This window comes from Plesiomonas sp. PI-19, assembly GCF_021368255.1.
Taxonomy (GTDB): domain Bacteria; phylum Pseudomonadota; class Gammaproteobacteria; order Enterobacterales; family CAMTGL01; genus Plesiomonas; species Plesiomonas shigelloides.
This window is the reverse complement of sequence record NZ_JAJNMQ010000001.1, coordinates 1,301,766-1,359,138: the sequence shown is the minus strand read 5'-3', so window position 1 is coordinate 1,359,138 and position 57,373 is coordinate 1,301,766. Positions and strand designations below refer to the sequence as shown.

Below are 57,373 nucleotides of genomic sequence, written 5' to 3'. Positions count from 1 at the left end.
TCCACAGCTGACGGAACTGACGCTTCTTCTGGCGACGGTCACGGTAAGCATATTGGCCTGCTTTGATTACTGCTTGGAAAGCAACGCGATAAACGCGAGAACGGGCACCGTAGTAACCTTTCGCTGCTTTCAGAACTTTTTTGTGACGTGCACGTGCAGTCACACCACGCTTCACACGAGCCATGGTTATCTCCTAATCGTCTTAAACCTGAAAAAAAAATTTTATGCGTATGGCAGACAAGCTACAACCAGAACCAAGTCAGATTTAGCAACCATTGACTTGTGGCGCAGATGACGCTTACGAGTAGTGGATTTCTTAGTCAGGATATGACGCAGGTGAGACTGCTTACGCTTGAAACCACCAGAAGCAGTTTTCTTAAAACGCTTAGCGGCACCGCGCACGGTTTTCATTTTTGGCATGAGTATCTACTCCGCATTGTTAAATACAACGAACCAGCTGGGCGAGTAATAGCGGTGCGAACACCGCTATTGACTACTTGTAATGCCTTACTGTTTCTTCTTAGGTGCGAGCACCATGATCATTTGACGTGCTTCGATTTTGCTCGGATACGATTCAACCACAGCAATTTCTGCCAGGTCGTCACGGATACGGTTCAATACCTCAACACCGATCTGTTGGTGAGCCATTTCACGACCACGGAAACGCAGTGTGATTTTGGCTTTATCGCCTTCTTCAAGAAAACGAATCAGGTTGCGTAGTTTGACCTGATAGTCGCCTTCATCAGTACCAGGACGGAATTTAATTTCCTTAACCTGAATAACTTTTTGATTTTTCTTCTGTTCTTTCGCAGCCTTGCTCTTTTCATAAAGGAATTTGCCGTAATCCATGATTCGGCAAACCGGCGGCTCTGCGGTAGGACTAATTTCTACCAGATCAACGCCTGCTTCTGCTGCTTTTTCACGAGCATCATTGATGCTAACTACACCGATTTGCTCGCCATCGATGCCAATCAGACGGACCTCACGAACGCGAATTTCTTCGTTGATACGGTTTGGTCGCGTTGGCTGAACTCGTTTTGCGCCTTTAATAAGCTTATTCCTCTAAAAGATTCAAGTTACGGCTGCGAACTTCTTGCTTCAGATGAGCAATGAATTCGTCAACATTCATGCTGCCTAAGTCTTTACCGCGGCGGGTGCGGACAGCGACTTTGCCGCCTTCCACTTCTTTATCGCCACAGACCAGCATATACGGCACACGCCGTAAAGTGTGCTCGCGGATTTTAAAGCCAATCTTCTCATTTCTCAAGTCTGATTTTACACGCAGACCTGCTGAGTGAAGTTTTTCGGTTAATTCGCGAACATATTCGGCTTGGTTGTCAGTGATATTCATCACTACAGCCTGTACCGGAGCCAGCCAGGATGGGAAGTATCCTGCGTATTCTTCGGTCAAAATACCGATGAAACGCTCCAGTGAGCCTAAAATTGCACGGTGAATCATGACAGGTACGTGGCGATCATTGTTTTCGCCAACGTAAGAGGCACCCAAACGACCTGGCAGCGCGAAGTCGAGCTGGATAGTACCACATTGCCATGCACGATCCAGACAATCATGCAATGTAAATTCAATTTTCGGACCGTAGAACGCCCCTTCACCCGGCTGAAGCTCAAACTCCAGACCATTAGCACGCAGTGCTTCTGCAAGCCCCTGCTCTGCTTTATCCCAGGTTTCATCGGAACCGATGCGCTTTTCCGGGCGAGTTGACAATTTTACTGCAATATTCTCAAAACCGAAAGTGCTGTAAACGTCGTAAACCATTTTAATACAATTGGTTACTTCAGATTGCACTTGGTCTTCAGTACAGAAAATGTGCGCATCGTCCTGAGTAAAGCCACGCACACGCATCAAACCGTGCAGAGAGCCTGACGGCTCGTTACGGTGACAGCAGCCGAACTCGGCCATACGCAACGGCAGATCACGGTAAGATTTCAGACCTTGGTTAAAGATCTGCACATGACCTGGGCAGTTCATTGGCTTGATAGCGTATTCACGGTTCTCAGAAGAAGTGGTGAACATCGCTTCGGCGTATTTTTCCCAGTGACCAGAACGCTCCCACAGGACGCGGTCCATCATGAATGGGCCTTTCACTTCCTGATAATCGTACTCACGCAGTTTCATGCGTACGAACGCTTCCAGTTCACGGAAGATAGTCCAGCCATCATTATGCCAGAATACCATGCCCGGCGCTTCTTCCTGCATGTGGTACAGGTCAAGCTGCTTACCGATTTTACGGTGGTCACGCTTAGCGGCTTCTTCCAGACGCTGCAAGTAAGCATTCAGCTGCTTCTTGTCTGCCCAAGCAGTACCGTAGATACGCTGCAACATCTTGTTGTTGCTGTCGCCACGCCAGTAAGCTCCGGAGATTTTCAGCAGTTTGAAGTTGTGGCAGAAACGCATGTTAGGCACGTGTGGACCACGGCACATATCAATGTATTCTTCGTGATGATACAGACCCGGTTTATCGTCACGGGCTACGTTCTCATCCAGAATAGCGATCTTGTACTCTTCGCCACGCTCTGCGAATGTATCGCGAGCTTCCTGCCAGCTGACTTTTTTCTTGATAACGTCGTAATCTTTTTTGGCCAGCTCCAGCATGCGCTTTTCGAGCAGATCCAGATCTTCCTGATTCAGGGTACGATCGATATCAACGTCGTAGTAAAAACCGTTGTCGATTACCGGACCGATGGCCATGCGGGTATCAGGCCACAGTTGCTTAATGGCGTGACCCAGCAGGTGCGCACAGGAGTGACGCAGAATTTCTACGCCCTCTTCATCTTTGGCGGTGATGATAGAGACTGATGCATCGTTCTCAATCGGATCGCAAGCATCCACCAGCTCGCCATTGACGCGACCAGCAATACAGGCTTTGGCCAGACCAGGACCGATATCACGCGCGATATCCATAACAGAAACGGCATGATCGAACTGACGTTGACTACCGTCAGGAAGAGTAATAACAGGCATTATGATTCCTTATTCTGCAGTGGTGATCCGCACGAAAGATCACATACAGAGTTAATAATCTTTACTTTTCAGATAATTAAGCACTCATCACCCCTTAACAGATTGGTAGTGATGTTGAGTACAAGTCGGTACGCGGAGGTTCTCCGGTACACAGCGCACGACACCATTACCTTGATGTCTTACACTGACAGTTTTCGATGTTATCACTAACCAACAGGTAATTGCACCCTTGCGGCGCACTGAAACACAGTGATTTGAAAGAGAAATCACGGGTAAATACCCACAAATGACAGATTAACTTGCTGGGTTACGAGGGAAAGAAGTGAAATAAAGGAAAGATAAGGCGGGAAGCGATACTCAGCTACAAAATAAAACTCATGACATAAGCAAACGAGAGTACGCACCCTCCCCAAAGGGTGATGCCTGCGGACGCTTGTGTTCTGGATAACAGACAAAAGAGTAAGGCCACCAGCAACATAAGCTCGATGATCACCTGTACTGGAAACGCCAGTAAGCGGTAATACATCATATAAACGAGGCTCTGACCGGAGAGTGTCTGTTGACGTAATTCATTCTCCACCAGCAAAAATGCGCTGATGTAGAGCAGATGATTCAGTGTTAAAAATGACAAAACCTTATGCATGCCCGCTTCACTCCCTGAAAGCCTGATAGGTTACGCATGAGCACCTTGCTTGATAACCGGTTCACCCTACTCCCCCTATAATCGCCTCATCCTTGAGTGTGCTATAGCGTTAAAGCGTTAATGATGATCCGAAATGTATAGGTGCAGAACAAAAAACGTACACCTATAAAGATATAACACCCTCTCTAGATTTTGGGAAATCATGACTTAACGTTACGTAGCTATACAGCCGCTTCTGCGGTGTAGATTCCCATTTTGCGGATTAGCAGCGCCCCGGAGAAACACGCCAGATAAGGCTCAGTACATTCTGATGGCAAAAACATCTTGCGATAGTATGTTTTTGAATTACAGGCAGGTTACACAAGGTTAAAGATTGTACAACTGTGCGCTATCTCAGGGATTAGACTAGATTTATACGCTAGCGTTAATGGTAGCACTCCGCTAAACCGTAAGGGGTAACTCTATGTGGCATAGCATTTGTACATTGCTGAGCGAACAGTTTCAGTATGATTACTCGATAACTGAGAAACAGATGCTTCAGGGCGGTGAAGTTCATGAGACTTATCGGATCTCTGATGGGAAAAATCCGGTATTCATTAAAGTGAACGATATCTCCCTGCTATCGAAGTTTACCTCTGAGCTTGATGAACTGCGCTTACTGAAAAACAGTGAGACGATTCAAGTTCCCCAACCTTATGCTGTCGGCTCCTATCGCGATAAGTGCTTTATCTTGATGGAGTTTCTTGAGCTGCGTGAATTAAATCAAGTGGACGCCGCAGAGCTTGGTGCTCAGCTTGCGTGCCTGCATCTGTGGGGCGAGCAGCTTAAATTTGGTTTTGATGACGATAATTGGCTTTCAAGCACACCACAGCCAAATGGCTGGATGCCGCGGTGGGATAAGTTTTTTGCTGAGCAGCGTATCGGTTGGCAGTTACAGCTGTGCTTGGAAAAAGGCATTAATTTTGGTCCGGTCGATGTGATTGTCGATAACGTGCGTGATTTGTTGGCCGGGCATCATATTGAGCCGTCATTATTGGTTGGCGATATGCGACTAGCGAATTGTGCGAGCACGGCGCAAGGGCCGGTAATTTTCGACCCAGCATGCTATTGGGGGGATCGTGAGTGTGACATTGCCTCCAGTGAGTTGTTTACCCCACTTCCCGATGCCTTCTATCGTGCCTACGAGCGGGTCAGCCCATTACCGAATGGATATCAGGATCGCAAATCTGTCTACCAACTCTATCACTTACTGAATTTCTGTAACCTGTTTGGTGGACACTATCTGGAGCAAACGCAAAAAGCGATTGATGATTTGCTGCAGAACAATTACTGATGTCGTGATACGCCGCATGATGATTTCAATAGAGATGACATCATGTTTTTAATTTGGGTGACGGGCCGTTATACATTCTCAGTGGGTGACGAAATGGATTATGATGTGCGCTAAAAGTGCGCCATCTCACTAACATTATTCGGTTTATTTAGCGGACATCGCCTGTCACATCTGTGGGAGCGCCGCCACTCAGGGAGACGTCATTCCATGCTTAAAGCAGCAATTTTTGATATGGACGGTTTGTTGGTTGACTCCGAGCCGTTCTGGCAACAGGCTCAGTTAGATATCTTGCAACCTCTTGGGGTGGAAATCACGCGGCATGACACCACGCTGACCACCGGTGTGCGCATCGATCAGATCGTGAATCTCTGGTATAGCCGCTTCCCTTGGCCTGCGCCGAGTAAAGAAACCGTCGTTAATCAGATTGTGCAGCGTGTTGGTGAACTGGTTACCGAATACAAACCTTTGATGCCGGGTGTGCATGAAGTGTTGGCCCTGTGCCGCAAACGCGAGCTCAAGATTGGTTTAGCCTCCTCCTCGCCACTGGAGTTAATTCATACCGTGCTTAAAGCATTGGATATGACACAAACTTTCGATGCCATTGAATCGGCTAAGTTTTTAGCTCACGGCAAACCCCACCCTGAAGTTTATCTCAAGTGCGCGCAGGCACTGCATGTGCAGCCGACACAGTGTATTGCCTTTGAAGACTCATTACCGGGTTTGATTGCAGCCAAAGCGGCGCGTATGCACACCGTTGTGGTGCCAGAAAAATCGCAGTTAGAAGATCCGCGTTGGAGCATTGCCGATTACTGCTTGGCAAGCTTGCAGCAAGTGACTCATGCTCATCTGAATTAAGGTAAATTCGCCTTAGAACAGTAATTTATGAGTCGGATCATCATTTCCACTTATTTCGTGATGAGAATCAAAATTATTCACTATATTGAAGTAGAGAACACCGCTTCTCGGATGTTGCCGTAACAAGGAGTTGGTTATGCGTCAATACAGTGAAAAAGTGATTGAATGTCCACACTGTGGTCATCATATGCGGGTTGCGCTGGATTTCAGCAACGGTAATCAGAGTTTTTACGATGACTGCCCTGCCTGCTGTAATGCGGTACACCTGAACATTGAAGTGGATGAGCTACATGGCAGCGTTAAACTCTTTGTTGACGCCGATGATGAGCAAATTTTCTGATTCTAGCCAAGAATTCATTCAGCGCAGTACACCGACAGCTGACATGAGCGATTGAAATTGAATGGGAAGACTGAATTGCAAATAAGGGCCTTGCGGCCCTTATTTTATTGATAACGCTGAAAGTGAAAGCGTTCTTGCCGTTCAATATGCAAAGGCTGCACATCCAAACGCTGAGTAAAGGCCGGCGAATTCACCACCAGCGTATGAAACTCACCGTGCTCGCCACAGGGATCTACATTAGCCGGTAATTCAGCCAATAACGATGCATCAAAGCGACGGCCACAAAACTCCCCATTTAGCTGCGTGGTATCCACGCTTATCAGGTAAGTCTCAATCTCGCGCTGGATAATCTCCTGCGCTAACAAAGAGGTTGGCTCTCCCATCAAAGGGAATAAGGTCTGCCAACCTTGTGGCTCTAAGTAGCTACGGCGAAATTCAGCAATACCATCTAAAAACAGATCGCCAAACGCCAACGTATCAAACAGTAAACCACTTTGCTGTAACCCTTGCACCACGGTTTGTTTATAGACTTCATTGCTCGGCCAATGCGGTAACGCAATAGTGCATAGCGGTAACTGCAAACGCTGCGCCTGTTGTTGCACGATGCGAATTGGCGTGCCCTGAATCGGAACTTCATCACCACTGTGAGTGGTAAACAGCCCCACCACTTCGACATCATGCATTTCTTGCAATCGAAGCAAGGTCAGCATGGAGTCTTTACCTGAGCTCCAGCTCAGTAATACCCGTTTCACTGACCGCTCTCCACATGAGTTACGGCAGTATGTTGTTTCATCCGCTCGGCCATCACGCGCTCGACGGTATCCACCACCGCTTGGGTTTGCGGGTCAATTTCCAGATTAACGCGGTCACCCAAGCGACGCTGTCCTAAAGTGGTTCTAGCCAAGGTTTCCGGGATCAAATTGACACAAAACCGTGAACGGGTAGTTTCACCAATGGTCAGACTGATCCCATCAACGCCGATGTACCCTTTGGTCAGGATATATTTCATCAGTTCTTGTGGCGCGCGAAACCAAATCTGACGATTCGTTTCCGAAGTCAAAATCTTCACGACTTCCGCGGTAGCCATTACGTGCCCTGACATCGCGTGTCCGCCAATTTCATCGCCAAATCGTGCGGCACGCTCAATATTGACCCAGTCACCGACCTTTAACGCCCCCAGATTGGTGATGCGCAAGGTTTCCTTCATGAGGTCTACAGTAATATGTGCACCATCAATGCGGGTGACTGTCAGGCAGACACCATTATGCGCAACCGATGCGCCTAACGTCAGTCCGGATGACAACTCTACAGGCAATGCCACTTCCATCGTTCTTAACTGATCTTTTTCTTCAATCGCGATGATTTGTGCTTTGCCCTGCACTATTCCGGTAAACATGTTCCTACTCCTGACTGATAGCTCGGTAAATGCTGCTCGCAGTGTGCCTGATTTCTTGGCGTTGGCCAAATATCGCCGTTATGACAGTAGCAGAATTTTGCCTATGCAAATCGTGCCAACCTGTCTAACCTGCTGATTTTTAACAGTAGAAAATAGCACCATCCCTCTGAATTTACTGGTAACATATTAACCGTTTCCTTTCTATAAATTACGCAGAGCCTAAAAATGCCTCTGCGAAAGCACAAAATAAGGGATTGTTCTCCCTGCTGTCGCTTTGCGTTGTTTTTTCTTTCGGAGTTTTTGTGCAGAGATACCGTTTAGAAGCAAAAAGCTTGCTTAAACTGGCAATTCCAGTGCTGATTGCACAGGTTGCCCAAACCTCTATGGGTTTTATTGATACCGTGATGGCGGGTAAAGTCAGCGCGGCAGATATGGCCGCCGTGGCTGTGGCATCGTCTATCTGGTTGCCGGCGATTTTATTTGGTCATGGTTTACTGATGGCGCTGACGCCAGTGATCGCGCAGCTTAATGGCTCTGGGCGTCGTGATCGTATCGGTCACAAAGTGCGTCAGGGATTTTGGCTGTCTTGGATCATCTCTATCCCGATCATGCTGGTGCTATATGGCAGCCGGATTATCGTGGAGCAGATGGATATTGACCCGCACTTGACCGATCTGACGGTGCGTTACCTGCAGGTGATCATGTGGGGTGTGCCGGGCTATCTGATGTTTGCCGTGCTGCGCTCGTTTAACGAGGGGCTATCCAAAACCAAACCGGGGATGGTGATTGGTTTTGTCGGCTTGCTGATCAACATTCCGGTTAACTATATCTTCATCAATGGTAAGTTTGGTGCGCCAGCACTGGGCGGCGTGGGCTGTGGCGTGGCGACTGCCATGGTGTATTGGTCTATGTTCTTGATGATGCTGTATTATGTCACGCACGCTCGCAGTTACCGTGACTTAAAAGCCTTTGATAGTTGGGAAAAGCCTGAAAGCAAAACGCTGGTGAAGTTGACGCGTCTTGGCTTCCCTATCGCGATGGCGATGTTCTTTGAGGTAACACTGTTTGCGGTTGTCGCCCTGCTGGTATCTCCATTAGGTACAACTATTGTAGCGGGTCACCAGATTGCGCTGAACTTCAGCTCGATGGTCTTTATGTTACCGCTGTCAATGGGGATTGCAGTGACTATCCGCGTTGGCCATCGTTTGGGTGAGAAGTCCCCTGATGATGCACGTGTAGCAGCCATTACCGGTTTGGTAGTGGGCTTTACGCTGGCGATGTCGACCGCTATTTTGACCATCTTGTTCCGTGAAAGTATCGCCAACATTTACAACAGCGATCCGCAGGTTATCCATGTTGCCATGCAATTGATGGTGTTTGCCGGTATTTACCAGTGCTCCGATTCCATTCAGGTGGTCGGCAGTGGCGTACTGCGTGGCTACAAAGATACCCGCGCAATCTTCGTGATCACCTTCATCTCTTACTGGCTGATTGGTTTACCGATCGGTTATGTACTGGGACGCACCAATTATTTGGTACCCGCAATGGGTGCGCACGGTTTCTGGATTGGCTTTATCAGCGGTCTGACTACTGCCGCGTTACTGTTCCTGATCCGCATCCGCTGGTTACAGCGTCAGGACAAACACAAGATCTTAGAGATGGCCAGCCGCTAATAGTTTACTGATTGCTGACAGCTCACCGAGCGGTCAAACAAAAAGTGCTGTCAAACAAAAATCCCGCATCAATGTCCGTTGACTGGCCGATGATGCGGGATTTTTTTTATCGCAGCGAGCTTATAACTATGGCGAGATTATTCCCGACTCACCATCTTTAGCAGGCTAAAAGACAGGCCAAGCAACACGCCGAACAATCCCAAGAAAATTAAGAAGGCGTAGCCATGATGCGCCATGGCGTAAAGATCATGTTTCTCAAACCACATCATGAAAGAGACATTAAGCACTAACGCTACAATAATGAATAAAATCATCATGATAATAATCCATGTAAAAGGCTCGCTTTAATCTGAGTCCGTTTTTTGCCTACTTTAATCTCTGCCGTGTATACAGCAGATAAACTACGACAATATTCAGAGCCCGATATTCATTACTGAGTGTAGCTATTCAGCGCAGCAGCAAACTCAAATGTGCAGAAACGATATGATTACGCTCCTTTTTAGATAAATCCGCTTTTTGATTTTTATTGCTCATCACCGGTTTAACATAGCGTGCCGGCCAGTTGAACACCGCGCTTTGTTCGGCGATCTGAATCCGTGGCCATGAGTCAGACAGCGTACCGGGCAATCGTGTAGACGTAATGGCTTTGGCTGTCGACAACGTGGATACGGGCAACAGCAAAAGAATACAAAGCACAACGCTTAACATATGCATATCGCCATCCTCCTACTTTATACCTGACGTCAACCCCATCCCAGACAGCTAACCTACATCGCTCCACTACAACTCACTTAAACTAACGTTGTTTGTGCTAACTTGACGTCAACTCACTTTCTAGGAGCACTGGGAGATTAATGTTAGCGTGAGATTCACTACGATTTGTTTATCTCTTGTTAATGACTCTAGATGTTTTCTCGCTGACAGCAAGAGCCCCGCACGATTATTATGTGTAACAGTCTTTTGCTATTTAATTTCTAGCCAGTTAATTGTTGTTGATTGATTTTGAATGGGTTATTTATTTCATTGACGGATGCCGATGAAATAAATAACCGCAAAAAGAAAATCTAGGCGATTAAAACAGCAAACCAATATGCACTTACACGCATCATAGGAAATAAAAATAACACCTTGCAGCAACTTTCCGCTCAAGCACGGCTCTAACTGAGCGGCAGGTATGTTATAAAAGCCCTCGACAAAATACACACTGGCACAATAACAATATTAATTTTCATTAAACTTCATGCTATTAGCAGAAAACTACGGGTAGGTATCACTTGTTAAGACACAACACTTCAGGTAAACGGATGTTCCCGAGGCTGTCTCTTTCGTGCAGTAAGGAAACTGTGACGTTTCTTACCAGCTTATATTTGGGAACCGTTCTTAATTTTAGTTTTTATGCCCAGCTGGCGGCTATCTTTCAAGAGATGACTACCGTCCATCCAGCATTTATCATTAGTATTCCCTTTTTTGTTGTCTTTACCCTCAACCTCGCGCTCAACCTACTCAACTGGCGCTACCTGATTAAGCCGGTCATTATCCTACTGTTAATGAGCTCCGCTGCCGTTTCTTATGCCATGATCAAATACAGTGTCGTATTTGATCGCGACATGATTCAAAATATTTTTGAAACCAATGTGGCAGAGGCTCATGCGTATATTAATGCCTCCTCCATCACCGCCTTTGCGCTGTTTGTTATCCCTCCGATTTTTTTATTGCTCAATACAAAAATTCAGTACGGTGGGTTTTGGCGTGAACAGGTGCATCGTTTAGCTAGCATGGTTGTTTCAGTCGTGGTAATTGCCATTATTGCGCTCTTTTTCTACAAAGATTATGCGTCAGTGGGCAGAAACAACCCGCAATTGCTCTCACAAATTGTCCCCACTTATTTTATTCGTAATACATATAAGTACATAAAAAAGGCCCATTTCTCAGCGCCAGTACCTTACACCACGGTAGGTGCAGATGCAGCGCGAACGCGTGTGCCGACAGAAACCAAACCATCAATTACCGTATTGGTTCTCGGGGAAACCTCGCGTAGCGCTAACCATTCACTGAATGGCTATGCGCGTGATACCAACCGATATACCCAACAATTAGGCATGATTTCGTTTAAGAATGTCAGCTCATGTGGCACGGCAACTGCCCTTTCGGTGCCTTGTATGTTCTCCAATTTGGGGCGTAGCAATTACAACGAACAACAAGCCAAAAATCAGGATAATGCGTTGAATGTCATTCAACGTGCGGGGATTAACGTAACTTGGCTAGAAAATGATGGGGGCTGTAAAGGTGTTTGTGACAAGGTCACCACCATTACTATTAACCCCGCTGAAAAAAATGCCTATTGCAACGGCAAGACATGTTACGACGAGGTGTTTTTACCTGAGTTAGACAGCCTGCTCAACACAGCCGACGGTAAAGACGCGTTGATTGTCTTACATGTTATTGGTAGCCACGGCCCAACCTATTATCAGCGCTATCCGGCCGAAAAACGCCTATTTACGCCAGATTGTCCGCGCAGTGATATTGAAAACTGCTCAACAGAGCAACTGGTTAATACCTATGACAATACGATCGCGTATACCGATTATGTGATTTCTAAAGTAATTAATCGGCTCGATGCTCCTGCCCTGACACAGAAATACAACACCAGCTTATTGTATATCTCTGATCACGGCGAGTCTTTGGGTGAGTCCGGTTTATACCTGCATGGCACGCCATACAGCGTGGCGCCAGACACTCAAACTCAGGTTCCAATGATGCTATGGATGTCGCCACAGTTTATTGCTCAGCGTGACATCAATGCCGAATGTCTGAAACAAAAAGCAGGCAGCCAAGCATATTCCCACGATAACTTATTCCATACTTTGCTGGGGATCACCGGCGTGAAAACGCAAGCTAAGAACGGTGAGTTGGATATTCTGGCGGCCTGTCAATCCTAACAGCCATCAGAACACAAAGTTCGTCATACACAAAAGGGTTCAGCAATGAACCCTTTTTCATGTAGAGATGATGATGATGATGATGATGATGAGTTATGTGGCGTATTCACGCAGAGTGATGCAAAACTTTATGCATTGGGACATGCAAAATGTCCGCTTCGATAAACTCATCACCACAGGCGGTAAACCCTAAGCGATGGTAAAAATCCACCGCATGGCTTTGTGCGCCTAGAAAGACTCGTGGGTAGCCCTGCTCTTGTGCAAACTGAGCCAGCGCATTTACCACTTTCGCGCCCATGCCTTTACCGCGACTACTTTTCAGTACAGCCACGCGCCCGATATGGCCATCAGCCAGAATGCGCCCGGTCGCGACCGGTTGACCATCTACAAACACCAGCGCATGCCATGCTTGTGGATCTTCACCGTCTAAATCCAACGCTCGGGAGATGTTTTGTTCCTGACCAAACACGGTTTCTCGAATCTGACAAATATGCTGCTGATCCGCTCCTGAGAATGCAACAACCCTGACTTCTTCCATTTCTACTTCTCCGGCGGATGATAATAAGGAGAGGTTATCGACGCAATCTGTCGATGACACCACTGATGACGGCAGGCGTAACCAGAACAATCTGTGCGCATAACACGTAATACGCCAAGCGATAGGGATAGCCCGCCATCCCCGATACTAGCATTGCCAAGATCAGAAACACTAACGCAGACAATAAACCGTTCCTGAACCGGTTCGTTCTTTGTTTAAAAAAGAACCAGAAATAGACGAGCGCAATTATCGTAAAACAAGCTGTCATCATTGACAGATTCAGCCCCCAACCGACACCACCGCGAAAATGGCGACCAAGGGAATGTGCATACTGATGTCCGACCGAGTACAACGCTGATAACGCTATCGTACTCAACAAAGCACTGATCACTGTAAATAGAATACACTGCCACCGCGTTATTGGAGATGCCGTATTCTTTGGCAAGGTATTTGTTGACGCGGTGTTTGCGGCAGATTTTTTTACTGACATAACGGTAATCCTCTGCTGCATTTCATGACTGAACGCCCGCACAAAACAGCGATGCAGAGGAAGATAAACGAAGAAAGGGCTTTTGGATATGCGAGAAGACGTATTTTAGAAAACAAGAGCTAGAAAACAAATACGACAAAGCCTCGCTATGCGAGGCTTTGTCTAAAATCTGGTACACCCAAGTGGACTCGAACCACCGACCCCTACCATGTCAAGGTAGTGCTCTAACCAACTGAGCTATGGGTGTATGTTGTATAGGTTGCTTATCTGCTGAATTTGGTACACCCAAGTGGACTCGAACCACCGACCCCTACCATGTCAAGGTAGTGCTCTAACCAACTGAGCTATGGGTGTATCGCAGATTTTGGTGCGTCCTAGTGGACTCGAACCACCGACCCCCACCATGTCAAGGTGGTGCTCTAACCAGCTGAGCTAAGGACGCCTTGCAACTCGCTTCACGACATGTTGCCGTTGGAAGCGAGGTGAATATTAACGATAGCTCGGGATGCTGGCAAGTGAGAAAGTGCAAAAAAATCAAATCACTGAACTGATTGACCTAAATTGCATCAATCCGTTGATTTTTCATGCCAACCAGTTCACAGCTTCACTGCACTCTACTGCATGTCCGCACAAAATCACCTCGAGCATCACCGATGGCGCGACCCGAAGCTAATCACCTCGCAGCGCCTGCAAGGTACAAGAGGGAATAATATGCTGCTTCACATAGCGATTAAAGTCAGATAACTGGCACCAACCCGCCCGCTCACTTGCAGTTTGGCAACCAGGCAGTTGAAGTGTCACCGCATGCGGAGGTTCAGTTAAGGTTAACGGTGTTTGTTCACGCATTTGCGCCAAGCTTTGGTACACCACCTGTACCCGTAACCAAGGCGTACCACGGCTATCTCGCCAACGCTCAAAGACCAACTCGCCTCCTGGCGGGGTATTATCCGGCTGTTGTGGCAATGTCCAATCGGTGCCCAGTAAACCAGAAAGATTTGCCAAATTCGTGTCATGGCCGGCTAAAAAGACGATACGCGCCTTCGCGGCCGGCGAACCTAATGAATCTGCACCGGCGCTATCATTTAGCGCAGCGGTGATGGTCTGTAATAATGCAGAGCCTTGATGCGCGGCGATGTATGGCGTGCGAAACGCCAAGTTAAACGCGGCATTATGCAAACTGAGCAGCTTGTTCCACTGTGCCTCAGTGTGAATACGTCCCCACCCCGGCGCGGCCATGCCTTGGGCTTGTTGCAGTAAGAACATCTCCGCCAAGGTGGAGGACAAACTCAGCGCGCCATGTTGCTGTATCTTTACTCCATCACCGATAGTGACTTTTTCCGGCATCGTCGCCGCTAAGGTACAAACACCTGATTGCGGGGCGTTTAACTGGCAATAGGCGGAATCCTCAAAGCGTAACACCTTATCCATCAATGCCAGCGCTGGCGCATGTGCTTGGTTAATTTTGCCTAACGGTATGCCGACCTGCATTTGTACCGCAGCAAGGGCGGTATCGGGATCCATTTTGCAAGTGGAGTCCGGCTGAATATGAAATAGCGGATCTTTTTTGCGTACATCAGACTGATGGTGAATAGACAAACCGCAGTCCGGCGCTAAACCTTGCAAGAAGGCCTCACCGGTTTTACGCGTCCGTTCATCCACATCAGCCCAAACATAGATATCAGCCGGAGCCGGACAGCCTTTGGTGCTATCGGTTTCTGCCGCAGCTGCTGTCGACGACGCTGTCGTAGCAGTACTCAACAGCCCCTGCTCACGCCAATACTCTCGGTAATAACGCCCCATCAAGGAGATCAGATGCTCGCCGCGTGGCGTGATATCCCCCAAGGGAACCGGCCACGCAGGCCACAGCTCAGGCGTGACTTGGTAGAGTAACGGCGGCATTTTTGTTGGTGCACGCACGCCATGCCGACTCAAGATCACGACCTTCTCCAACGTCATCTCCGGTATATCTGACGCTACGGAGCCCGTTGATGCGGTAGATTCCGCTACCGCAGACGCCTGCGCCAACCCACTCCACAGTCCGATCATCGCCAACGCGAGTCCTGCTAGTCGGTGTTTTGTATATGGTGAACTGAGATAAGTGGCAACGCGCCTACTCGGGGTAACCTTTAAACTGTGCATGATCAACATCCTTATTCTTAACTCATTGCTATGTTTTCATTGATTCTGCTGCAACGGTAATATTCTACCTCGCCTATTTTGTAACAAGTAATTTAACTTAACATTCACTTTTATATTCAGATAGATACTCCAAGTCAGCCTGTTTTTTCTCTCTACAATCTACGTGTAAACAAACTCGACGTTAGAGGTATAGCGCTATAGATGGCTGTTATGCACAATTCTATATATGTTAAGGTTTTACTGATATTCAATAAGATAATGCATGACGTTAACATCAAAATCGTTAACGCTTAACCAAATATAGGTATTTAATTATGATGATGCAGAAATGCGTATATGGGCTTTCTCTGGCTCTGCTGCTGAGCACTTCGGCACATGCCAACATCCTCAATCGCGACTGCACCATGGAAAAAGCAACACGCAACGCAGCAATGGAAGCAACACTAGGTGTAAGTGGTAACTGTACTGTAGAAAAAGCACTCAAAGAACAAGCTGGAAAAGCCGTAGGTTGGGATGAAAAAAAAGATGCGCTAAATAATACCCAAGAGCGTATTAAAGACAGTAAACAAGCGCTCAATCACGATATTCGCACGGCAAAAGAGCGAGTGAATAATACTCGTGATTCGATTGAAGATGCCATACAACATCCTGAAAAAGCCATTATCAAGCAAGCGCTTAAATAAGCTTAACCCACTATTAGCTATTTATTATATGCACATAAAAAAACCGCCATCATAGGCGGTTTTTTATTATTCACATTACGCTCGCTAATCACTTATTCATCGCTCAGTAATGGAAACCCATTAGCGACGAGCGACGGATGGCACGGCTGCCGGTTTGCCGCCTTCCACCCATTGGCGAATACGATTAGCATCCCCCACTGGCGTGCGTTTACCCACGGAGTCAAGCAGCACAATGGTCAAATCGTTTTTACCACCAGGCTGAGCACGCATAACCAAACAGCGCCCTGCTTCATCGGTAAAACCGGTTTTACTTAAACGCACGTTCCAATTGTCATTTCTAACCAGTGGATTGGTGTTCACAAATTGCAACGCATAGGCTGGATTTTTAAATCGCATCTCATGACTTTCGGTCTGCGTAAACTGACGAATCAGCGGTTTTTGGTAGGCCGCTTTTACCAGTTTTGCGAGATCGTTGGCTGTTGATACGTTATGTGTCGACAGACCGGTTGAATCAGAGAAACGCGTATTTTTCATTCCCAGCGATTTTGCCTTTCGGTTCATCGCTTTAACAAATGCGCTCTTCCCACCCGGATAATGACGCGCTAAGGCAGACGCCATGCGGTTTTCTGATGACATTAATGCCAGCAGCAACGCATCATGACGCGTAATTTGCGTACCAAAACGGATACGCGAGTGGGTATTTTTTAGTGTGTCGCGGTCCCGTTTATCGACCGTAATCACTTCATTTAGATTTTGTTTTGCATCCAGAACCACCAACGCGGTCATCAGTTTTGTCACTGATGCAATAGGAACCACTTTATTGGGGTTTTTCGCATAGAGGGTTTTGCCCTTTCGCGTATCCACAACCAGCGCACTGGCTGACGCCAATTTTAATTCTGCTGGTTTAGCCGATGCGTGTACCGGGGTTATGCTTGCCACGAAAAATGAACATGTCAGCGCATAAACAAGACCTAAAATGCGGCTCCTTTTGCTCATACAAACTCCATCCATTTACATATACAGGATCAATGATTTGGTTTTTTATCTGTTTGGGTATTCGGGCGTTTTACCCGAGCTAAGCCTTTTAAAAAATTGCGCAGAAACTGGTCTCCACAAATCCTGTAGTTTTTATGATCTTTTTGACGAAATAATGCACTGAGCTCAGGTTTAGAAATCCGCAGCTGCGCCGCTGACAGAATATTGATTATGTCGTCATCCTTTAATTGAAGCGCAATACGGATTTTACGCAACACTAAATTGTTGGAAAAACCTTCTTTTATTGGTGGCTTTGCGGCACTTTCCGGAGCTGGACCACGAAAATGGGTAATCAGCCCATCCAAAAATGCCATCAATGCCGCATCAGGACACTCGCGAAAATCCGCTTCATCCTCTTTTGACAGCCATGAGGTAACGGTTTCGGCCGTGGTTTCATATCCTTCACCTTTCATCAGGTTACGGATTTTAGTTGCACTCAGTTGCAGTGAGTAACGCAGGCTTCGCAAAACATCGTTAGTAATCATGGAGTTCCAAATTCGGTTAAATGTATACCGCAGATTACCCGCGGTAAAAGCGTGCGCATACTAGCACAACCACTCTCAGAGGGAATATCAATATTGCGCTCGCTCTGCGCCCAAGTTAGCTGATAAACTGTAAAAAACTTTTTAGACCGTGATACCGCACGGCTTTCTTTGCAAAAGGCATTGTCATGGACATCTTCCATCTTGAAAACCACCCTTATGTTGAACTGTGTGATTTGCTGAAAATTCAGGGCTGGAGCGAAAGCGGCGCGGCAGCAAAAGCTGTGATTGCTGAAGGTCTGGTTAAAGTTGACGGACAAGTTGAAACCCGTAAGCGTTGCAAGATCCAATCTGGTCAGGTTGTTTTGTTCCAAGGCCAGAGTGTTAAAGTCAAAAGCTAACCGCATGCGAACTTTCACACGGTAACGACTCAATGCCATTCCTGCTCTGTTGCAGAATGGCATTTTTATTTTCCCAATTCATAACTGTTGTAGAAGATAAAATCTAAGGAATACTGATGTATAAGTTGCTTGCTCTGGATATGGATGGAACCTTGCTGACTTCACAGGGTGAGATTTCACCTAACACGCGTGAGGCCATTGCGAAAGCCAGGGCAATGGGCGTGAAAGTAGTGCTAGCCTCTGGCCGACCGCTGGAAGGTATGCTGCCGTATCTGAACACCCTAGGGCTGAACACCGATGACGATTTTGTCTTGTGCTATAACGGCTCATTGATTCAAAAAGCCGGTAGCCATGACGTGGTTCGTAGCTGCATTTTAAATGGTTGCGATGCACATGCGCTGCAAACGCTCAGCCGTGAGTTAGGGGTGAATATTCACGCGTTTTCACGCCGGTTAGGATTAATCACGCCAAAACGCAACCATTACACCGAACATGAAGCGAAACTGAACGGGATCCCGCTGCTGGAGATGGACTTTGCCGAGCTCCCTGCCGATGAAGAGATCCTGAAAGTGATGTTCATCGATGAGCCCGAGGTGCTCTCCGCGGCCATCGCGCGGCTAACCCCTGACCTGCATCAGCGCTATACCATCGTACAAAGCGCGCCGTATTTCCTGGAGTTCTTGAACCCATCCAGCAATAAAGGGATTGCAGTTGGCATGCTGGCAGACTATTTGGGATTAGATGCATCAGAGGTGATTTGCGTGGGTGACGCCGGTAACGATCGCCACATGATTGAGTTTGCCGGACTCGGCGTTGCGATGGGTAATGCTACTGAGGATATCAAGGCGCTCGCTGACTTCGTGACCAAGAGCAATGATCAAGACGGCATCGCCCACCTGATTGAGCGTTTTATCGTGAACCCTGAGCTGGAAAGCTGTGTTTGAGCTTGGATTTTCCAGAACGCTAACGGTAATGCGAAATAGATAAACAGGTTTCAATCGATAGCCGCGACGGCTGTATCATCACGTTGTACAGCTGTCGCGGCTACATTATTTTTGTATTACCATCGTGCTTGTATCACCAGCACGGTTTTCCTTGGTTATTGTCCTCTGTTTCTCTGTTTCTTTGTGCCTCTTTTGTCTATTTGCCCCTTCTTATTGCCCTTTTCTCTTTGTTAGCCAAGCTGAATATCGACAAAAAATGCGCACAACAAACATTTCATAATGCTGATGAATGTAACCGAATACATCGAATAATAAGGCGAAAAACTTAGCAAGTTGAATAAAATACCCACAGCCAAATCCGCGTTCACACTCACCTGATGTCTCAACCATATGAACCGAATCCCCCGTATAACTGGCTTCCAAATTACATTAGTCATACAAATAAGATGAGTTATTCAAACTGGTGCCGGTTTTTAGCGCCATAAAACATCATTTGATTGTCACAAAATTCGCTTACAAACAGATAAATAATCTGCTGATCTTACTTTTCCCTTTAGCGCGTATTTGCGTTACATATTTAAAACCAGAAGTCATTTTCACGTAAAAGAATAAGAAAAGCGTGTTGTATTTTTAGGATTAAATTCAGAGGGTAAGCCCGTAATGAAAGCGCAAAATACCGAATGTCTTACATCAACAGACGATCTTGAGTGTGCAGAGATTAAACCGGATAACTGGACCCGGATTGCCACCGAATTGCTGGATAAAGCCGGTATTATGATTAATGGACCGCGTCCTTTTGATATGCGGATTAAGCATCCCGACACGCTGATGCGGATCTTGCAAGAAGGTTCATTAGGATTAGGTGAAAGCTATATGGATGGCTGGTGGGAGTGCGACCGGCTAGACGTCTTCTTCGACAAAGTGTTGACCGCAAAACTTGATCAACAACTGCCCTCTCATCTGAAAGACATTTTACGTATTGCGCGTGCGCGGCTATTTAATATGCAAACCCGTCACCGCGCGTGGCAAGTCGGCAAAGAGCATTATGATTTGGGTAATGACCTGTTTAACGCCATGCTTGATCCAAACATGCAATATTCTTGCGCATATTGGAAAGATGCCGATACCTTGGCTGATGCGCAAGTGGCCAAGCTGAAGATGATATGCGAAAAACTGCAGCTCAAGCCGGGAATGAAAGTGCTGGATATTGGCTGTGGTTGGGGCGGCTTAGCGGCGTACATGGCAAAAGAGTATGGCGTAAGCGTAGTTGGTGTGACTATCTCTAAAGAGCAGCAACAACTGGCACAAAAACGCTGTGAAGGTTTCCCGGTACAAATCATGCTGCAAGATTATCGCGATCTGAACGAAGAGTTTGACCGCATTGTATCCGTTGGGATGTTCGAGCACGTGGGGCCGAAAAACTACCGTACCTATTTCAATGTGGTGAATCGCTGCCTGAAAAAAGACGGCTTATTCCTGCTGCACTGCATCGGCAGTAACACTTCAGGCGTTAAGGCAGATGCGTGGATCAGTAAATATATCTTCCCGAACGGCTGCTTACCGTCTATCCGGCAGATTGCCGACGAAGCGGAAGGCCATCTGATTATGGAAGATTGGCACAACTTTGGCGCTGACTACGATAAAACATTGATGGCATGGGATGAGAACTTTGTCCGCGCATGGGATTCAATCAAAGACAACTACTCCCCTCGTTTTTATCGGATGTTCCGCTACTACTTGAATGCCTGTGCCGGCGCGTTCCGTGCTCGTGATATTCAACTATGGCAAGTGCTGTTTAGCCATAGCGGCCTGCGCGGTGGCGTCTATATTACGCACTGATACTCATTGATACATTGTGATCAATTGGCGGTGAGTGTTAGTTTCACGCTCAATTGCACTGCATCCAGCACAATAAAAAAGAGGCTTTCGCCTCTTTTTTATTGACACATGTATCACGTGTAGTAAACACGCCTTGCGTTTACTCCGCGCCGGAGTCTGTCATCATCGCCAAGCGTTCTTGTTCAAAATCTGCATTTAACGGCTCTAACACCGGCATGCTGCGAGTGATATTGGAAGATAAACGCTGGAAACGCTCAACTTTGCCATGTAAGCCCTGTCGACCAGCTAATGCTGTCACCGTTTTATTGTAATGGTTGCTGGCCGCTGTCAGGGTATTACCTAGGCGCTGTAAGTTTTCGGCGACGACACACACTTGGTTGTAAATCTCTCCGGCACGCGCCGTGATCTCCTGCGCTTCACTGTTACTGCGTTCAATCATCCACAAATTAGAAACCGTACGTAGTACCGGCATTAAGGTAGTATGCGACACGAGAATCACTTTTTTCTCGTAGCCGTAGTTGAACAAATCACGACCATACTGTAACGCAGCGATATACGCCGGCTCTACCGGCATAAACATCAGCACAAAGCCCGGGCTATTAATGCCGCACAGATTGCTGTAATCCTTATTGGCCAAATTATCGATATGATTTCTCACCGCTTTAACATGATCCTGCAACGCTTGCAGACGGCTAGCATCATCGGTGGCGGCCACGGCCTGACTGTAGTCAATCAGTGAGACTTTGCTATCAATAATCAGATGTTTGCCATCCGGTAAATTGATCACAAAATCAGGGTAATAGGTTGAGCCATCGGCACTTTTGAATACGGCCTGCGCCTGATAATGTTCATCTCGCAGCAGCCCTGCCAATTGCAGCGTCTGCTCTAACTGTGCCTCGCCCCAGTTACCGGCCAGTTTTTTATCCCCTTTCAAGGCGCCAGCAAGCATGGATGCTTCTTCAGACATCTTCATGCCGATATCGAGCACTTTACGGATCTCAGACTCCAGCACCACATTGCCTTTGAGTGATTCAGCATGGACTTCATTAACCCGACGCTGGAAGCCTTCAATTTGCTCACGAAATGGTTGCAGCAAACGGGCTATCGAAACCTGACTTTGCTGATTAAAGACCTGATTTTTCTCATCCAAAATCTGATTAGCGAGATAGTGAAACTCCGTTTTCAACTGCTGACGGCTTTGTTCCAGATCCCGTTTTTGCTGCTCTAATACATGCTGTTTTTCGGTTAATACCGCTTTGAGTTCCGTATGCTCACTGAGTAAATAGGTGTAGTTTTCGTTCAGTACACTCAGTGCGTGCTCTTTATCCAACAGCAACTGCTTCACATCTTGCAGATGTTGCTGTGCAGACTCACGCAAGGTTTGCTGACGAACCAGCTCTTGCTCGGCTTGGCGGCATTGCTGTTCACTGAGCTGTAGGGCTTGAGTCTTGTCATTTAAGTGACGTTGTAACTCATCATGCCGCTGAGCAAATTGACGCTCAAGGTAAAGACGCTCCTTTTCCCACTCCGCTTCCGCCTGCTCTGCTTGGCGCTGTGCATTTTTGTGGTTCAGTATCAACAACAGCAGCATTAATGCAGATACTGCCGCCAGCACTATCACCAGCGGTGACAATGTGATCATGTTTCTCTCCTTGATTCGCTCAGCGCGCCTTTCCCTTTCAAACGATACCGTAGAAGGAAATCGAGCAAGACATAGTTCGTACTCTACCCTAACTGAGTGAGTTAACCATCTGATTATCCCACAGTTAACCCACGGTTTGCTTATCTTGTTGAGCTTTATATCTGGCGCGTGCGGAGAGTATGCAATTTCATTTTTCGCTGATGCGCGGAGTGGTTTAGGCCAAACAATTTGGATGATGACTTAATTTAAATGTTTATTTGTCTCATAACGAAAGAGGTTTGTGGATAAGAAACAGGATACTGAAACGAATTAGAGGTTGGCGGTTTACCGCGTTGCGAATTCAGGCAAAAAAGCGGCACGCTAATGGCGCACCGCTTTGCTTGATTTAGATTGTTCCAGTCAGAGAACACCGCAAAATAACTCTTCTCTCGTAAGCGTCTTTCTCTTTTAACGTTCTTGTCCCCGCTCAATTCCCCGGACCAATACGCTCCATGAGGTTGAGATGTGGCGAGCAATCTTGCGCTTGCAAGCGTAGGCGATCGTGTTTGAGATGGTGGCGCTCTTCTCGTAAGCCCTTAAGTAGCGCCGCACACATAAAGAGCATGATCACCGAGAACGGTAACGCCGCCAAAATAGACGCTGCTTGTAACGCTTCTAACCCACCAGACAGCAGTAAGATGGCAGCGACCAATCCCCCACCCATGCCCCAGATGGCGCGATGGATTTTAGGTGGCTCCTGATCGCCAACAGACAATAAGGTGGTCACCACCAAGGTGCCGCTATCTGACGATGTAATAAAGTAGGTGGCGATCAGCAATGTCATGGCCAGTTTAGCAACGGTGGCCAACGCTGGTACATGCACGCCTAAATCAATGGTGCGATACAACGCCGAAGTAATATCCTGATTCACCGCGCCAATCAAATCTCCGCCTTCAAAGAGCTGAATGTGCAAGGCTGTGCTGCCAAATACACACATCCAAAACAGTCCCAATAACGTCGGAACCAGCAAGACGCCCAACACGAACTCCCGTACGGTACGGCCTTTGGAGATGCGCGCGATAAAGATCCCGACAAACGGTGCCCAAGCAATCCACCATCCCCAGTAGAAGGCGGTCCATGAGCTTTGCCAGTTTGATGCGCCATTGGCTTCGGCGTTTGTCCAGAAACTCAGGCGAATGATATTTTGCAGATAATCCCCAATTCCCTGCACAAACGAATTCATGATGTAGATTGTTGGGCCGGCAAACAAAAAGAAGATTAACATCAGCGCACTCAGGCCAAGGTTAAACTCACTCAGTAGTTTGACCCCTTTACCTACCCCTGATACCGCAGAAAGCGTTGCGATGGCCGATATCACACCAATCAAAATCAACTGATTTTGCAGTGAGACATTCATGCCGAAGACTTCGTTAAGACCGGTGTTCATCTGCGCTACGCCCAACCCCAATGACGTGGCGACGCCAAATACGGTGCCAAATACGGCCAGCACATCAACCAGATGTCCCCAGAAGCCATAAATTTTGTCGCCCAACAGCGGATACAATACCGAGCGAATGGCCAACGGCAGTTTTTTGCGATAACAGAAAAAGCTCAACGACAAACCAACGATGGAATAGATCGCCCACGGGTGTAATCCCCAATGGAACCAGGTAATGCGCATAGCGACCTTGGCCGCTTCCGGCGTACCGCCCTCGGAGATAAACGGGTTACCTTGCAGGTGAAATACCGGCTCGGCAATGCTCCAGAAGATCAGGCCAATCCCCATCCCAGCACTAAACAGCATGGCAAACCACGCCATGTAGCTGAACTCTGGCTTTTGGTCATCATCGCCGAGGCGTAAATCACCATAACGGCAAAACATCAAATACAGTGCAAAGCACAGAAACAGCGATACCACCAGAATGTAGTACCACTTAAAGCTGCTGATGATGTTATTTTTTGCGCCCTGAAACCACTGGGCGGATAAGTCCGGCGCAAACACGCCAAACAATAAGAAGACTGACAGCACGGTAAGTGCAGTAACAGCCATGGTTGGATTAAGTCCACGAAACAGACCGGATTTAGCTCTCAGCATCTCAGCCCTCCCTTAGACAAAAAACTCTTCACCAACATGCTCACCCGCGCCGCGGATAGCACGCCATGCCACCTGCCCGGCCGGATTCTCGCGATGATCCACCAGCGTCACCGATGGCTGGCCATTCACCGCATTACGCTGACCATAAAACACCACGACCGGCACACCGAGATTGCTGACTCCGCTGGTGAGCCAGAAGCGATGATTGTCGAAACTGCCACCAATAAAGTCTAACTGCGACAATCCAGTATCAAATCCGGCGACAAAATAGTTCATACTGTCGGTATCCGGAAAAATGTGAACCAGCAGATAGGCGAAGTTCAGTTCGTTGACCAACTCAGCCAGTTTGAAAATGCCGGCAGGTTCACAACTTTCATGCGGCAGCATCATTCCGCTTTGTACGGAAATATTGGTGTTATCGCAGGAAAGCTCAGGTTGATAACGGATATACGCTGACGTATCCGGCAGCTGGTAACGCATGCGTGCAATTTGCAGGTTTTCGGTGATCTCTTTGATAGTAAATGTCTGTTGCATGTGACCTCTCTACATGTACAAGGTGGCAAAACCCTACACATAAAATACTTTGAGGTCAAAGTTGTTTTTAATGAATACAACAGAGAATCACTATAGAAACCAAGTACAACACTATGATCTGGAAAGAATAAATTGGAAAAACATGACGAGGTGATGGTTTCAATCCGGCAAATCATTCGCGCTATTGATTTGAAGTCAAAGCAATTAAACAAAGCCGTCGGACTGACAACGCCCCAGCTAATGCTAATGCAAGCCATTGACCGGCATGGGGATGTGTCGCTGAAAGTGCTGGCTGAACAAACCAATATCAGCCAAGCCACGGCGAGCACGATTTTAGACCGGCTAGAATCACGACAATTGGTGATCCGAGTGCGCAGCCTGCTGGATAAGCGTCGCCAACATGCCGAATTAACCGAGGCCGGAAAATCCTTACTGCTCAAAGCACCTACAGCCCTGCAGGAGAATTTTGTGGCGCGCTTTCAGGCTCTGCCGGAGTGGGAACAAAACATGCTGCTCGCCAGTGTGCAGCGGATCTCTGCCTTGATGAACGCCGAACATCTCGACGTCGCGCCAGTACTGGAAACCGGTACACTGACCAAAGAAGATGGACACTCCAAATAAGCAAAGACAAACCTGTTTCAGGCTCAGATATTTTGGATATGCGTGGTCTCTGCTACGCTATATCAAGACGTAAAAATTTAGATATACGAATACGGTTACACACTATCTCCGGGAGAATTTGCGCGTGAATTATAAAAATGCGGTCATTCTGGCTGTCTGCAAGCGTTTGATTGGTTGGGTTTTGCTCATCACCGGTATGTTGAGCACATTGGTTTCAATCCTGAAATTTTTGAGTCTGCATATTGATAATGGTAGCATGGCCGCTGCTTTTTTGGCCGACCCGTACAAGCAGCTTTATATCTTTGTTTACGGCAAAACCGATTTTCTAAGTTTTTTCTGGAACAACTCGCCAGTACCGGATCTGGGCTCACTCACCAGCACAAACTCACTCTATTTCTTTGCTGTCTACATCATGATTTTTATCGGTAGCGCGGTGAAAAACTCTGGGGCAAAGCTGTCTTCTCGTCTGTTCAAAACCGGCGAACAAATTGAAGATCAATTGATGGAAGATCAGATCAAAGGTGTAACCTCACGCTCACGAGCAGAGATTCGCAGTACATTGTCGATTCCAGATTACTCGATTTTTCGCCAACTGCTGTGGGAAATCATCCCATTCGTCATCACCAGTGGCTTGATGTTCGGCTTCTATAAGATGTTTGGTTTCTAGTTTCTACTAACAGTGCCTAGCTTCTACTAGTACCTGCTGATTCAAATAGTTATCACTGTATAAAGATCTCCATACAAACAGGGTGTTATGCCCTGTTTTTTTATCTCTGCCGCATTCCAATATTTCCCAAAAATGACTCCCCCAATATTTTGTGATGCGAATCGCAAATGAGACGCAAAACGAGTACACTGACAACTCATTCCTTTTCGTGTGCTAATGATGGTTTTATGTACTACCTTCTGCCCCTGCTAACTGTGCTGATCTGGGCCGGCAACGCTATTGTCAATAAGATGGCCGCCACCGCCATTGACCCCGCCGCTATTGCTTTCTACCGCTGGCTCGTTGCCGGTTTGGTGCTCACGCCATTTATGGCAATGACGGTGTGGCGTAACCGCCGCAGTTACCGCCCTTACTTAGTAAAGTTTGCGATATTGGCTCTGCTCGGTATGGCAATTAACCAAACTCTCGGTTACTACGCAGGCTTAACGGTCAGTGCCATGAACATTGGCATCATTACTTCCCTGATTCCGTTGATGACCGTGCTGATCAGTATCTTCCTGCTGGGCGAAACACCAACTGCCGGCATCATCGTAGGTACTCTGCTCTCCTTAGGCGGGATTTTATATCTGGTCAGCGCCGGCGATATCGCCAGCTTGCTGCATCAGGGGATTGGCGATGGTGAGTTGCTGCTGCTAGCCGGTTCATTTGCTTACGCGCTGTATGGCGTGCTACTGAAAAAGTGGCAACTGCCCTTTTCCACTTGGCAATCGGTGTACGTGCAGATTTTGTTCGGTATCGTCATGCTGCTACCTAACTTTCTTTCTGCGACCAATGCACCAATCAATTCGGCAACACTGCCACTGATTTTGTACGCGGGGATCCCGGCGTCAGTACTGGCCCCCTACCTGTGGCTGCAATCAGTACGCTTTTTGGGTGCGAGTAAGACCGCTATTTTTATGAATTTCTTGCCGGTCTTTACGGCCATGATCGCCATGAGTCTGCTCGGGGAAAAGCTGGAGCATTATCATGTCGTAGGCGGATTAATTACCTTATGCGGCGTTATTTTGTCACAAACCTTGCGCAAACCGGTTGGTCGCTTACGTCCTTCACCGCGCGTCACGGATAGCAAATAAGTCAGCGCGTATTTATCCATGATATTGCCTTAGCCGCCATTCTTAGCTGCAATAATGGCTGCTATCTCTAACCGGGGCTTAGCTCCGGTTTTTTTATCCCTCGGACACCTGCTCGTAATTCTTTTCCCCCCAAGCGACCAATCTATCTATATAGCCACATAGCCACGTAAAAATTAACCACGTGAAAAGCATGTTGCTGAATTGATGTCCGTCACAGTTATGTCTGACCTCTAACCTCATGAAAAAATTGTATTAATGTTAGCCACATCTCAATCACGTAACCTGACAGTCCGGGCAATTGATCGAGAACAAACAAGACGTAAACAATTATTACAGTTACAAAACCGATCTCTATCATTCAACACTGAAGCATTAGGTCTGTTTTTTTGAGCCTATCAACAGCCCACCCATAACAATGACGAGGTCCTGTTACGACGTTGGACTTACTTCAGGGAGTGATGATCGTGAAACTAAAGACAACATCAATAACAACGGGCCTCGCCCTTTTTCTTGCCGGAACTCTCCTTTGTAGCTCGGCCTTGGCACAAGTCGAAGCCCGCAATGACAAGTTTGCCGACGCACATCAGCCACAATACCAAAGCTGGACCCAAACCCAACAAAGCAGCGAACGCGCAGATGCGTTAGCAGAAGATCCCAATATGGTGATTTTGTGGGCCGGTTACCCTTTTTCCAAAGATTACAACAAACCACGTGGCCACTATTACGCATTAACCGATGTGCGTGACACACTGCGTACCGGTGCGCCAAAAACCGCAGAAGATGGCCCATTACCGATGGCATGCTGGAGCTGTAAAAGTCCGGATGTTGCTCGGATGATTGAAAGCGAAGGCGAAGATGCCTACTTCAAGGGAATGTGGGCCAAAGGCGGCCCTGAAATCGTTAATAGCATTGGCTGTGCCGATTGCCACGCGACAGACAGCCAAGAATTCAAAGATGGAAAACCGGCACTGCACCTTTCCCGCCCTTATGCTAGCCGCGCGATGGATGCCATCCACATGCCGTTTGCCAAGCAAGGTCGCTTCGATCAGCAAGCTCAAGTGTGCGGACAATGCCACGTAGAATATTATTTCTCCGGCGATAACAAAGCAGTCAAATTCCCTTGGGATAACGGCACATCAGCCGATGCCATGGCGGAATACTACGATGAGCTCGGTTTTAAAGATTGGGTTCATGGCTTATCAAAAACACCGATGCTAAAAGCCCAGCATCCTGAATATGAAACCTGGCAAGCCGGTATTCACGGTAAAAACAACGTCGGTTGTGTAGATTGCCACATGCCTAAAGTTCAAGGCCAAGACGGCAAACTGTATACCGATCATAAAGTGGGTAACCCATTTGACCGCTTCGATCAGACCTGCGCCAACTGCCACACCCAAAGCAAAGAGATGCTGCAAGGTGTAGTGAAAGAACGTAAAGAAGCTATCAATACTCTGAAACTGAAAGTCGAGCAGCAACTGGTGCATGCACACTTCGAAGCCAAAGCCGCTTGGGATGCCGGTGCCACCGAAGAGCAAATGCAGCCAATTTTGCAAGACATCCGTCAAGCACAGTGGCGCTGGGATTACGCCATAGCCTCACACGGCGTACACATGCATGCGCCTGATATTGCGCTGAAAACGCTAGGCGATGCGCTGAACTTGGCGGCAGATGCGCGCACTAAACTGGCACGCTTACTGGCCACTAAAGGCATTACCGGTGAAATTCCGTTACCAGACATCAGCACCAAAGAGAAAGCACAAGCCGCGCTGGGCATGGATATGAAGCAATTCATCAGTGACAAACAGCAATTCCTGAAAACAACCGTTCCGGCTTGGGAAAAAGAGGCCAAAGACGCTGGCCGTCTGAGTCAATAAGTCAGGAATGATGGGCTCTGCTACGCAGAGCCCACAAGGATGAGGAGATCATGATGAAACTGCTAAAGCCCTGTCTATTAGCGCTTTCCCTGCTTACGGGCGTGCTGCTGTCGTATGTGCCCGTCTCTTTTGTGCAGGCGCAAGACGTTGCCATGCCAAATATAACCGCCACAACACCCGCAACAACACCCGCATTAGTGCAGCCCCAACGCGATCCGAACTATGCCTGTACGCAGTGCCATAAAAAAGAGAGTGAACAGATGCATGGTAAACATGCGTCTGTGGTTAATCCCAACAATCTAGGGCCGGTGACTTGCACCAACTGCCATGGCAATCCATCACCTCGCCATCGTGAAGGCGTTAACGATGTGATGGTGTTTACCAATGAAAACATGCCACTGGATCAACGCAACGGTGTCTGCCTGAGCTGCCACGAACCTGACAATCTGCGTAAAACCTTCTGGGCACACGATGTGCATGTCACCAAAACGGCCTGCACTAACTGTCATCAGTTGCATACGGCAACCGAACCAATGATGGGGATCAGCGATAAAGCCCGTATCGGGTTGTGTGTCGACTGTCACAGCCAGCAGCATGCAGAAAAAGCGGCGTCAGTATCTGGCGTTAAGGAGTCACCATGAGCTGCTCCCGCCGCCGTTTTTTAACCGGGGTCAGTACAGGTGCGGTGATCATGATGACTGGCCCGGCCTACACGCTGTCCACCTCGGTCGCTGACGATGGGCGTCGGTTGGGGATGTTGCATGACGAAACGGCCTGTATCGGCTGCACCGCCTGTATGGACGCCTGTCGTGAAACCAACCATGTACCCGAGGGCGTTTCGCGCTTACAGATTGTCCGCAAAGGCCCAATTGGTGAGTTTCCCGACGCGCGTTATCACTTTTACCGTCACTCATGTCAGCACTGTGATAACGCACCTTGCGTGTTGGTCTGCCCGACCGGCGCATCCCATGTAGATCTGAAAACCGGCATTGTTGATGTCAATGCCGATCTGTGTGTCGGCTGCCAGTACTGTATCGCAGCCTGCCCGTATCGCGTGCGCTTTATCAACCCGCAAACTAAAGTGGCCGACAAGTGTGATTTTTGTCGTCATACCAATCTGGCGCGAGGTCAGCTGCCCGCTTGTGTACAAAGCTGCCCAACGCACGCCCTCACCTTCGGTGATTTGGACGATCCGAAAAGCGCTATTAACCAAAAATTACAGCAACTACCGACTTACCGTTCGAAAGCGCATCTGGGTACTGAACCCAAGATGTACCGCGTTCCTGCGCCAGGTAGCGGCGAGGAGCTAAATATCGGACGTGATGGTATACCGGCCGGTTTTGTAAACGGCAAACACAGCGGGGAGATTCAGTCATGACGCTACCTGTAGATCCGTTTCACTTTCCTTCACTGGTGTGGGACTGGCCAATTGCCATTTATCTGTTCTTGCTGGGGATCTCTGCCGGAAGCGTGACCTTCGCCGTCTTACTCAAGCGTAAATCACTGGGTGAGCAAGCATCCACGCATGGCATCATCAAAGCGGCAGCTCTGCTCGGGCCTGGCGCGGTTATTTTAGGATTGCTGATCCTGATATTTCACCTGACACGTCCGTGGACGTTCTGGAAACTGATGTTCAACTATCAGTTCAACTCTGTGATGTCGATGGGGGTAATGCTGTTTCAGATTTATATGGCCGTGCTGTTCGTCTGGCTTGGCGGTGTTTTTGCGCGCGAACTGAGCACCCTGCGCCAACATTGGCTCGGCGAGCGGTTGAATATACTCGATACGCTTTTGCGTGCACTACCGCGTACCGAGAAAGTCACTGAACCATTACTCCTGTTACTGGCAGTTTTGCTCGGTGCTTACACTGGATTTTTACTCTCGGCGCTGAAAAGTTACCCCATGCTGAATAATCCGGTTCTGCCAGTGCTCTTTCTGGTTTCCGGTTTAAGCTCGGGAATCGCCAGCTGCATTGTGCTCGCCACTAGCTTATTTAAAACCCCAGCAGATGATCATGGAATTCATTTCCTACACCGCTTTGAAACGCCGCTTATCTTGACTGAAGCATTGCTCCTGCTCTGCTTTTTCACCGGTCTGTGGTTCGGTGACGGACAAAAAGTGATTGCCATGACCAGTGCCATCGGCAGCGGTTTTTGGTCTAACGTGTTCTGGTTCGGCGTAGTCGGTCTGGGCTTACTCACCCCACTCATATTGGGGCGGTTACTTCCGGGGAAAAGGCTGACAAAACTGCTACTGATCTGCTGCTGTAGCCTGACCGGTATTTTGCTTCTGCGCTACTTCATTTTGTACGCCGGCCAAATGACTGTCGCCTAACAAACCGTAGCCGAACAAAATGCATCTGTTACCTCATTGGTGGATCTGTATTCGGGAGTGCGCAGCACTCCCGTCCTGCTTGAATATCTCTATTGCGGAGCCGCTAAATGCTGCCTGAATTGGCTCTCATCTGTTTGCTGTTAATCCCTATTTTAGCGCTCTGGAGTGGGCTATTACCTTGGCTACCCGCCCGAAGCGGCGCAGTACGCCTCGCCCCAGCACTGAGTCTGCTGCTGGTATTATTGACCGCCACTAGCCTTCTACTGCTGGCATACAGTTTTCTCAACGATGATTTTACGTTGCGCTATGTGGCACAACACAGCAATAGCCGCTTGCCTTGGCCGTTCAAGTTGGCGGCAGTCTGGGGTGGGCATGAAGGCTCACTGCTGTTCTTCTTATTTGCACTAACTCTGTGGAATCTGCGGTTGTGGTTTATTGCGCAGCCGGTGGTCACGAAAATGCGTGCGCAAAGCATTATGGGCTGGCTGATTATGCTGATTAGCCTGTTTTTGCTGGCTGAAAGCAACCCTTTCACGCGCGTGTTTCCGCCCCCTTTTGAAGGTCGCGATCTCAACCCGATGTTGCAAGATATCGCGCTCATTTTACACCCGCCGCTGCTCTATCTTGGTTATGTGGGATTTGCGGCCAGCTTCGCTCTGGGGATCACCGCGCTGTGGGAACAACGCTTAGATACACAGTTAGTTAAAGAATGGCGACCACTGACACGCACCGCGTGGGGCTGGCTCACCGCGGGAATCGCTTTAGGTGCGTGGTGGGCATACCACGAGCTAGGCTGGGGCGGCTGGTGGTTCTGGGACCCCGTAGAAAACGCCTCATTACTGCCGTGGCTACTCGGTACCGCTTTATTGCATGCACAACTGGCCTTTATGCGTAATGGAAGCTTGCGCCACACGTTGATCTTATTGGCGCTGGTGACTTTTCTCATGAGCTTGCTGGGAACCTTTATTGTACGCGCAGGAATTATGGACTCAGTACACGCCTTCAGTGCAGAAAGTGGCCGCAATAATGCACTGCTGCTGATTCTAGGCCTGAGCACTCTCGCTGCACTGCTAATCTATGGCTGGCGTAGCCCATTTTTGTCCACCAGTGACCACATCACACCTCAGCTATTACATCCACACTCATCCGGACGTGAAAACGGGCTACGTATCGCTGTACTTTTGCCCGTTATCGCGGCGGTAGTGGTGATGCTCGGTACCTTTTATCCGCTTTTTTATGCGTTAAGTGGTTCAGGTACTCTCTCTGTCGGTGCGCCTTACTTTAATTTGTTGTTTGTGCCGTTAGTTTTTTTATGTTTGTTAGCCCTCATCGTTTTTCCGGCCATTCGCAACGCTTCCGGCTTACCGCCAATTCGGGCTTGGCTGTGGTTATTACTCGCTTTGCCGCTAGTGTTTTGGATCAACGGTACGCCTCATTGGCACACGCTCACGGCGTTTATTGGCTCACTAATGGCAGTTTGGTTAATACTGACTACCCTACAAGCACTCTGGTTCGACAAATTAAAGCGCGGACATTTAGCGCATCTGGCCTTAGCCATTACCGTCTTAGGCGCCAGCCAATTGGCCGGATATAGCCATGAACGAGGTGCGCTGCTGAGTATTGGGCAAAGCGTATCAGTCGGCCAATATGAGCTGCGTTTAGATGCCATTACGCCCGAGCTTGGCCCTAATTTCACTGCGGAACGCTACCATCTCACTGCGCTGCAAAACGGCAAAGTATTAGGGAATCTCTATCCTGAACGGCGCCATTACAGCGTGCGTGCGATGCAAATGAATGAAACCGGTATTTTGCCGCTTGGCAGCGGGGATTTATATGCCGTGCCTGGGGAAAAGCGCGCACAGCAAATCGCCTTACGGGTGGCATACAAACCGGGGAGTCGTTGGTTATGGCTGGGTGGAATATTGCTGACTATCGCAGGGCTACTACCCCTGCGTCGTCGTAAAACAGCCGACGAATGCAATGAGGAGGCCGTATGTCCGGAATAAAACGCTGGCTTCCGCTGCTGGCCGGTGGTCTGTTTTTACTGTTACTGCTCTGGGCCCTTTACCCTGCGAGTACGCCTGTGGCCAAGCAGGCCTCAATCGGCACTCTACCACCGTTGACACTAACCACACTCAATGGCGAATCGCTCACAACCGATACCCTGCTCGGACAACCTTTTTTGCTCAATGTCTGGGCCAGTTGGTGCACCAATTGCCGTAAAGAGCATGCACTGCTGCAAACACTCAGCGGTCAGCTCCCCATTATCGGATTAAACTACCGTGACACCCCTGACGCTGCAAAAGGATGGCTACACAGCGTAGGCGACCCCTATTCTCGTGTTATTGATGACCAACAAGGTCAAGCTGCGTTAGCGCTTGGCGTTATCGGCACGCCGGAAAGCTGGCTGATCGGCCCACATGGTGAGGTCTTAGCACGCTATGTGGGACCACTCACATCTGAAATCTGGCAAACACAATTTTTGCCGCACTTATCCGCGAACCGAACAAAGGAGACTGTGCAGTGAAGCCACGCCAGCTACTTCTGATCGTTCTCTGTGCTAACGCTTTCGTTAACAACAGTTTCAGTGTTAACAGTGCTCTGGCTGCCCCAAGCAAATACGTGACAACGTCACCTGAACGGGTGATTTCGGAAATATCGGCAACTTCAACATCGGTAGAAAAACCTCAATCATCAGAACTATCTCACTCACCCAAAGAGCTCGAAATTCGCTTTGCCTCGCCGGAGCAAGCTGAACGTGCCAATCAGTTGGCTGCCAGTTTGCGCTGCCCATCATGTCAAAATCAAAATTTGCTGGAATCCAATTCCGTGCTAGCACGCGATCTGCGGCTCGAAGTTTTTCGGCGCGTGGCGGCTGGTGACAGTGATGATGAGATCCACCGTAGCCTTATTGCCCGCTATGGCGATTTCGTGACTTATCGTCCGCCCCTGAAAACCAGCACCTTGCTGTTATGGGGCACCCCACCGTTGTTGTTGTTGATCGCCGCTATACGGCTCTTTTATCGCCGCAAGCGTAAATCGCTACCACCATCGGCTACGCATTTGTCTCAACAAACGGCAAAGACACCAGCAACATCAAACAGCGCATCATCACTTTCCGTGCTGTTAGTCGTCGTGGTGGTCGCATCGGCTATGCTCGGTGTCGGCTCCGGCTATCAGCGATTGGGGCATTGGGACGCGTGGCGTAACTGGCAAGCCAATCCCGATCAGTTACAGCATCTTGATGGCGCAGCACTGCGCAGTGCTGCGGGAGTGCGATTACATGAGCGCATCAATCAAGATCCGCGCGATAAAGAGGCGTGGGCCGAACTGGCGCAGTGGCTGTTGTATCAAAACCGCTTCGACGAATCGTTGTGGGCCTACGAGCGCTTAGCTCAACTTGAGGGAGAAACCAGTGCGGCAACCTTAGCGGCGCGGGCTACCGTGATGTATTACCGCGATGGACAGCAAATGAGCGCCGCCGTTAAGCGAGAGCTCGCACAGGCACTGACGCAAGACCCTGGTGAAGTCACGGCACTAATGCTGCTCGCCTCAGATCACTTCCTCAACGGACGCTATCGAGAAGCCGCGGCACTGTGGCAGCAACTGTTAGATGAAGGCCGGCCACGACTTAATCGCGAAGCAGTAACCCAAGCATTACAGACGGCGCGCACACTCGGTGGACGCTGATTATCGCTATGTGTCTGAGATCTTAGAACTATACGCATTTTTGACATGCTAATCAGCCAAAAACAAAGAGGGAGCCTAGCTCCCTCTTTGTATAAACCGGTATCACGATCACTGCAATAATGGCTTACGCCAAAATGGCGATCAGCCCATAGGTGATGATCATCGCCAATGAACCCACAGTGGTGATCAGCGCCCAGCGTAAATTGGTATCCATATCCCTACTCCTTAGTGCTCGTGTCGTCTTGCGACAGTGTTCTTGCAACTGTGCTCTTACCGCGTTGTTAGTTCTTATAACTCTATTAGCTATTGCTAGCTGATAGCGCTATCCGGCTGGCCGTTTGTGCTTATACATCGTCCTGACAAAGCACGAACACCACCTCACTGAGTTGTAGTTTAGCGCCTTAATCACCTTGTGTCTTTTTTGTTAATGTGCGTTTCATCACCAATAAAGAATGATACAATCACGCAACCTTATGACGGGTTTATCATCGAGAATAAATCGCCATAAATGCCATAACTAAAGAGAATGGATAATCCGGTCTTAGAACCTATCCCTGTAGGCTCTTAACACTGAATAAGAATGGACAACGGTATGCGACGGATCATTTCACTGATTACCCTCACACTGGCTTCTGCCACCAGCTTCACCGCTCAAGCAGCACTGGATCAGACGTGTTTGACTGAGAAATATGCCGCATTTGTCAAAGCATCAGATAGTTGGTACGCCTCACTGTTGGGTAAAGTTACCGAACAGCATCCAGATCTGGCCGAGGCCGGCAAACAGTTTCTGGCCGAACGTACCCATTACTTTGAGCGCAACTTTACTGCAGTGCGTTGGTACTTGAATCATGAGCCGGGGAAATTGGCTTTAGATAAACCGGTCAACGAATGGCTCACTCTGGATACTGCCAGCGCTGATTTACTCAGCACACAAAGCAAGGAATTTGCCGCTCAAAATGAGCAAGTTTTTAATGATCGGGTACTGAAACCCAATCCACAGAATTATGCCTTACGCGCAGCCTTCGCCGATTTGCTCACTCATCCGGAAAATGTGAAGGCCAGTCTGGAAGCATACAATAACGCGATGGAAAAAATTGAAAGTCAGGTTTGTCGCAAAGAATAAAGAGAAAAGCGTGACGATTTCATTAACCGCGATAGCGAATAACGCTGAATAAAACCCTCCTGAACCGCTAGAAACATGCATCGACATGCATGCAAATAGCGGTTTTTCGCATCACATAGATAAAAATCACACAAATTTTCTCTTTTCCGCTTCCAGAATAGATCATTCTAAGAGAAAATGATCTTTTGGATGTTCGACATCGGGCAACGTTCTGTGCAGTGGTTGGCTAAATCAGCATTTATTGTTGCGCAAATCAGCAACGGTATGCGATAAAACAGCAAACGCTTTCGTTATCATAATTGATAATTACACCAACAACGAAGACAGACAACGGTTCACCTCTGCCCGTGTCTTGATGCTCGCTCAATCAGGAGTTTCTTTTATTCATGGCAACGATCAAAGATGTCGCCAAGCTTGCGGATGTTTCTACCACCACCGTATCGCACGTGATTAATAAAACACGTTTTGTGGCGGAAGAAACACGAAACCGTGTATGGGAAGCGGTAAAAGAGCTGCATTATTCACCCAGTGCGGTTGCCCGAAGCTTAAAAGTTAATCATACCAAGTCTATCGGTATGATTGTGACTACCAGTGACACCCCCTATTTTGCCGAAATTGTGCAATCGGTGGAGGAGCACTGCTACCGTAAGGGCTATACCCTGTTCCTGTGTAACTCACAGAATAACGTGGAAAAACAGCGTGCTTATCTGGCGATGCTGGCACAAAAACGTGTCGATGGCTTGCTGGTAATGTGCTCTGAGTACAACTCTCAGCTGCTGGAACTGCTGGAAAACTATCGCACTATCCCGATGGTGGTGATGGATTGGGGCCCAACTGACAGCGCTTATACTGATCGCATTCAGGATAACAGCTTCGATGGCGGCTATCTGGCAACCAAATACCTGATCGATCGCGGTCACCGTGATATTGGTGTGATCACCGGTCAGATGAACAAAACCACCACCAAAACGCGCTATGATGGCTTCTTAAAAGCCATGAACGATGCGGGTTTGAGTGTGCGTGATGAGTGGGTTGCAGAAGGTAACTTTGAACCAGAATCCGGCCATATAGCGATGAGCCATATTCTGCAAAATGCACAGCATCCAACCGCGGTATTCTGTTTTAACGATACCATGGCCATGGGCGCAATTTGCGCTGCCGGTGAGCAAGGTCTGCGTATTCCGCAGGATATCTCGATCATCGGGTATGACAACATTCGTGATGCGCGTTTCTTCTCGCCACCATTGACTACGATTCACCAGCCAAAAGCGCGTCTGGGCGCGATGGCGTTTGATATGCTGATTGACCGCATTATCAATAAGCGTGAAGGTGGACAAGTGATTGAACTGCATCCTGAGCTGGTCGCTCGCGGCTCGGTGATTGACGGTCCACACAAAGGCTAAATAAGCCGCCACATCAATGCTGCTTAATACGTAAACAGCAAGCTTATATGAGCTTGCTGTTTTATTATCTCTCGACCCTCTCTCGCTTCCTTTTCCTAAAAAAATCCCCACGTCCCCCTCTGGACAGATAATCACAACAACTGTATATATATACATATATTACAGGAGGTATTCTCATGCGTGTTGAAGTCTCAATTGATCGGAATCTGTCTTTACCGGCACATTTTGAACAGCGGCTCCACTCCGTTCTCAGCGAGCAGTTGAACCGTTATTTTGATGAACCTAGCGTGTTGATTAAACGCGGTGCTAACGGCCTTTCCGTTTCTCGCGCCACGAAAGAAGAACGGGAAAGAGTCGAAGAGATCTTACAAGAAGTTTGGGAAAGTGCCGATGAATGGCTCGAAGAATAAATAGCAAAAATTTCTGAACACTTAATTTTGTCTTAAGTATCGTTTTTTATTCTTGCTCATAACACCACATGGAGGCGTTATGAGCATATCAGGTTATTTTCCTTATTCGCTGCAGATTGCACGCAGCCGCCAACAGCAAGAGCCGCTGAAACAGTTTATTCAAGCGGCCTATACCCGTGAATTCTCTGCCTCTATCCCCCACTTTTTGCCCTTGCTGCTCGGGCTGTATGACGAGCACGATTTGCTGATCGGCGCTTGTGGCGTCAATCCTGCTGCCAGTGGCCCGCTCTATCTGGAGCACTACCTAAACGCGCCCGTTGAAGAGATCATCTCCAAGCGACTGGCCGAATCCAGTGAGCAGTCTCAATCCGCCACTGACTTGCCGCGCATCACACGATCACAAATTGCTGAAATCGGTAATCTGGCGGTCAGTAGCCCAGGTGATGGTCGATTACTGTTTGCTGCGATATGCCGTTTTTTACTGGCCGATGGTTACCCGTGGGTGACCTTTACCGGTACCCAGAAGCTGCGTAACAGTTTGCATCGCTTGCATCTGAATCCGCTGGTGTTAGCGGAAGCACATGCCGAACAAGTGGGCAGCGATGCTGGCGCATGGGGGAATTATTACCACTGCGCACCGCAAGTGATGGCGGGGAATATCCATGATGGGCTGGAGGTATTAACTCGCATTTCGCCGTCTGTGCGCCTGATGCCTTCGCCAAACATTTCCTCGCTAATCATGCCCGGCTTTCCTCTGGTATGGGGGGCATGCTAATGGAAATGCTCCTGTTCACTGCCATCCGTCAGCATGCACAGCACTCCCCTGAGCGCATTGCACTGCAAGATGCACAGCATTCGCTGAGTTACGCCCAGCTCTGGCAACGCATTCAACTGCGCGCAACCGAGCTGCAAGCACATCACGTCCGCCGTTTAGCAATAGCACTGGATAACGGTATCGAATGGGCGCTAACCGATCTCAGTGCCTTGTATGCGGGTATTACCGTTATCCCGGTACCGCACTTCTTCTCAGCCAGCCAACAAGAATGGCTGCTGCGCACCAGTCAAACCGACAGTCTGCTGACCTCAGCCAGCAGCAATTGGTTGAGTGCTGGCATTTTAACACCCGCGATAGATTCAGAAGATTCAGATACAGCATCTTCCGCATCAGTAGGCATAAGCGCGCAACTCAACCTGTTACAGAGTCACTTTCCACAAGATCATGCACCACATCACCAATGCGATGGGCGCTCCATAAAGGCGGAGCGACCCTCTCAAGTGGATGCTAAAGAGTTTACCGCTAAGATCACCTTTACCTCTGGCACAACCGGACAGCCGAAAGGCGTGTGTTTAAGCAACCAACACCTGATGCGCACGACCCAAGCACTGGCTGACGCGGTCAGCGCGCTGGATATTCAGCGCCACCTGACCGTATTGCCACTGACGACGTTGCTCGAAAATATCACCGGTTTGTATGTTCCGTTATTACTTGGTGCCACCAGCCTGCTGCCATCATTAGCAGAAATTGGCTTTCAAGGATCCAGCCGGTTAGAACCGCAGCAATTTTTGCGTTGCCTGCAAACATTTCGTCCGCACAGCATGGTGTTAGTGCCGGAATTACTTCGGTTGTTATTGGCCTTAGCTCCCGCAGCCGCCGATAGCCTGAGCGAGCTGCGATTTATCGCCGTGGGCGGCGGACGGGTTGCCGCCAGTTTGCTGCAACAAGCGCAACAGCTAAACCTGCCGGTATATCAGGGCTACGGCTTATCAGAATGCGGCTCGGTCGTTTCCCTCAATACGCCACAAGGAAACTGCCTTGGCTCAGCGGGTCGTCCACTGCCGCATTGTCGTATACGTTTGGCGGATGACGGCGAAATTCTGGTCAGTGGCGCGGTGATGCAAGGCTATTTGCTCGCCGAGCAGACTCACACAGACTCATCGAATGCAACAGAAGCAGCAAACCCCGCTGACAACGCCCCTGTCCATGAACATGAAATCGCCACCGGCGATCTGGGCTATCTGGATGACAACGGCTTTTTGCACATCACCGGACGCAAAAAGAATGTCCAGATCAACGCGTATGGCCGCAACTTCTCCCCCGAATGGATTGAGTCCGAAGCACAAATTTGCCCCGCTATTCGCGCGCTGGTGCTGTATGGCGATGCCCTTCCCAGCAATGTTGCTCTGATTGATGTGATGCCAGGGCAAGAGCACGCTCTTGCCGCCCAACTCAGCGCCCTGAATCAGGGCCTGCCCGATTATGCCCAGATTTCACACTGGATTGTCGCTGAACCGCCGCTGTCAGCGAATCCAGATTGGTTTACTCGCAACGGCCGTCCACGCCGCGACGTTATCTTTCAACACTATCAGGATCAGATAGTTCGTCTGGCCACAGGAGATGCACAATGAGCTTCTATCAACAATTACAACAAGCCACCGCCACTGAACGGGCTCACTTACTGCAAGCGCCGATTATTGCGGCCAGCCTTAACGGTGACATCACATTAGCCCAATATCATGCATTCCTGACGCAAGCCTTTCATCATGTTCGCCACACAGTGCCGTTACTGATGGCCGCCGGTAGCAGACTGACCAGTGAACAAGAGTGGCTGCGTGATGCCATTGCCGAATATATCGAAGAAGAGTTAGGCCACCAGCGCTGGATTTTGGATGACATTCGCCACAGCCATGGCGATGCCGAAAGCGCTGAACACTCGCGCCCTTCACTGCCCATCGAGCTGATGGTCTCGTTTTTATATGACCAGATCCAACGCCATAACCCATTGAGTTTATTTGGCATGGTGTTGGTTCTGGAAGGCACCAGTGTGTCGCTAGCCACCCACGTTGCCGCGCACATCCAACAGCACCTACAGCTGCCAGCAGAAGCCATGAGCTACCTGACTTCGCATGGCGCGCTGGATCAGTCGCACTTGGTCTTTTTTGCTGGCTTGATGGACAAAATCACCGATCCACAAGATCAGGCCGACATCATCCACGCCGCACGCGTTGTGTATCAACTGTACGGTGCGATGTTGCATCAACTCACCGCCACCCGCGCTCCCTTGCCCGAGGAGATGTTGTCATGAAATTGCACAACCTGCGCATTTTGCTCACTGGTGCCAGTGGTGGTATTGGCAGTGAGCTCGCCAGACTGTTGGCAGAACAACAAAACTCGCTGATCTTACTGGGGCGCGATCTGAGCGCGCTGGAAAAATTGCGTCGATCCCTGCCAAATCCTGAGCAGCACCAGTGCTTGAGCGTGGATCTAACCGATCAACGCCAGATCTTGGCCTTGGCTAGCGCGGATGAATTGCAAGCCGGTATCGATATCCTGATCAATAACGCAGGCACCAGTCACTTCGCGTGGCTTGAAGATCAGAGCCCACATCAGATTAACGCCCAACTTTCATTGAATCTGAGCGCCCCGATACTGCTGACTCGCACACTGCTGCCGCTGCTGCATCGTCCCGGTAAAATTCTCAATATTGGCTCCAGTTTTGGCGGGATCGGCTACCCCGGTTATAGCGTGTACTGCGCCGCCAAATTTGGTCTGCACGGTTTTAGCCAAGCGCTAGCCCGTGAGCTGCACGGCAGTGGGATTGATGTCTGTTATATCGCCCCACGCGCCACGCGCACGGATCTCAATAGCCCTGCCGTCTATGCCATGAATGCCGAACTCGGTAATCACACTGACAGTGTGGAGTCTGTCGCTGCCGCCGTGATTAACGCTTTACAAGATTCAACGCGTAGCCGCTGGCTTGGCTGGCCAGAAAAGCTGTTTGTCCGCATCAATGCCCTGCTGCCACGCGTGGTGGATCGCGCCATTGCTGCTCGCCATGCGGTGATCGCCCGTTACGCACGCCAAACATTACCGCCCATTTTAACGCCAACTGAGCTGCAACAGGCCGCTCTGAAGCACGATCTGAAGCATAAGGAGTCTTGAGATGAAATCAGCCTTACCTCTGCTGGCAACCCTCCTCGCTACATTCGGTGGGATCAGTCACAGCGTTGCTAACACAACAGCGAACACCACAGCCGACACGACATTACAAACCCTGCAAACCCGCTGGGCAGAATGCCAATATCAAACATTGACCATGAACCGTGAAAAATGCCTGACAACGCTGACCGAGCAGGCCAAGGCCGATGTCAAAAAATACCCCGAGCGCACGGATTTACTGATCTGGAGTGCCATCATCGAAAGTTCGCTCGCCGGTGAGCGCGGCGGTTTAGGCGCACTGGGTCTGGTCAAAGAAGCCAAAGCCTCTTTGGAAAAAGCGTTAAAACAAAACCCGAATGCCCTCGATGGCTCCGCCTATACCAGCCTCGGCTCACTCTATTACAAAGTGCCCGGCTGGCCAGTGGGTTTTGGCGATGATGAACAGGCCGAACGGTTGCTGAAAAAAGCACTGGCAATCAACCCGAACGGTATCGATCCCAACTATTTCTACGGAGATTTTCTGTTAGAACAAGGTGATAAAGCGCAAGCCAAAGTCTACCTACAAAAAGCACTGCAAGCCCCCAATCGCCCGGGACGTGAATTGGCCGACAAAGGACGGCGGTATGAAATCCAGCAAAAACTGGATAAACTCTGAACATAGAGCATGTTAAGGATAGCGACAGGACAGGAGTCAGAACCATGCGGATCTTGCTAGTAGAAGATGACCCGATGCTGGGCGATGGCATTGCTGACGGCCTACGCCAGCACGGGTTTACCGTGGACTGGCTTACTTGTGGTTTACCAGTCGCCGCCACATTGGCCGCAGAATCTTTTGCGGCCGTGATCTTAGATCTGACCCTGCCCGACATCGACGGCCTACAAGTGCTGCGCCGTCTACGTCGTGACGGCAGCACCGTACCGGTGCTGATCCTAACCGCGCGCGATGCTCTGGATGACAGAGTCACTGGCCTCGATGCCGGTGCGGATGATTACCTGCCCAAACCGTTTGCCATGAAAGAGCTGATCTCGCGCCTGCGCGCGCTGGTCAGGCGCAGCAAAGGCGTCATTCAACCCGAGTTGCGCCATGGCGCGATTTGCCTGTTCCCTGAAGCGCAGCAAGCGACTTTTAACGACCAGCCGGTGACACTCACTCGGCAAGAATTTCGCCTGTTAGAAGAGCTGCTGCTGCACTGTGGCCGCGTGATGACCAAAGAGCTCTTGGAGCAAAGCCTGTATGGCTGGAATGACGGCGTAGAAAGCAATGCCATCGAGGTGCATATCCATCACTTGCGCAAAAAGTTCTATCCAGAATTGATCCGCAATATTCGTGGTGTCGGTTATATCGTTGAGGCCCTGCCGAGCCGACCAGCCAACAGCACTGTTTCGCCATCGTGAGCTGATGATGATGAAAAATCGTGCCCGTTCGATTCGCCGCTTTCTACTAACCAGCGTCTTGCTGATTGTCAGCTCCGTGCTCAGCGTCAGTGCGCTGCTCGGCTATCGCGATGCTAATCATGAAACTGAAGAGCTGTTTGATGCGCGGCTAGCCCAATCAGCACGGATTACCTTACGTTTACTGAGCCAATACCTTGAGCTGCACCCCAATATCCCTGCTGGCGGTGAGATTTATCCTGACTGGCATCCGGCCACAACCTCAGCCATAGCACCGAGCTCGTCCAGCAGCAATGTCAGCACCAGCAAGCCGGATGACGACGAGAGTGACGAAGCAACCCCCGAAGGCCATCAGTATGAGCGCAAACTCTACTTTCAGCTCTACGATCAGCACGGCAATATTCTGCTGCGCTCACCCGGCGCGCCAGACTCACGACTGTCAGCACCCCAAGCCGGTTTTGCCACCACCGATAACAACGGTAAAGCTTGGCGCACCTTTACCCTTGCCGATCCGCAACAACAGCGCTGGTTGGTGGTGGGCGAACACAGCGATATTCGCCGCGAATTAGCCGATAAAATCGCGCTACGCACTATTCAGCCCCTATTACTGACCTTGCCACTTCTGCTGATCATGCTGTGGCTGGCGATTTTACACGCCCTTTCGCCACTGACACGATTGACCAATGCCATCAGTGAGCGTCATCCGGATAACTTGCGCCCGTTACAACCACGTGAAACCACCGATGAGTTGCAGCCTTTGATCAATGAAATCAACCGCCTTATGGCGACCGTTGAAGAGACGCTGGCGCGGGAAAAACAGTTTACGAACGAAGCGGCGCATGAATTACGCACCCCACTCGCGGTATTGGCGCTGCACTGTGAAAATGCCCTGCAAGCAGACACGCCCGCCCAGCGAGAACTGGCCATGCACAAGATGCAACTGGCGTTACAGCGTAGCGAACGCATGATCCAGCAGCTGCTCACTCTCGCCAGACTGGAAAACCAAAATGCAGTTTCGCTCCACGAGGCCGTCGCCCTATTACCTTTGCTGCGTACCTGCATCGCTCAGTTAGCGCCGCTGGCCCTGCAAAAAGAGCAAGACATTGATTTTGTCTGTATCCCTGCCAATGCCGCCCCCGTTATCTGCGGGCAACCCGTTTTGTTGGACATCCTGTTTTCCAACATTTTAGATAACGCCATGCGCTATACCGGTATCGGCGGCAAAATAGATATCGTGCTGGAGCAAAAAAATGGCTCGGCTAGCGTGACAATTCAGGACAACGGACCCGGCCTTAGCGAGGAAGCGTTACGCCGCATTTGCGAACGTTTTTATCGCGCCAACGCAGATCTGGCGCAATCCTCTTCATCCGCAGAAATTACACGCATTGGTGGTGCTGGTCTGGGGATGGCCATTGTGCAAAATATCGCGCGTCACCACGGCGCAACCTTGCAAATTAGCAACCGCCCCTCAGAGACCGCAGAACGTGATGGGCTGAGTGTTTGTCTGTCATTTTCACGTTTAGCGCGGGCCAGCAGTGAGCCCGAAAATACCGCTAACGTACCTAACACTCGCTCATCTCCCCCTCAGCTAAAGGAAAGCTAAAGGGAAATTTTTCCGCTTCGCAATTCGGTCTTAAGGTTAATCACCACAAGCAGCTGACAAATGGCGTAAACGCGATATATTTACTTACCTTAACCAACGATTTTTCATCGTTAAGCACAAAAACACATACCGGATTGTCTTATTCTACTTGCATGTCGTTAATCTGATTAAAGGTGTCACAATGAAACTCTATCAGGCGCAACTTGCAGACATTCATAAACTGGCCCCGTTGTATGTCATGTATCGGCAGGAACGGCATATTCATTCGGAAATCGAGACCATTGAAGACTTCCTTCATGAGCGTCTGGCCAGAAACGATATTGTTATCTTCTACACCGAAACCGGCCAAGGTGAAGTGACCGGCTTCGTTCAGCTAAACCCGATGTTCAGTGCTGTAGAGCTCAAACGCATCTGGTTGCTGTATGACTTGTATGCCAAAGAAGAGGTGCGCGCACAAGTGACCGAACACCTGCTGGCGCGGGCGCGTCAGTTAAGTGAGGAAACGCACTCAGGCCTGATCATGCTGCACAGCCATTCTGCGGAAGGTGCTCATAATCCGGCGCTAACCGATCATTTGCGTTATATCCGCAACACCGTGATGTATGCGCACGGCGCCAAAGCCGATGATGCTCAAGATACAACCTCCGGTAACGATAAGCCGGCGGAATAATCCTCACGCACTTTAGCGTGACCCTCCCTCGGCTGACAGTACCTCACTATGTAAGTAAAGAAGTGAGTAAAGAGGTCAGCCAAAGGCAGTACAAAATTACGCGGGTTATGCCCGCGTTTTCTTATTCTTCTCCCTTTCTTCTTATTGGCCTCACTGCAACTCTCACACTCTATGACTATGCTTTTTCGGCTGTCTTCCGTAAATTCAGCGGTGTCGCACACGCCTGCTGCATTTCTTTGAGTTTTTGGTACACTACGCAGCCTTAATGCTCATTAAAATGACCGGCAAATTCCCTTTTTATCCTGATACGAGGAAAGTTCCGTGAAAAAAAGCTGGATATCAGGCACTTTGCTCGCATGTTCGCTGAGTTTATCTGCCGCTCACGCAGAAGACACCCGCAGCGCATGGCAGCAGACACTGGAAAATGCACAGGGAACCACCGTTTATCTCAACACTGTTGCGGGCAATGCCCAGCTCAGCAACTATCTTGATTGGGCTAAAGATGAGGTGAAAAAGCGTTATAACATCACGCTGGTTCACACCGAAACGCCTAACAATACCGAAATTATCAGCCGCATCATGGCGGACAAAATTGCCGGCAAAAAGCAGCCTGGCAGCTCCGATATTATCTGGCTACATGGCAAATACTTCAGCTCACTGCGCGCGGCCGATTTGCTGTCGGGCCCTTTTGTCGATCAGTTACCGAATTGGCCGGTGGTCGATCAGAGTCTGCCGGTAAAAATTGACGCAACACTGCCGACCGATGGCTACGAAGCGCCGTGGGGTCTAAATCAGCTGACCTTTATCTACGACACAGCGCGTACCGCTACGCCACCTAAAAGCGTTAAAGAGATGCTGACCTACGCGATGCAGCATCCGGGTAAAATTACCTACCCACTGCCGAGCGATATTTATGGTCGTAATTTCCTCAAAGCGGCACTGCTGCAACTGGCTCCAACACCGGATGTGCTGTATCGCGATGTGAAAGAAAGTGACTTCAAATTGCAAACTGCGCCACTGTGGCAATTTTTAGATAACTTGCACCAGTATGCGTGGAAAAACGGCAAGGCTTTCCCAGCCAATCAAGCCGAGATGCTGGCATTGCTGAAGTCTGGCGAGATTGATATGGCCATCAGCCTAAACCCCAATAGTGTGCAATACGCCATTAATAAGGGGCTGATTGCGCCAACCAGTAAAGCTTATGCACTGGATCAAGGGGCCATTACGCGCGCACATTTTTTGGCTATCCCCTTTAATGCGCCGTCACCGGATGCTGCCAAAGTGGTGATTAACTTTTTGATGTCACCAGAAGCGCAGGCGCGCAAGGAAGACCCTGCATTGTGGGGAGATCCTACCATCCTCAATATTTCTGCATTAGGGATGGAGAAAGCGCGCTTTAGCGAACATAAGCCGCTGTTTAAAATTCTGCCCGAGCCACACCCGTCTTGGGAAGATGCGCTAGAAGCCGAATGGCAACGCCGCTATGGCGCACAAGGCGCAACAGTATCGCCTTAAGCGCAAGGCTTTGTATTACACGCAAGACTCGCGTTAAAAATAACGATGACTACAGGCCCGTAACTAAACTCTGGTTGCGGGCTTTGTTTTTATTGCGTTTTTACCATGCGGTTTGCGATGCCCTATCACACAGAGCGAGACAGCCATTCGCGATTTAGAGTATCGGTATCGCCCAGATAATCGAGCAACCACTGAATTGCAGGTGATGAATCTTGCCGACGCCATGCAACACAGCAACGGCTATCCGGCGTATGACTTTCCACTGTCCGCTCCACCAAACGCCCTGAGTCCAGCAGCGGCAACGCCATATGCTCCGGCATCACCCCAACGCCAAGGCCGGCGCAAAAGCAGTCGGTCGCAGCATACCAATCGGGAACCACCAATCGCCGCTGGTTATCCAGCAACCAAGTAGTTCGTTTCGGCAATAGACGCGAGGTGTCTTCCAAACAAATCGACGGGTAGCGACTCAGCAAGGCATCGGTCAGGGGTTGCGGCTCATTTACCACCGGATGGTCGGGGCTGACCACAAAGCGCCACGACATACTGCCCATATCTCGATAATCAAAACTCCCACCGACCGGAATGGCGCTGGTCGCCCCGATCCCCACATCGGCACGGCCATCCACCAGCGCATCCCACACGCCGTTGAACACTTCCATGCTGATCAGTAGCTCCATATCGGGGAACGCTCGGTAAAAGTCAGCGACCAAGTGTCGTACCCGATCAGCACGCACAATATTATCCAGCGCGATGGATAACTGCCCTCGCCAACCATTTGCCACCAACTGACAACGATGCCGAATCCCACTCATGCGCTTGAGTGTTTCTCGCGCTTCAGAGACAAACGTTTGCCCTGCCGGAGTGAGCACCACATCGCGATGTCTTCTTTCAAAAATAACGACAGCAAGCCACTCTTCTAACTGCCTAACGGTGTAACTGATGGCCGAAGGAACACGGTGTAATTCCTGCGCCGCAGCACTAAAACTGCCCGTTCTGGCTACAGATTCAACAACTTGCAGGGTATATTCTGACCACATAGATTTGCCATCAAATTTTTTGAATAGAATAGACAAATATTAGCGTTTTACAGCCGAAACGTCACTCAGTAGACTCCGCGACAGACTATCAGGTCCAAACCATAACAAACATACAAAAGGACAGATGATGAAATCTTCCCTAGGTTTTACCGCATATCTGGCCGGTCTGAGCATGTTGGGCTTTCTTGCCACCGACATGTACTTGCCGGCATTTGACGCCATGCAAACCTCGCTTGGCGCGAACGCCAGTGCGATCGGTGCTACGCTGAGTATCTTCTTAGCCGGTTTTGCCGTCGCGCAACTGGTGTGGGGGCCGCTGTCAGACCGCTTAGGTCGTCGCCCAATCCTGCTGGCCGGTATTTTGCTGTTTACACTGGCTAGCTTTGGCTGCGTTTTCGTCACCTCCGCGACACAGTTGCTGGTTCTGCGCTTTATTCAGGCCGTGGGCGTGTGTGCTGCTGCGGTGAGCTGGCAGGCGCTGGTGGTTGACCGTTTTGAAGGCAACGAAGCCAACCGCATGTTCGCGACTATCATGCCACTGGTGGCCTTGTCACCGGCACTGGCGCCGTTGGTCGGTGTATGGTTGCTGGAGCACTTCTCATGGCGCGCCATCTTTGTGGTACTGGGTCTGACCGGTATTTTGCTGATGCTGTGCACCCTGCGTATTCAAGCTCGCGGCGCGCAACCGGCTAATGAGCAAGCGGTGGGTTATTTCCGCATGCTGACCTCACGCATGTTCTCCGGTAACGTGCTGATCTTCGCGGCTTGCTCTGCGGCCTTCTTTGCTTGGTTGACCGGCTCACCGTTTATTCTGGGTGAATTAGGCTACGGTCCACGTGATATTGGCTTGAGCTACATTCCACAGACCATCGCGTTCTTGGCTGGTGGTTATGGCTGCCGCACCCTGCTGGCACGAACTACTGGCGAGAAAATGCTGCCGTGGTTACTGGCGCTGTTCGTGCTGAGCGTGGTGGGTATGTTCGTGATCCCGTTCACCGGCCATGTTACCTTAGTGCTGCTGATGATCCCATTCTGCTTACTGGCGGTGGCCAACGGTGCGATTTACCCGATTGTAGTGGCGAATGCGCTCGGTGCTTGGAAAGAGCACACCGGTAAAGCCGCCGCGCTGCAAAACGCGCTGCAGCTGGGCCTGAGCTTTTTGGGCAGTATGTTGGTTTCTTGGCGTGCTGATGACGCCCTGCAAGCCACCACGCAAACCATGCTGCTGATGGCTGGTCTGGTGATTGTCGGTTACTTTGTCCAGAGCGTTCGTGCACGTCAGGCGGCACTGGAGCCGCATCAGGCTCAATCTTAATTGTTAGGTTTCGCTGTCAGCGAGCCAGCCTGATTAAGAACACAACAAAAAAGCAGGGAATTATCCCTGCTTTTTTTTCGTTCTCAAAACCGAAATTAAAATCCGAAGCTAAAACCGAAATAGCTTCGCCCTAGTTAAACCCCTAAACGTTACCCTGTCACTGATTTCCGGTTCGCCGCTAGTTATTCAATCTCAATATTCTTTTAATTTATACAGCGTTATGCCGCCGGGATCGCCTGTTCTTGCGGTAAACAGACATCCACCTCCGGCCAATAGTGCTCGGTGTGCCTCGCTAACAAAGTGCCCTGCTCAATGAGGTGAGCCAAACGCATCAGCAAAAACTCATGCCCGGGAGAATCACTCAAACACGCCGACGCTCTGGCCACCAGCATCAACGCTTTATTCCATCCCTCATCTGCAGCATTGAGCAAAACCGCATCATAAAAACTCTCTGGCGCGCTGATAATTCTCCCCTCACTGCGATAGCGAAGTGGCTCATTATCCGCTTCCAATTGTTGCCACAATCGAGTCGCGGCCTGAATATCCGCTGCGGTCACCGGCTCAGCATGCTGCTCACACTCAGCAAGATGCGCAGCCGCTGGATATTGCGCTGTATAAGGCAGCGTAGCACCGCTACTTGTCCGGCCACGAGCAGCATAGCGCACAACGTGGAATAACCCTGCCTGCTGTGGCGGCACATGGCGCAACAACTGACAACGCATCAACTCATCTTGCAGTGAATCCGAGCACCATAACCAGACCGGTGACTCATGTGCCAACCATTGCGGCAGCATGTCCAGTGGACGCTGCATATTATTCAGCACCAGACTCAGTTCATACGGGGTGAACGGAAACGCGGGTTTGCCACGCATCAACTCACGCCAATAGTGTCGACGATCCAGTGACAGCCGACCATGGCACAGAGCATCGCCGAACAAGACCACTTTGTCTTGATGGCGCCCCTGACGTCGTAACATATCCCGCAATACTGACGCGCAGTGGTGCTCAGAAATGATATGCATGTTTTCTGTAACCATCTGGCGATCCGCCCTCTCATTCCAAACCGTAAGTAACCCTTTGACTGGTTATACGACAGGATAGTTGTATGTAAAAACAATGGAATGAGAGATTAGTTAAAAAAAAGACTGCCAGAGGCAGTCTTTTATTCTAAATTGATAGCTTAATCACAAATACTGACCGGCACGCAGCGCTTCAATACGCTTGTCCAGTGAAGGATGGCTCATAAACAGCTCGCTAAAGCTCTTCTTACCGCCATTGATACCGAAGGCCATCATGGAGCCCTGCATTTGCGGCTCATAGCTGGTTTTCAGACGCTCCAGCGCCGCCACCATCTTGTCACGGCCCACTAATTTGGCAGAGCCCGCATCAGCATGGAATTCGCGGTAACGGGAGAACCACATCGCGATAATGCTCGCCAAAATACCGAACACCAACTCCAGCACCATGCTGACCGCAAAGTAGATCATCGGGTTACCGTTGCTGCTCTCTTCCTCATCGCTGTTAGACAGGAAGCCTGCAGCGACTTGGGCGATGATACGAGAGATAAAGATCACAAAGGTGTTCAGCACGCCCTGAATCAGGGTCATGGTCACCATGTCACCGTTCGCCACGTGGCTCACTTCGTGTGCCAGCACCGCTTCCGCTTCATCACGGGTCATGTTCTGCAACAAGCCGGAGCTTACCGCTACCAGCGAGTTATTACGGCTTGGACCTGTGGCAAACGCGTTAATGTCCATCGATGGATAAATCGCCACCTGTGGCATGGCAATACCAGATTGCTGTGCCTGATGACGGATAGTTTCGACCAACCAACGCTCCACTTCGTTGGACGGCTGCTCAATCACCTCTCCCCCGACGGAACGCAGAGCCATCCACTTGGAGAGCATCAGAGAGACCAGTGAACCACCGAAGCCGAACAAGCCAGCCATAATCGCCAGACCGGCAACACTGCTGGACTGAATACCGGTCAGACTCAACACCAAACCAAAGACCAGCATCACTGCTAGGTTGGTTAATAAAAACAATGCAATACGCATCATAACTGCTACTTCCTTAGACTCTCAGTTAGGGGGTGTTGATGGGATAATATGGGATGAATGTCATCTTTCAAGGGGTGATGACATATTTTTTTGCATTTTACCGATCTATATCAATGCAAAAGTGCGCACAACTAGATGTGCATCACGTTATCTTCAAATGAAATGAGCTATGTCACGCTCTACGACTATAGTCTTATTGCCGAAGTACACTTGGTGCACGATAGTTATGGATACCGATACTATTCATGCCAGCGTGAGCATCATTCATCTTGCTGGCATGCTTGAACTGTTTGCACTCGCCTCTCTTCGTGCGTTTCTTGATGAGGACTTACTCGTAAAAGATAGCCGCAAGAGATAGCCGATACACAGTGTATGGAATACTGAATAAGGAGCAGATTATGGCAGACAAAGAGAACTATCTGGTTGCGATCGATATTTTGCGCTGCCATCTGGGGAAAAGTTACGAAGAAGCCTGCGAAGTCCTTGGACTAGACGCCGGTGTTGGACACCGCCTTCGAGAACAATCCACCGGATCTGACAACGGATACACCGCCTCTGCCGAGTGATCACCCACAAGAGTGATACTCACATCCTCCAGAGATTAGCTTCGCAATAAAAAACACCGCCCACAAGAGCGGTGTTTTTTTATGTCACTCAATCAGCATCAGAGCCTGTTTATTCTGCTCTGCATGTATAACTACTTAACCCAACAATGGTGTTAAATCGATATACTTACCCAATTGCTGTTTTTCTGGGCGAGAAATATACGGGATTTCACCCAGCTGTGGAGCCGGCATCCGGCAACGCAATGTCTGGATAATCTCGGCATAGTGCATCAAGCATGGGTTGACGCGGTTTGCCACCCATCCCACCAGCTCCAGACCATCATTTGCGATACTCTGCGCAGTTAAAATGGCATGGTTCAAACAGCCCAGCTTGATACCAACCACCATGATGACCGGCATGCGTTCAGCAATAACCCACTCATTTAAACTTTGCGTGTCAGATACGGGGACTTGCCAACCGCCACACCCTTCCACCAATACGCAATCGGCTTGTTGCTCTAACGCTCGCAGACCTTGGCTCAGGTGGTCAAATTCAATATTGATACCGTCAATTTTGGCCGCAATATGCGGTGAGGCCGGTTCACGCAATGCAATCGGGTTAACCTGCGCATAGCTCAGTTCAACATTTGCGGATTGCTGCAATACCAACGCATCCGAATTTCGCAGCCCTTCGGCAGTTTCAGTACAGCCTGATGCAATTGGCTTGTAGCCTGCTACTTTACGTCCCATTCCAGCAGCAGCCTGCATTAATGCGCGGCTTGCCACTGTCTTTCCTACTTCAGTGTCAGTGCCGGTAATAAAAAAACGTTCACTCATTAACAATCACTCCACAACAGACCTCATAGCTGGCTGGAAGCATGGTCTGATGTTCAAATCTTTCGCGATAGCGTTGTTCCAGTTCAGCCAGTTGTTGCTTACCGCCAAGCCCGGGATTCCGTTCACCGTGCCGGTGGTTGGCGCCGATAGCCTTCAGGTCTCGCATTAAAGCAACAACACCGGGATACATCACTTTTTTGTGGGAGAAGTTTAGGTGATAGTGCCGAATGCCTGCTTGCGCCAGCGCAATATTTACTTCGTTTTTACACAAAAAGTGATTTATGTGCTTTTGCTGATCCAATCCCTGCCAAGCGGCTTGTAATTCATGCAACGTGCCTTGCAATAGCGTGCTGAATAACATCAGCCCACCGGGTTTGGTCACTCGGCGACACTCTCGCAGCACCGTAGCCAAATCATCACTCCACTGCATCGCCAAACTGGAAAAGCAGTAGTCGACACTGGCATCCGCTAACGGTAACGCTTCCATATCGGCACAAATATAGCTCGATGCCCGTCCTTCACTACGGGCAAAATCCAGCATGCCCTCGGCCAAATCTAGCGCGATCACATGCAATCCGCGTTCGCGCCATAACTGGCTGAAATAACCGGTACCACTGCCGATATCCAGTAAAACCTGCTCGTTTAATTTAGTCTGTGAAGGAAGCGATGCCATCTGCATCAACTCATGCCCGACTTCACGTTGCAAGGCCGCGGCGCTGTCATAACTTCCCGCGGCGCGACTAAAGCGGTTTGCAATTTGCGCCTTGTGTACTGAAAGCGTTGGCAGAAGATCCGGAGTCAATGTCATCGTTAATGGCTTATTCACGGCATGTCTCTTTGTGCAAGTTACAAGTTGCAGCATCATGCAGTGCTGCTAATAGCTGTTCGACATCATCGTGACTGTGCGCAGCGGTCAAGGTGATACGCAGGCGGGCAGTACCTGGCGGTACCGTTGGCGGACGGATGGCTGGCGCCCAAATGCCGCGCTGTTGCAGATAACGCGCCAGCTGCAAAGCCTGTGCATTATCACCAATCACTAACGGCTGGATCGGCGTACTGGAAGCGAACAAGTGATACGGTAAATCAGCGCACCCGTCACGAAACTGAGCAATCAGCCCCTTGAGATACGCACGTTCATCTTCTGCCTGTTGTAAAACCTGCAACGCCGCTGACAACGCACATGCCTGAGCAGGCGGCATCGCCGTGCTATAAATCAAATGCCGCGAATATTGCACCAGATAATCCGCTACAACCTGCGAGCACAATACTGCCGCCCCGCTCACGCCCCATGCTTTGCCAAACGTCACCACCTGCAAATGCGGACGCACTCCTGCCGCCATGCAGCTGCCTTGCCCCTGTGGCCCCACGATGCCAGTGCCGTGGGCATCATCCACCAGCAACCAAGCACCATGACGCTCAGCCAGCGCATGAATGTCACGCAGCGGCGCCTGATCGCCATCCATACTGAACACGCCTTCAGTCACCACCAGACAGCGCCCATCTTGTGGCTTTCCTTGCAGCAATCCCGCTAAGGAATCAAGATCATTGTGACGAAAACGGCGTAGCGTGGCCGGCGATAACATGGCGGCCTCCAGCAAGGAGGCATGTGTCAGCTTATCGGCGAGGATCAGATCACCTGCGGCGCACAAGGCGTGAATTACCGCCTGATTGGCGCTAAAACCACTGACAAACAGCAGCGCCCGTTCGTATCCCAGCCACTCGGCTAATTGTTGTTCTAGATTGGCATGCGCCTCGGTGTAGCCAGACACGTGCCCCGACGCACCACTGCCGACGCCATAGCGTTTGGCCCCCTCTTGCCATGCCGCCACAATCTGCGGATGCTGGCTCAAGCCAAGATAATCATTGGCGGCGAAATTGAGCCGGATCTGAGTCGCCGAAACCTCATTCTGACTCACCGTCACCTGACTGCGACTACCGCTGTGATTAACCACGCGCTCACGCCACAGCCCTTGCGCGCGTCGCTCATCCAGCGCAGTTTGAAGCGAACTGTCCCACGGGGACGGTATCGAGCATGGTGCGCGATATTCCCCCTGATGTGGCTCGCACGGGTCTTGAGCTAAGTGATGTTGTTCTTGCATTAGCTGTTTGTCCTGCCTGATCCGCTTGATTACAGCGCCGCGTTGTAAAACAGCGCGTTCTCTTGCTGCATGTCCTGCTGCATGTTTTGCTGCAATAAGGCTTCGGCGATCTCATCGGCTTGCGCGGTAGTGCCTTGCGCTGTTTGCACGGCTTGAGTATTGATTCCCAAGCGCTGGAAAAGCTGTCGATCTTTGTCTTCCGCAGGATTTGGTGTAGTCAGTAATTTGCAGCCGTAGAACACCGAGTTAGCACCGGCCATAAAGCACAGCGCCTGCATTTGCTCGTTCATTTTTTCACGGCCAGCGGATAAGCGCACATGTGAGCGTGGCATCATGATGCGCGCAACGGCGATGGTGCGAATAAACTCAAACGGATCGAGATCATCAACCTCCGCAAGTGGGGTTCCCGCCACTTTCACCAACATGTTGATTGGCACACTTTCTGGGTGTCGCGGTAAGTTCGCCAGTTGCACCAGCAAACCGATGCGATCAGCGGCCTGCTCCCCCATGCCGACAATACCGCCGGAGCAAACTTTCATACCGGCCGCACGCACATGCTCTAACGTATGCAAGCGATCATCGTAGGTTCGCGTGGTGATGATTTCTTGATAAAATTCCGGAGAGGTATCCAGATTGTGGTTGTAGTAATCTAACCCTGCCTCGGCCAACGTTTTAGCCTGACCAGATGTCAACATGCCGAGCGTCATGCAAGTTTCCAGCCCTAGCGATTTGACACCCTCAACCATTTTGACCAGATACGGCATATCCCGCTCTTTCGGGTTTTTCCATGCCGCTCCCATACAAAAACGGGTCGAACCTGCGGCCTTGGCTTGCCGGGCGGTTTCTAGCACTTTTTCAACTTCCATCAAACGCTCGGCTTCTACACCTGTCTGATAACGCGCGCTTTGCGGACAGTACTTACAATCCTCCGGACAGGCGCCAGTCTTGATAGAAAGCAACGTACTGACCTGAACTTGATTCGGTTCAAAATAGCGGCGGTGTACCTGTTGCGCCTGAAACAGCAAATCCATAAACGGCAGCGCAAACAGGTCGGCAACCTCTTGCGCTCGCCAATCGTGACGTACTGACATCGTATGCTCCGTGCATGAAATTCAGTAAAAATAATTTTGGCTAGTGTAGTGAGCGGCGATAGACTGTCAATTTGATAAGTTATTATTAGTTTACAGAAGATTAAATAATGAGCTTTAACGCAAGCGCTATTTCTGATGCTGACATGCAGTTTGATCGCCAACATATCTGGCATCCTTACACCTCAATGCGCGATCCGCTGCCTTGTTACCCCGTCACGCAAGCCCACGGCAATCGCCTAACATTGGGCAATGGGCAAATCTTGGTTGATGGTATGTCCTCATGGTGGGCGGCCATTCACGGCTATAACCATCCACAACTGAATCAGGCCGTACACACGCAGTTAGAATCCATGTCGCACGTCATGTTTGGTGGGATCACCCACCAACCCGCGATCGATCTGTGCCGACAACTGGTTGCCATGACGCCCGACGCGCTGGAGTGTGTGTTTTTAGCTGATTCGGGTTCAGTCGCCGTTGAAGTGGCGATGAAGATGGCGTTGCAATACTGGCAAGCCAAGCAGGCCACCAACGCAGAGTCGGCTTTCAATCGCCACCGTTTTTTAACCATCGCACATGGCTATCATGGCGATACCTTCGGCGCGATGTCAGTTTGCGATCCACAAAACTCGATGCACAGTTTGTATAGCGGCATTTTGCCGCAGCATCTGTTTGCCCCAGCGCCACAGTGCCGTTTCGCTGACACATGGCAAGCGCAGGATATTGCGCCCTTCGCCACCTTGCTCAAACAACACCATGAAGAAATTGTCGCCGTTATTTTAGAGCCGATCGTACAAGGGGCTGGCGGGATGCGGATGTACCACCCGCAATACTTGCGTGAAGTACGTAAGCTATGTGATGAATTTGGCATCTTGCTGATTGCCGACGAAATTGCGACCGGATTTGGTCGCACGGGGCGGCTTTTTGCCTGCGAACATGCCGAGGTCACACCCGATATTTTGTGCTTAGGCAAAGCGTTGACCGGTGGCTATATGACGCTCTCCGCCACTCTCACCACGCGTCAGATCGCCGATACCATCAGCAGTGGTAGCGCCGG

Annotated in this window: 58 protein-coding genes, 3 tRNA genes and 1 pseudogene (2 of these 62 only partly in view); 34 read left to right on the top strand and 28 right to left on the bottom strand. The window is 49.7% G+C overall.

Annotated elements, in window-relative coordinates:
- The 5 genes from rplT to LQ901_RS06205 all read right to left on the bottom strand — a co-directional run.
- Window positions 1-184 carry the 5' portion of a 50S ribosomal protein L20 gene (gene rplT / locus LQ901_RS06225; protein WP_010863567.1) on the bottom strand. 173 nt of this gene lie to the left of the window's left edge, so the window shows 184 of its 357 coding nt (coding positions 1-184); it begins with the start codon at window positions 182-184; its stop codon lies beyond the left edge, outside the window.
- A 38-nt stretch (window positions 185-222) separates the two neighbouring features.
- Window positions 223-420, bottom strand: a complete 198-nt coding sequence (rpmI, locus tag LQ901_RS06220; protein WP_010863568.1) for a 50S ribosomal protein L35 — start codon at window positions 418-420, stop codon at window positions 223-225.
- Between the two features lie 87 nt (window positions 421-507).
- Window positions 508-1,050 (bottom strand): translation initiation factor IF-3, encoded by a 543-nt coding sequence (gene infC / locus LQ901_RS06215; protein WP_071596471.1) that lies wholly within the window; start codon window positions 1,048-1,050, stop codon window positions 508-510.
- Between the two features lie 4 nt (window positions 1,051-1,054).
- The gene (gene thrS / locus LQ901_RS06210) at window positions 1,055-2,983 is read right to left on the bottom strand and encodes a threonine--tRNA ligase (protein WP_064977733.1); all 1,929 of its coding nucleotides are present in this window, start codon (window positions 2,981-2,983) and stop codon (window positions 1,055-1,057) included.
- Window positions 2,984-3,344: 361 nt separating this feature from the next.
- Window positions 3,345-3,626: a hypothetical protein gene (locus tag LQ901_RS06205; RefSeq protein ID WP_233672048.1), complete on the bottom strand. Its 282-nt coding sequence runs from the start codon at window positions 3,624-3,626 to the stop codon at window positions 3,345-3,347.
- A gap of 463 nt (window positions 3,627-4,089) precedes the next feature.
- Here LQ901_RS06205 and LQ901_RS06200 point away from each other — a divergent pair, with 463 nt between their 5' ends.
- From LQ901_RS06200 to LQ901_RS06190, 3 genes are all read left to right on the top strand, one after another.
- On the top strand, window positions 4,090-4,959 hold the full coding sequence (locus LQ901_RS06200; RefSeq protein ID WP_152117004.1) for a fructosamine kinase family protein: 870 nt from the start codon (window positions 4,090-4,092) through the stop codon (window positions 4,957-4,959).
- A 207-nt stretch (window positions 4,960-5,166) separates the two neighbouring features.
- Entirely contained in the window at window positions 5,167-5,814 is a 648-nt protein-coding gene (hxpB, locus tag LQ901_RS06195; protein WP_233672047.1) for a hexitol phosphatase HxpB, read from the top strand.
- Window positions 5,815-5,950: 136 nt separating this feature from the next.
- Entirely contained in the window at window positions 5,951-6,154 is a 204-nt protein-coding gene (locus tag LQ901_RS06190; RefSeq protein WP_010863625.1) for a CPXCG motif-containing cysteine-rich protein, read from the top strand.
- A 104-nt stretch (window positions 6,155-6,258) separates the two neighbouring features.
- Here LQ901_RS06190 and LQ901_RS06185 read toward each other — a convergent pair whose 3' ends face one another.
- Window positions 6,259-6,906 carry a hypothetical protein gene (locus tag LQ901_RS06185; protein WP_233672046.1) on the bottom strand — a complete coding sequence of 216 codons (648 nt, stop codon included), beginning with the start codon at window positions 6,904-6,906 and terminating at the stop codon, window positions 6,259-6,261.
- Window positions 6,903-7,550, bottom strand: a complete 648-nt coding sequence (locus tag LQ901_RS06180; RefSeq protein WP_039044732.1) for a riboflavin synthase — start codon at window positions 7,548-7,550, stop codon at window positions 6,903-6,905. Before LQ901_RS06180 ends, LQ901_RS06185 begins: the two co-directional genes overlap by 4 nt.
- Before the next feature lie 302 nt (window positions 7,551-7,852).
- On the opposite strand from LQ901_RS06180, the gene LQ901_RS06175 reads away from it, so the two are divergent.
- Window positions 7,853-9,223, top strand: coding sequence for an MATE family efflux transporter (locus LQ901_RS06175; protein WP_064977736.1), 1,371 nt, complete (start codon window positions 7,853-7,855; stop codon window positions 9,221-9,223).
- A 137-nt stretch (window positions 9,224-9,360) separates the two neighbouring features.
- On the opposite strand, the gene LQ901_RS06170 is transcribed toward LQ901_RS06175, so the two are convergent.
- Window positions 9,361-9,540, bottom strand: a complete 180-nt coding sequence (locus LQ901_RS06170) for a hypothetical protein (RefSeq protein WP_233672045.1) — start codon at window positions 9,538-9,540, stop codon at window positions 9,361-9,363.
- A gap of 130 nt (window positions 9,541-9,670) precedes the next feature.
- Entirely contained in the window at window positions 9,671-9,937 is a 267-nt protein-coding gene (locus LQ901_RS06165) for a hypothetical protein (protein WP_233672044.1), read from the bottom strand.
- A gap of 590 nt (window positions 9,938-10,527) precedes the next feature.
- On the opposite strand from LQ901_RS06165, the gene LQ901_RS06160 reads away from it, so the two are divergent.
- Complete coding sequence (locus LQ901_RS06160) at window positions 10,528-12,162, top strand: phosphoethanolamine transferase (RefSeq protein ID WP_233672043.1); 1,635 nt, start codon at window positions 10,528-10,530, stop codon at window positions 12,160-12,162.
- 106 nt (window positions 12,163-12,268) lie between these two features.
- On the opposite strand, the gene LQ901_RS06155 is transcribed toward LQ901_RS06160, so the two are convergent.
- The 6 genes from LQ901_RS06155 to LQ901_RS06130 form a co-directional block, all read right to left on the bottom strand.
- A complete protein-coding gene (locus LQ901_RS06155; protein ID WP_084977341.1) occupies window positions 12,269-12,700 on the bottom strand; it encodes a GNAT family N-acetyltransferase in 432 nt (143 codons plus the stop codon).
- A 34-nt stretch (window positions 12,701-12,734) separates the two neighbouring features.
- Window positions 12,735-13,190, bottom strand: coding sequence for a hypothetical protein (locus LQ901_RS06150; protein ID WP_152136988.1), 456 nt, complete (start codon window positions 13,188-13,190; stop codon window positions 12,735-12,737).
- A gap of 170 nt (window positions 13,191-13,360) precedes the next feature.
- Window positions 13,361-13,437: transfer RNA gene (locus LQ901_RS06145), tRNA-Val, on the bottom strand.
- A gap of 30 nt (window positions 13,438-13,467) precedes the next feature.
- A tRNA-Val gene (locus LQ901_RS06140) sits at window positions 13,468-13,544 on the bottom strand.
- Window positions 13,545-13,555: 11 nt separating this feature from the next.
- A tRNA-Val gene (locus tag LQ901_RS06135) sits at window positions 13,556-13,632 on the bottom strand.
- A 227-nt stretch (window positions 13,633-13,859) separates the two neighbouring features.
- Window positions 13,860-15,236, bottom strand: coding sequence for a histidine-type phosphatase (locus LQ901_RS06130; RefSeq protein ID WP_178090345.1), 1,377 nt, complete (start codon window positions 15,234-15,236; stop codon window positions 13,860-13,862).
- A 407-nt stretch (window positions 15,237-15,643) separates the two neighbouring features.
- Here LQ901_RS06130 and LQ901_RS06125 point away from each other — a divergent pair, with 407 nt between their 5' ends.
- The gene (locus LQ901_RS06125) at window positions 15,644-16,012 is read left to right on the top strand and encodes a hypothetical protein (RefSeq protein ID WP_010863633.1); all 369 of its coding nucleotides are present in this window, start codon (window positions 15,644-15,646) and stop codon (window positions 16,010-16,012) included.
- Between the two features lie 120 nt (window positions 16,013-16,132).
- Here LQ901_RS06125 and pbpG read toward each other — a convergent pair whose 3' ends face one another.
- Together pbpG and LQ901_RS06115 are read right to left on the bottom strand one after the other, a co-directional pair.
- Window positions 16,133-17,008 (bottom strand): D-alanyl-D-alanine endopeptidase, encoded by an 876-nt coding sequence (gene pbpG, locus LQ901_RS06120; protein ID WP_052021589.1) that lies wholly within the window; start codon window positions 17,006-17,008, stop codon window positions 16,133-16,135.
- Between the two features lie 29 nt (window positions 17,009-17,037).
- Complete coding sequence (locus LQ901_RS06115; protein WP_010863635.1) at window positions 17,038-17,532, bottom strand: DUF1456 family protein; 495 nt, start codon at window positions 17,530-17,532, stop codon at window positions 17,038-17,040.
- A 185-nt stretch (window positions 17,533-17,717) separates the two neighbouring features.
- On the opposite strand from LQ901_RS06115, the gene ybcJ reads away from it, so the two are divergent.
- The 3 genes from ybcJ to cfa all read left to right on the top strand — a co-directional run bounded on the left by ybcJ (window position 17,718) and on the right by cfa (window position 20,713).
- Entirely contained in the window at window positions 17,718-17,930 is a 213-nt protein-coding gene (gene ybcJ, locus LQ901_RS06110; protein ID WP_010863636.1) for a ribosome-associated protein YbcJ, read from the top strand.
- A gap of 116 nt (window positions 17,931-18,046) precedes the next feature.
- Window positions 18,047-18,874, top strand: a complete 828-nt coding sequence (yidA, locus tag LQ901_RS06105) for a sugar-phosphatase (RefSeq protein ID WP_152136990.1) — start codon at window positions 18,047-18,049, stop codon at window positions 18,872-18,874.
- Window positions 18,875-19,534: 660 nt separating this feature from the next.
- Window positions 19,535-20,713 carry a cyclopropane fatty acyl phospholipid synthase gene (gene cfa, locus LQ901_RS06100; RefSeq protein WP_152136992.1) on the top strand — a complete coding sequence of 393 codons (1,179 nt, stop codon included), beginning with the start codon at window positions 19,535-19,537 and terminating at the stop codon, window positions 20,711-20,713.
- A gap of 139 nt (window positions 20,714-20,852) precedes the next feature.
- Here cfa and rmuC read toward each other — a convergent pair whose 3' ends face one another.
- The 3 genes from rmuC to LQ901_RS06085 all read right to left on the bottom strand — a co-directional run bounded on the left by rmuC (window position 20,853) and on the right by LQ901_RS06085 (window position 24,963).
- Window positions 20,853-22,355: a DNA recombination protein RmuC gene (rmuC, locus tag LQ901_RS06095; protein ID WP_152136993.1), complete on the bottom strand. Its 1,503-nt coding sequence runs from the start codon at window positions 22,353-22,355 to the stop codon at window positions 20,853-20,855.
- Between the two features lie 466 nt (window positions 22,356-22,821).
- Entirely contained in the window at window positions 22,822-24,429 is a 1,608-nt protein-coding gene (locus tag LQ901_RS06090; RefSeq protein ID WP_218563747.1) for a BCCT family transporter, read from the bottom strand.
- A 12-nt stretch (window positions 24,430-24,441) separates the two neighbouring features.
- Window positions 24,442-24,963, bottom strand: coding sequence for a hypothetical protein (locus LQ901_RS06085; RefSeq protein WP_010863642.1), 522 nt, complete (start codon window positions 24,961-24,963; stop codon window positions 24,442-24,444).
- A 132-nt stretch (window positions 24,964-25,095) separates the two neighbouring features.
- On the opposite strand from LQ901_RS06085, the gene LQ901_RS06080 reads away from it, so the two are divergent.
- From LQ901_RS06080 to LQ901_RS06035, 10 genes and pseudogenes are all read left to right on the top strand, one after another.
- Entirely contained in the window at window positions 25,096-25,584 is a 489-nt protein-coding gene (locus LQ901_RS06080; protein ID WP_152136994.1) for a MarR family winged helix-turn-helix transcriptional regulator, read from the top strand.
- A gap of 124 nt (window positions 25,585-25,708) precedes the next feature.
- Complete coding sequence (locus LQ901_RS06075) at window positions 25,709-26,251, top strand: YniB family protein (RefSeq protein ID WP_152136995.1); 543 nt, start codon at window positions 25,709-25,711, stop codon at window positions 26,249-26,251.
- Between the two features lie 227 nt (window positions 26,252-26,478).
- Window positions 26,479-27,384: a DMT family transporter gene (locus LQ901_RS06070; protein WP_010863645.1), complete on the top strand. Its 906-nt coding sequence runs from the start codon at window positions 26,479-26,481 to the stop codon at window positions 27,382-27,384.
- Between the two features lie 458 nt (window positions 27,385-27,842).
- Window positions 27,843-29,258, top strand: coding sequence for an ammonia-forming nitrite reductase cytochrome c552 subunit (gene nrfA / locus LQ901_RS06065; RefSeq protein WP_152136996.1), 1,416 nt, complete (start codon window positions 27,843-27,845; stop codon window positions 29,256-29,258).
- A gap of 53 nt (window positions 29,259-29,311) precedes the next feature.
- On the top strand, window positions 29,312-29,899 hold the full coding sequence (gene nrfB, locus LQ901_RS06060) for a cytochrome c nitrite reductase pentaheme subunit (protein WP_152137056.1): 588 nt from the start codon (window positions 29,312-29,314) through the stop codon (window positions 29,897-29,899).
- Window positions 29,896-30,543, top strand: a pseudogene (locus LQ901_RS06055) (4Fe-4S dicluster domain-containing protein); the annotation flags it as partial. The gene nrfB and the pseudogene LQ901_RS06055, both read left to right, overlap by 4 nt.
- A gap of 89 nt (window positions 30,544-30,632) precedes the next feature.
- Window positions 30,633-31,592 carry a cytochrome c nitrite reductase subunit NrfD gene (gene nrfD / locus LQ901_RS06050; RefSeq protein WP_064977748.1) on the top strand — a complete coding sequence of 320 codons (960 nt, stop codon included), beginning with the start codon at window positions 30,633-30,635 and terminating at the stop codon, window positions 31,590-31,592.
- Window positions 31,593-31,699: 107 nt separating this feature from the next.
- Entirely contained in the window at window positions 31,700-33,598 is a 1,899-nt protein-coding gene (locus LQ901_RS06045) for a heme lyase CcmF/NrfE family subunit (protein ID WP_152136254.1), read from the top strand.
- Window positions 33,586-34,119: a DsbE family thiol:disulfide interchange protein gene (locus LQ901_RS06040; protein ID WP_152136253.1), complete on the top strand. Its 534-nt coding sequence runs from the start codon at window positions 33,586-33,588 to the stop codon at window positions 34,117-34,119. Before LQ901_RS06045 ends, LQ901_RS06040 begins: the two co-directional genes overlap by 13 nt.
- A gap of 95 nt (window positions 34,120-34,214) precedes the next feature.
- Window positions 34,215-35,282 (top strand): cytochrome c-type biogenesis protein CcmH, encoded by a 1,068-nt coding sequence (locus LQ901_RS06035; RefSeq protein ID WP_178088376.1) that lies wholly within the window; start codon window positions 34,215-34,217, stop codon window positions 35,280-35,282.
- A 124-nt stretch (window positions 35,283-35,406) separates the two neighbouring features.
- Here the strand turns inward: LQ901_RS06035 and LQ901_RS06030 are convergent, their stop codons facing one another.
- Window positions 35,407-35,496, bottom strand: a complete 90-nt coding sequence (locus tag LQ901_RS06030) for a YnhF family membrane protein (RefSeq protein ID WP_106910750.1) — start codon at window positions 35,494-35,496, stop codon at window positions 35,407-35,409.
- Between the two features lie 378 nt (window positions 35,497-35,874).
- Between LQ901_RS06030 and LQ901_RS06025 the strand changes: the two genes are divergently transcribed.
- From LQ901_RS06025 to LQ901_RS05970, 12 genes are all read left to right on the top strand, one after another.
- Complete coding sequence (locus tag LQ901_RS06025; protein WP_047708638.1) at window positions 35,875-36,405, top strand: hypothetical protein; 531 nt, start codon at window positions 35,875-35,877, stop codon at window positions 36,403-36,405.
- A 386-nt stretch (window positions 36,406-36,791) separates the two neighbouring features.
- The gene (purR, locus tag LQ901_RS06020; RefSeq protein ID WP_010863654.1) at window positions 36,792-37,808 is read left to right on the top strand and encodes an HTH-type transcriptional repressor PurR; all 1,017 of its coding nucleotides are present in this window, start codon (window positions 36,792-36,794) and stop codon (window positions 37,806-37,808) included.
- A 176-nt stretch (window positions 37,809-37,984) separates the two neighbouring features.
- Window positions 37,985-38,218, top strand: coding sequence for a DinI-like family protein (locus LQ901_RS06015; protein WP_010863655.1), 234 nt, complete (start codon window positions 37,985-37,987; stop codon window positions 38,216-38,218).
- 79 nt (window positions 38,219-38,297) lie between these two features.
- Window positions 38,298-38,993 (top strand): thermostable hemolysin, encoded by a 696-nt coding sequence (locus LQ901_RS06010; RefSeq protein ID WP_152136251.1) that lies wholly within the window; start codon window positions 38,298-38,300, stop codon window positions 38,991-38,993.
- Entirely contained in the window at window positions 38,993-40,624 is a 1,632-nt protein-coding gene (locus tag LQ901_RS06005; protein WP_230405908.1) for an AMP-binding protein, read from the top strand. The genes LQ901_RS06010 and LQ901_RS06005 overlap by 1 nt, the downstream gene beginning before the upstream one ends.
- Window positions 40,621-41,301: a TenA family transcriptional regulator gene (locus LQ901_RS06000; RefSeq protein WP_039044747.1), complete on the top strand. Its 681-nt coding sequence runs from the start codon at window positions 40,621-40,623 to the stop codon at window positions 41,299-41,301. Before LQ901_RS06005 ends, LQ901_RS06000 begins: the two co-directional genes overlap by 4 nt.
- The gene (locus LQ901_RS05995) at window positions 41,298-42,158 is read left to right on the top strand and encodes an SDR family oxidoreductase (RefSeq protein WP_152136250.1); all 861 of its coding nucleotides are present in this window, start codon (window positions 41,298-41,300) and stop codon (window positions 42,156-42,158) included. Before LQ901_RS06000 ends, LQ901_RS05995 begins: the two co-directional genes overlap by 4 nt.
- A 1-nt stretch (window position 42,159) precedes the next feature.
- A complete protein-coding gene (locus LQ901_RS05990) occupies window positions 42,160-42,810 on the top strand; it encodes a tetratricopeptide repeat protein (protein WP_112866199.1) in 651 nt (216 codons plus the stop codon).
- Window positions 42,811-42,854: 44 nt separating this feature from the next.
- Window positions 42,855-43,550: a response regulator gene (locus LQ901_RS05985; protein WP_152136249.1), complete on the top strand. Its 696-nt coding sequence runs from the start codon at window positions 42,855-42,857 to the stop codon at window positions 43,548-43,550.
- Window positions 43,551-43,557: 7 nt separating this feature from the next.
- On the top strand, window positions 43,558-45,150 hold the full coding sequence (locus tag LQ901_RS05980) for an ATP-binding protein (protein WP_233672042.1): 1,593 nt from the start codon (window positions 43,558-43,560) through the stop codon (window positions 45,148-45,150).
- Window positions 45,151-45,331: 181 nt separating this feature from the next.
- On the top strand, window positions 45,332-45,820 hold the full coding sequence (locus LQ901_RS05975) for a hypothetical protein (RefSeq protein ID WP_010863663.1): 489 nt from the start codon (window positions 45,332-45,334) through the stop codon (window positions 45,818-45,820).
- A 321-nt stretch (window positions 45,821-46,141) separates the two neighbouring features.
- Window positions 46,142-47,335, top strand: coding sequence for an ABC transporter substrate-binding protein (locus tag LQ901_RS05970; RefSeq protein ID WP_010863664.1), 1,194 nt, complete (start codon window positions 46,142-46,144; stop codon window positions 47,333-47,335).
- 125 nt (window positions 47,336-47,460) lie between these two features.
- Here LQ901_RS05970 and punR read toward each other — a convergent pair whose 3' ends face one another.
- Window positions 47,461-48,372 carry a DNA-binding transcriptional activator PunR gene (punR, locus tag LQ901_RS05965; RefSeq protein ID WP_010863665.1) on the bottom strand — a complete coding sequence of 304 codons (912 nt, stop codon included), beginning with the start codon at window positions 48,370-48,372 and terminating at the stop codon, window positions 47,461-47,463.
- 127 nt (window positions 48,373-48,499) lie between these two features.
- On the opposite strand from punR, the gene punC reads away from it, so the two are divergent.
- Window positions 48,500-49,687 (top strand): purine nucleoside transporter PunC, encoded by a 1,188-nt coding sequence (gene punC, locus LQ901_RS05960; protein WP_064977758.1) that lies wholly within the window; start codon window positions 48,500-48,502, stop codon window positions 49,685-49,687.
- A 218-nt stretch (window positions 49,688-49,905) separates the two neighbouring features.
- On the opposite strand, the gene LQ901_RS05955 is transcribed toward punC, so the two are convergent.
- Both LQ901_RS05955 and htpX read right to left on the bottom strand, forming a co-directional pair.
- Complete coding sequence (locus LQ901_RS05955; protein WP_064977759.1) at window positions 49,906-50,724, bottom strand: DUF3658 domain-containing protein; 819 nt, start codon at window positions 50,722-50,724, stop codon at window positions 49,906-49,908.
- 147 nt (window positions 50,725-50,871) lie between these two features.
- On the bottom strand, window positions 50,872-51,747 hold the full coding sequence (gene htpX, locus LQ901_RS05950; protein ID WP_010863668.1) for a protease HtpX: 876 nt from the start codon (window positions 51,745-51,747) through the stop codon (window positions 50,872-50,874).
- Between the two features lie 398 nt (window positions 51,748-52,145).
- Here htpX and LQ901_RS05945 point away from each other — a divergent pair, with 398 nt between their 5' ends.
- Window positions 52,146-52,313, top strand: coding sequence for a hypothetical protein (locus LQ901_RS05945; protein WP_165807605.1), 168 nt, complete (start codon window positions 52,146-52,148; stop codon window positions 52,311-52,313).
- 135 nt (window positions 52,314-52,448) lie between these two features.
- On the opposite strand, the gene bioD is transcribed toward LQ901_RS05945, so the two are convergent.
- From bioD to bioB, 4 genes are read right to left on the bottom strand one after another with little or no spacing between them, the layout of a single operon-like run.
- Window positions 52,449-53,129, bottom strand: coding sequence for a dethiobiotin synthase (gene bioD, locus LQ901_RS05940; RefSeq protein ID WP_047708490.1), 681 nt, complete (start codon window positions 53,127-53,129; stop codon window positions 52,449-52,451).
- Window positions 53,122-53,937, bottom strand: a complete 816-nt coding sequence (gene bioC, locus LQ901_RS05935; RefSeq protein ID WP_064978471.1) for a malonyl-ACP O-methyltransferase BioC — start codon at window positions 53,935-53,937, stop codon at window positions 53,122-53,124. Before bioC ends, bioD begins: the two co-directional genes overlap by 8 nt.
- 10 nt (window positions 53,938-53,947) lie before the next feature.
- Window positions 53,948-55,228, bottom strand: a complete 1,281-nt coding sequence (gene bioF / locus LQ901_RS05930) for an 8-amino-7-oxononanoate synthase (RefSeq protein ID WP_233672041.1) — start codon at window positions 55,226-55,228, stop codon at window positions 53,948-53,950.
- A gap of 29 nt (window positions 55,229-55,257) precedes the next feature.
- Complete coding sequence (gene bioB / locus LQ901_RS05925; RefSeq protein WP_233672040.1) at window positions 55,258-56,319, bottom strand: biotin synthase BioB; 1,062 nt, start codon at window positions 56,317-56,319, stop codon at window positions 55,258-55,260.
- Window positions 56,320-56,447: 128 nt separating this feature from the next.
- On the opposite strand from bioB, the gene bioA reads away from it, so the two are divergent.
- Window positions 56,448-57,373, top strand: the 5' portion of a protein-coding gene (gene bioA, locus LQ901_RS05920; RefSeq protein ID WP_233672387.1) for an adenosylmethionine--8-amino-7-oxononanoate transaminase. 373 nt of this gene lie beyond the right edge of the window; the window shows 926 of its 1,299 coding nt (coding positions 1-926); the start codon lies at window positions 56,448-56,450; its stop codon lies off the right edge, out of view.

Excerpts from the sequence above, each read along its gene's own strand:
- LQ901_RS06190 (WP_010863625.1), top strand. The coding sequence starts at position 5,951 with ATGCGTCAATACAGTGAAAAAGTGATTGAATGTCCACACTGTGGTCAT.
- thrS (WP_064977733.1), bottom strand. The coding sequence starts at position 2,983 with ATGCCTGTTATTACTCTTCCTGACGGTAGTCAACGTCAGTTCGATCAT.
- nrfB (WP_152137056.1), top strand. The coding sequence starts at position 29,312 with ATGAAACTGCTAAAGCCCTGTCTATTAGCGCTTTCCCTGCTTACGGGC.
- LQ901_RS05955 (WP_064977759.1), bottom strand. The coding sequence starts at position 50,724 with ATGGTTACAGAAAACATGCATATCATTTCTGAGCACCACTGCGCGTCA.
- LQ901_RS06170 (WP_233672045.1), bottom strand. The coding sequence starts at position 9,540 with ATGATGATTTTATTCATTATTGTAGCGTTAGTGCTTAATGTCTCTTTC.
- ybcJ (WP_010863636.1), top strand. The coding sequence starts at position 17,718 with ATGGACATCTTCCATCTTGAAAACCACCCTTATGTTGAACTGTGTGAT.
- LQ901_RS06010 (WP_152136251.1), top strand. The coding sequence starts at position 38,298 with ATGAGCATATCAGGTTATTTTCCTTATTCGCTGCAGATTGCACGCAGC.
- LQ901_RS06085 (WP_010863642.1), bottom strand. The coding sequence starts at position 24,963 with ATGCAACAGACATTTACTATCAAAGAGATCACCGAAAACCTGCAAATT.
- LQ901_RS06200 (WP_152117004.1), top strand. The coding sequence starts at position 4,090 with ATGTGGCATAGCATTTGTACATTGCTGAGCGAACAGTTTCAGTATGAT.
- LQ901_RS05945 (WP_165807605.1), top strand. The coding sequence starts at position 52,146 with ATGGCAGACAAAGAGAACTATCTGGTTGCGATCGATATTTTGCGCTGC.
- bioD (WP_047708490.1), bottom strand. The coding sequence starts at position 53,129 with ATGAGTGAACGTTTTTTTATTACCGGCACTGACACTGAAGTAGGAAAG.
- nrfD (WP_064977748.1), top strand. The coding sequence starts at position 30,633 with ATGACGCTACCTGTAGATCCGTTTCACTTTCCTTCACTGGTGTGGGAC.
- LQ901_RS06000 (WP_039044747.1), top strand. The coding sequence starts at position 40,621 with ATGAGCTTCTATCAACAATTACAACAAGCCACCGCCACTGAACGGGCT.
- hxpB (WP_233672047.1), top strand. The coding sequence starts at position 5,167 with ATGCTTAAAGCAGCAATTTTTGATATGGACGGTTTGTTGGTTGACTCC.
- LQ901_RS06180 (WP_039044732.1), bottom strand. The coding sequence starts at position 7,550 with ATGTTTACCGGAATAGTGCAGGGCAAAGCACAAATCATCGCGATTGAA.
- punC (WP_064977758.1), top strand. The coding sequence starts at position 48,500 with ATGAAATCTTCCCTAGGTTTTACCGCATATCTGGCCGGTCTGAGCATG.
- LQ901_RS06090 (WP_218563747.1), bottom strand. The coding sequence starts at position 24,429 with ATGCTGAGAGCTAAATCCGGTCTGTTTCGTGGACTTAATCCAACCATG.
- LQ901_RS06005 (WP_230405908.1), top strand. The coding sequence starts at position 38,993 with ATGGAAATGCTCCTGTTCACTGCCATCCGTCAGCATGCACAGCACTCC.
- LQ901_RS06070 (WP_010863645.1), top strand. The coding sequence starts at position 26,479 with ATGTACTACCTTCTGCCCCTGCTAACTGTGCTGATCTGGGCCGGCAAC.
- LQ901_RS06125 (WP_010863633.1), top strand. The coding sequence starts at position 15,644 with ATGATGATGCAGAAATGCGTATATGGGCTTTCTCTGGCTCTGCTGCTG.
- LQ901_RS06025 (WP_047708638.1), top strand. The coding sequence starts at position 35,875 with ATGCGACGGATCATTTCACTGATTACCCTCACACTGGCTTCTGCCACC.
- LQ901_RS05980 (WP_233672042.1), top strand. The coding sequence starts at position 43,558 with ATGATGAAAAATCGTGCCCGTTCGATTCGCCGCTTTCTACTAACCAGC.
- LQ901_RS06040 (WP_152136253.1), top strand. The coding sequence starts at position 33,586 with ATGTCCGGAATAAAACGCTGGCTTCCGCTGCTGGCCGGTGGTCTGTTT.
- purR (WP_010863654.1), top strand. The coding sequence starts at position 36,792 with ATGGCAACGATCAAAGATGTCGCCAAGCTTGCGGATGTTTCTACCACC.
- LQ901_RS05985 (WP_152136249.1), top strand. The coding sequence starts at position 42,855 with ATGCGGATCTTGCTAGTAGAAGATGACCCGATGCTGGGCGATGGCATT.
- LQ901_RS06160 (WP_233672043.1), top strand. The coding sequence starts at position 10,528 with ATGTTCCCGAGGCTGTCTCTTTCGTGCAGTAAGGAAACTGTGACGTTT.
- bioF (WP_233672041.1), bottom strand. The coding sequence starts at position 55,228 with ATGCAAGAACAACATCACTTAGCTCAAGACCCGTGCGAGCCACATCAG.
- rmuC (WP_152136993.1), bottom strand. The coding sequence starts at position 22,355 with ATGATCACATTGTCACCGCTGGTGATAGTGCTGGCGGCAGTATCTGCA.
- LQ901_RS05995 (WP_152136250.1), top strand. The coding sequence starts at position 41,298 with ATGAAATTGCACAACCTGCGCATTTTGCTCACTGGTGCCAGTGGTGGT.
- LQ901_RS06030 (WP_106910750.1), bottom strand. The coding sequence starts at position 35,496 with ATGGATACCAATTTACGCTGGGCGCTGATCACCACTGTGGGTTCATTG.
- yidA (WP_152136990.1), top strand. The coding sequence starts at position 18,047 with ATGTATAAGTTGCTTGCTCTGGATATGGATGGAACCTTGCTGACTTCA.
- punR (WP_010863665.1), bottom strand. The coding sequence starts at position 48,372 with ATGTGGTCAGAATATACCCTGCAAGTTGTTGAATCTGTAGCCAGAACG.
- bioB (WP_233672040.1), bottom strand. The coding sequence starts at position 56,319 with ATGTCAGTACGTCACGATTGGCGAGCGCAAGAGGTTGCCGACCTGTTT.
- LQ901_RS06150 (WP_152136988.1), bottom strand. The coding sequence starts at position 13,190 with ATGTCAGTAAAAAAATCTGCCGCAAACACCGCGTCAACAAATACCTTG.
- rpmI (WP_010863568.1), bottom strand. The coding sequence starts at position 420 with ATGCCAAAAATGAAAACCGTGCGCGGTGCCGCTAAGCGTTTTAAGAAA.
- LQ901_RS06115 (WP_010863635.1), bottom strand. The coding sequence starts at position 17,532 with ATGATTACTAACGATGTTTTGCGAAGCCTGCGTTACTCACTGCAACTG.
- LQ901_RS06015 (WP_010863655.1), top strand. The coding sequence starts at position 37,985 with ATGCGTGTTGAAGTCTCAATTGATCGGAATCTGTCTTTACCGGCACAT.
- pbpG (WP_052021589.1), bottom strand. The coding sequence starts at position 17,008 with ATGAGCAAAAGGAGCCGCATTTTAGGTCTTGTTTATGCGCTGACATGT.
- nrfA (WP_152136996.1), top strand. The coding sequence starts at position 27,843 with ATGATCGTGAAACTAAAGACAACATCAATAACAACGGGCCTCGCCCTT.
- bioC (WP_064978471.1), bottom strand. The coding sequence starts at position 53,937 with ATGACATTGACTCCGGATCTTCTGCCAACGCTTTCAGTACACAAGGCG.
- LQ901_RS05990 (WP_112866199.1), top strand. The coding sequence starts at position 42,160 with ATGAAATCAGCCTTACCTCTGCTGGCAACCCTCCTCGCTACATTCGGT.
- LQ901_RS06155 (WP_084977341.1), bottom strand. The coding sequence starts at position 12,700 with ATGGAAGAAGTCAGGGTTGTTGCATTCTCAGGAGCGGATCAGCAGCAT.
- cfa (WP_152136992.1), top strand. The coding sequence starts at position 19,535 with ATGAAAGCGCAAAATACCGAATGTCTTACATCAACAGACGATCTTGAG.
- LQ901_RS06205 (WP_233672048.1), bottom strand. The coding sequence starts at position 3,626 with ATGCATAAGGTTTTGTCATTTTTAACACTGAATCATCTGCTCTACATC.
- LQ901_RS06045 (WP_152136254.1), top strand. The coding sequence starts at position 31,700 with ATGCTGCCTGAATTGGCTCTCATCTGTTTGCTGTTAATCCCTATTTTA.
- htpX (WP_010863668.1), bottom strand. The coding sequence starts at position 51,747 with ATGATGCGTATTGCATTGTTTTTATTAACCAACCTAGCAGTGATGCTG.
- LQ901_RS06165 (WP_233672044.1), bottom strand. The coding sequence starts at position 9,937 with ATGCATATGTTAAGCGTTGTGCTTTGTATTCTTTTGCTGTTGCCCGTA.
- LQ901_RS05975 (WP_010863663.1), top strand. The coding sequence starts at position 45,332 with ATGAAACTCTATCAGGCGCAACTTGCAGACATTCATAAACTGGCCCCG.
- LQ901_RS06130 (WP_178090345.1), bottom strand. The coding sequence starts at position 15,236 with ATGATCGGACTGTGGAGTGGGTTGGCGCAGGCGTCTGCGGTAGCGGAA.